At 60.8% G+C, this 57671-nt stretch carries 53 protein-coding genes (1 of these 53 cut by a window edge); 33 read left to right on the top strand and 20 right to left on the bottom strand.

Annotation, left to right across the window (positions count from 1 at the left end; genetic code table 11):
- The first annotated feature begins 81 nt into the window (after positions 1–81).
- From AC4PS7_RS22245 to pqqE, 10 genes are all read left to right on the top strand, one after another.
- Positions 82–951: a LysR family transcriptional regulator gene (locus AC4PS7_RS22245; RefSeq protein WP_021491323.1), complete on the top strand. Its 870-nt coding sequence runs from the start codon at positions 82–84 to the stop codon at positions 949–951.
- Positions 952–993: 42 nt separating this feature from the next.
- Positions 994–1440: an Lrp/AsnC family transcriptional regulator gene (locus AC4PS7_RS22240; RefSeq protein ID WP_010206997.1), complete on the top strand. Its 447-nt coding sequence runs from the start codon at positions 994–996 to the stop codon at positions 1438–1440.
- A gap of 167 nt (positions 1441–1607) precedes the next feature.
- Positions 1608–3290 (top strand): flavin monoamine oxidase family protein, encoded by a 1683-nt coding sequence (locus AC4PS7_RS22235; protein ID WP_029529016.1) that lies wholly within the window; start codon positions 1608–1610, stop codon positions 3288–3290.
- Between the two features lie 10 nt (positions 3291–3300).
- The gene (locus tag AC4PS7_RS22230; protein ID WP_492179748.1) at positions 3301–4095 is read left to right on the top strand and encodes a carbon-nitrogen hydrolase family protein; all 795 of its coding nucleotides are present in this window, start codon (positions 3301–3303) and stop codon (positions 4093–4095) included.
- 48 nt (positions 4096–4143) lie between these two features.
- The gene (gene pqqF / locus AC4PS7_RS22225; protein WP_492179749.1) at positions 4144–6486 is read left to right on the top strand and encodes a pyrroloquinoline quinone biosynthesis protein PqqF; all 2343 of its coding nucleotides are present in this window, start codon (positions 4144–4146) and stop codon (positions 6484–6486) included.
- A 159-nt stretch (positions 6487–6645) separates the two neighbouring features.
- Complete coding sequence (gene pqqA, locus AC4PS7_RS22220) at positions 6646–6720, top strand: pyrroloquinoline quinone precursor peptide PqqA (RefSeq protein ID WP_003194766.1); 75 nt, start codon at positions 6646–6648, stop codon at positions 6718–6720.
- A gap of 66 nt (positions 6721–6786) precedes the next feature.
- Positions 6787–7698, top strand: a complete 912-nt coding sequence (gene pqqB, locus AC4PS7_RS22215; RefSeq protein ID WP_010207003.1) for a pyrroloquinoline quinone biosynthesis protein PqqB — start codon at positions 6787–6789, stop codon at positions 7696–7698.
- Positions 7699–7709: 11 nt separating this feature from the next.
- Positions 7710–8462, top strand: coding sequence for a pyrroloquinoline-quinone synthase PqqC (gene pqqC / locus AC4PS7_RS22210; RefSeq protein ID WP_010207005.1), 753 nt, complete (start codon positions 7710–7712; stop codon positions 8460–8462).
- Positions 8459–8734 (top strand): pyrroloquinoline quinone biosynthesis peptide chaperone PqqD, encoded by a 276-nt coding sequence (gene pqqD / locus AC4PS7_RS22205; protein WP_010207006.1) that lies wholly within the window; start codon positions 8459–8461, stop codon positions 8732–8734. The genes pqqC and pqqD overlap by 4 nt, the downstream gene beginning before the upstream one ends.
- Complete coding sequence (gene pqqE, locus AC4PS7_RS22200; protein WP_010207007.1) at positions 8727–9857, top strand: pyrroloquinoline quinone biosynthesis protein PqqE; 1131 nt, start codon at positions 8727–8729, stop codon at positions 9855–9857. Before pqqD ends, pqqE begins: the two co-directional genes overlap by 8 nt.
- A gap of 5 nt (positions 9858–9862) precedes the next feature.
- Here pqqE and AC4PS7_RS22195 read toward each other — a convergent pair whose 3' ends face one another.
- Together AC4PS7_RS22195 and AC4PS7_RS22190 are read right to left on the bottom strand one after the other, a co-directional pair.
- On the bottom strand, positions 9863–10021 hold the full coding sequence (locus AC4PS7_RS22195; protein WP_010207008.1) for a YqaE/Pmp3 family membrane protein: 159 nt from the start codon (positions 10019–10021) through the stop codon (positions 9863–9865).
- Between the two features lie 168 nt (positions 10022–10189).
- Positions 10190–11452, bottom strand: a complete 1263-nt coding sequence (locus tag AC4PS7_RS22190) for an aspartate aminotransferase family protein (protein ID WP_038453977.1) — start codon at positions 11450–11452, stop codon at positions 10190–10192.
- Between the two features lie 209 nt (positions 11453–11661).
- On the opposite strand from AC4PS7_RS22190, the gene AC4PS7_RS22185 reads away from it, so the two are divergent.
- Positions 11662–12561 (top strand): LysR family transcriptional regulator, encoded by a 900-nt coding sequence (locus tag AC4PS7_RS22185; protein ID WP_010207012.1) that lies wholly within the window; start codon positions 11662–11664, stop codon positions 12559–12561.
- A gap of 226 nt (positions 12562–12787) precedes the next feature.
- Here AC4PS7_RS22185 and AC4PS7_RS22180 read toward each other — a convergent pair whose 3' ends face one another.
- From AC4PS7_RS22180 to bioB, 10 genes are all read right to left on the bottom strand, one after another.
- Positions 12788–14566: an acyl-CoA dehydrogenase C-terminal domain-containing protein gene (locus AC4PS7_RS22180; protein WP_010207013.1), complete on the bottom strand. Its 1779-nt coding sequence runs from the start codon at positions 14564–14566 to the stop codon at positions 12788–12790.
- Positions 14567–14689: 123 nt separating this feature from the next.
- On the bottom strand, positions 14690–16459 hold the full coding sequence (locus tag AC4PS7_RS22175) for an acyl-CoA dehydrogenase C-terminal domain-containing protein (RefSeq protein WP_010207014.1): 1770 nt from the start codon (positions 16457–16459) through the stop codon (positions 14690–14692).
- Between the two features lie 90 nt (positions 16460–16549).
- Positions 16550–17839, bottom strand: a complete 1290-nt coding sequence (locus AC4PS7_RS22170; protein ID WP_042571464.1) for a GGDEF domain-containing protein — start codon at positions 17837–17839, stop codon at positions 16550–16552.
- 261 nt (positions 17840–18100) lie between these two features.
- Positions 18101–19906: a phenylacyl-CoA dehydrogenase gene (locus AC4PS7_RS22165; protein ID WP_010207016.1), complete on the bottom strand. Its 1806-nt coding sequence runs from the start codon at positions 19904–19906 to the stop codon at positions 18101–18103.
- Positions 19907–20163: 257 nt separating this feature from the next.
- The gene (locus AC4PS7_RS22160) at positions 20164–20445 is read right to left on the bottom strand and encodes a hypothetical protein (RefSeq protein WP_010207017.1); all 282 of its coding nucleotides are present in this window, start codon (positions 20443–20445) and stop codon (positions 20164–20166) included.
- A gap of 106 nt (positions 20446–20551) precedes the next feature.
- Positions 20552–21232, bottom strand: a complete 681-nt coding sequence (gene bioD, locus AC4PS7_RS22155; RefSeq protein ID WP_069672916.1) for a dethiobiotin synthase — start codon at positions 21230–21232, stop codon at positions 20552–20554.
- Positions 21229–22041 (bottom strand): malonyl-ACP O-methyltransferase BioC, encoded by an 813-nt coding sequence (gene bioC, locus AC4PS7_RS22150; RefSeq protein ID WP_305375379.1) that lies wholly within the window; start codon positions 22039–22041, stop codon positions 21229–21231. Before bioC ends, bioD begins: the two co-directional genes overlap by 4 nt.
- Positions 22034–22765 (bottom strand): alpha/beta fold hydrolase, encoded by a 732-nt coding sequence (locus tag AC4PS7_RS22145; protein WP_021491315.1) that lies wholly within the window; start codon positions 22763–22765, stop codon positions 22034–22036. The genes bioC and AC4PS7_RS22145 overlap by 8 nt, the downstream gene beginning before the upstream one ends.
- A complete protein-coding gene (gene bioF, locus AC4PS7_RS22140; protein ID WP_044287984.1) occupies positions 22758–23939 on the bottom strand; it encodes an 8-amino-7-oxononanoate synthase in 1182 nt (393 codons plus the stop codon). The genes AC4PS7_RS22145 and bioF overlap by 8 nt, the downstream gene beginning before the upstream one ends.
- Before the next feature lie 69 nt (positions 23940–24008).
- Positions 24009–25064, bottom strand: coding sequence for a biotin synthase BioB (gene bioB, locus AC4PS7_RS22135; RefSeq protein ID WP_010207025.1), 1056 nt, complete (start codon positions 25062–25064; stop codon positions 24009–24011).
- Between the two features lie 92 nt (positions 25065–25156).
- Between bioB and AC4PS7_RS22130 the strand changes: the two genes are divergently transcribed.
- From AC4PS7_RS22130 to rarD, 5 genes are all read left to right on the top strand, one after another.
- Complete coding sequence (locus AC4PS7_RS22130; RefSeq protein ID WP_492179747.1) at positions 25157–25894, top strand: ComFC family protein; 738 nt, start codon at positions 25157–25159, stop codon at positions 25892–25894.
- 58 nt (positions 25895–25952) lie between these two features.
- Positions 25953–26717, top strand: coding sequence for a TOBE domain-containing protein (locus AC4PS7_RS22125; protein ID WP_183702367.1), 765 nt, complete (start codon positions 25953–25955; stop codon positions 26715–26717).
- A gap of 78 nt (positions 26718–26795) precedes the next feature.
- Positions 26796–28694, top strand: a complete 1899-nt coding sequence (locus tag AC4PS7_RS22120) for a PhoX family protein (RefSeq protein ID WP_010207029.1) — start codon at positions 26796–26798, stop codon at positions 28692–28694.
- A 194-nt stretch (positions 28695–28888) separates the two neighbouring features.
- Positions 28889–29863 (top strand): serine/threonine protein kinase, encoded by a 975-nt coding sequence (locus AC4PS7_RS22115; RefSeq protein WP_010207031.1) that lies wholly within the window; start codon positions 28889–28891, stop codon positions 29861–29863.
- Positions 29864–29965: 102 nt separating this feature from the next.
- A complete protein-coding gene (gene rarD, locus AC4PS7_RS22110; RefSeq protein WP_492179746.1) occupies positions 29966–30850 on the top strand; it encodes an EamA family transporter RarD in 885 nt (294 codons plus the stop codon).
- Between the two features lie 223 nt (positions 30851–31073).
- Here the strand turns inward: rarD and AC4PS7_RS22105 are convergent, their stop codons facing one another.
- The gene (locus AC4PS7_RS22105; RefSeq protein WP_137205767.1) at positions 31074–31586 is read right to left on the bottom strand and encodes a glycine cleavage system transcriptional repressor; all 513 of its coding nucleotides are present in this window, start codon (positions 31584–31586) and stop codon (positions 31074–31076) included.
- 267 nt (positions 31587–31853) lie between these two features.
- On the opposite strand from AC4PS7_RS22105, the gene AC4PS7_RS22100 reads away from it, so the two are divergent.
- A complete protein-coding gene (locus tag AC4PS7_RS22100; RefSeq protein WP_187517193.1) occupies positions 31854–34031 on the top strand; it encodes a malate synthase G in 2178 nt (725 codons plus the stop codon).
- Positions 34032–34067: 36 nt separating this feature from the next.
- On the opposite strand, the gene AC4PS7_RS22095 is transcribed toward AC4PS7_RS22100, so the two are convergent.
- Entirely contained in the window at positions 34068–34511 is a 444-nt protein-coding gene (locus AC4PS7_RS22095; RefSeq protein WP_137205768.1) for a hypothetical protein, read from the bottom strand.
- Between the two features lie 127 nt (positions 34512–34638).
- Positions 34639–35085, bottom strand: coding sequence for a response regulator (locus tag AC4PS7_RS22090; RefSeq protein WP_010207040.1), 447 nt, complete (start codon positions 35083–35085; stop codon positions 34639–34641).
- A 245-nt stretch (positions 35086–35330) separates the two neighbouring features.
- Here AC4PS7_RS22090 and AC4PS7_RS22085 point away from each other — a divergent pair, with 245 nt between their 5' ends.
- The 15 genes from AC4PS7_RS22085 to AC4PS7_RS22015 all read left to right on the top strand — a co-directional run bounded on the left by AC4PS7_RS22085 (position 35331) and on the right by AC4PS7_RS22015 (position 52021).
- Positions 35331–37253 carry a putative nucleotidyltransferase substrate binding domain-containing protein gene (locus AC4PS7_RS22085; protein ID WP_045791561.1) on the top strand — a complete coding sequence of 641 codons (1923 nt, stop codon included), beginning with the start codon at positions 35331–35333 and terminating at the stop codon, positions 37251–37253.
- The gene (locus AC4PS7_RS22080; protein ID WP_042571458.1) at positions 37250–37957 is read left to right on the top strand and encodes a 3'-5' exonuclease; all 708 of its coding nucleotides are present in this window, start codon (positions 37250–37252) and stop codon (positions 37955–37957) included. Before AC4PS7_RS22085 ends, AC4PS7_RS22080 begins: the two co-directional genes overlap by 4 nt.
- 100 nt (positions 37958–38057) lie before the next feature.
- Positions 38058–38576, top strand: a complete 519-nt coding sequence (locus tag AC4PS7_RS22075) for an RNA polymerase sigma factor (RefSeq protein WP_042571457.1) — start codon at positions 38058–38060, stop codon at positions 38574–38576.
- A complete protein-coding gene (locus AC4PS7_RS22070) occupies positions 38573–39568 on the top strand; it encodes a FecR domain-containing protein (RefSeq protein WP_042571456.1) in 996 nt (331 codons plus the stop codon). Before AC4PS7_RS22075 ends, AC4PS7_RS22070 begins: the two co-directional genes overlap by 4 nt.
- A gap of 109 nt (positions 39569–39677) precedes the next feature.
- Complete coding sequence (locus AC4PS7_RS22065; RefSeq protein WP_492179745.1) at positions 39678–42491, top strand: acyltransferase domain-containing protein; 2814 nt, start codon at positions 39678–39680, stop codon at positions 42489–42491.
- Between the two features lie 146 nt (positions 42492–42637).
- Positions 42638–45067 (top strand): TonB-dependent siderophore receptor, encoded by a 2430-nt coding sequence (locus AC4PS7_RS22060; RefSeq protein WP_010207051.1) that lies wholly within the window; start codon positions 42638–42640, stop codon positions 45065–45067.
- Positions 45068–45130: 63 nt separating this feature from the next.
- The gene (locus AC4PS7_RS22055) at positions 45131–46234 is read left to right on the top strand and encodes a PepSY-associated TM helix domain-containing protein (protein ID WP_047542574.1); all 1104 of its coding nucleotides are present in this window, start codon (positions 45131–45133) and stop codon (positions 46232–46234) included.
- Positions 46231–46407, top strand: coding sequence for a hypothetical protein (locus tag AC4PS7_RS22050; protein ID WP_200887969.1), 177 nt, complete (start codon positions 46231–46233; stop codon positions 46405–46407). The genes AC4PS7_RS22055 and AC4PS7_RS22050 overlap by 4 nt, the downstream gene beginning before the upstream one ends.
- A gap of 129 nt (positions 46408–46536) precedes the next feature.
- Positions 46537–47565: a Rossmann-fold NAD(P)-binding domain-containing protein gene (locus tag AC4PS7_RS22045; protein WP_042571454.1), complete on the top strand. Its 1029-nt coding sequence runs from the start codon at positions 46537–46539 to the stop codon at positions 47563–47565.
- Positions 47566–47573: 8 nt separating this feature from the next.
- Positions 47574–48335: a transporter substrate-binding domain-containing protein gene (locus tag AC4PS7_RS22040; RefSeq protein WP_010207056.1), complete on the top strand. Its 762-nt coding sequence runs from the start codon at positions 47574–47576 to the stop codon at positions 48333–48335.
- A 65-nt stretch (positions 48336–48400) separates the two neighbouring features.
- On the top strand, positions 48401–49120 hold the full coding sequence (locus tag AC4PS7_RS22035) for an ABC transporter permease (RefSeq protein ID WP_106119472.1): 720 nt from the start codon (positions 48401–48403) through the stop codon (positions 49118–49120).
- Entirely contained in the window at positions 49117–49827 is a 711-nt protein-coding gene (locus AC4PS7_RS22030; protein WP_010207058.1) for an ABC transporter permease, read from the top strand. Before AC4PS7_RS22035 ends, AC4PS7_RS22030 begins: the two co-directional genes overlap by 4 nt.
- Positions 49828–49934: 107 nt before the next feature.
- Positions 49935–50660, top strand: a complete 726-nt coding sequence (locus AC4PS7_RS22025; protein ID WP_010207059.1) for an amino acid ABC transporter ATP-binding protein — start codon at positions 49935–49937, stop codon at positions 50658–50660.
- Positions 50661–50739: 79 nt separating this feature from the next.
- Positions 50740–51357 carry a helix-turn-helix transcriptional regulator gene (locus AC4PS7_RS22020; RefSeq protein WP_010207061.1) on the top strand — a complete coding sequence of 206 codons (618 nt, stop codon included), beginning with the start codon at positions 50740–50742 and terminating at the stop codon, positions 51355–51357.
- Between the two features lie 34 nt (positions 51358–51391).
- On the top strand, positions 51392–52021 hold the full coding sequence (locus AC4PS7_RS22015; protein ID WP_010207062.1) for a glutathione S-transferase N-terminal domain-containing protein: 630 nt from the start codon (positions 51392–51394) through the stop codon (positions 52019–52021).
- Between the two features lie 94 nt (positions 52022–52115).
- Here AC4PS7_RS22015 and creD read toward each other — a convergent pair whose 3' ends face one another.
- From creD to rloA2, 4 genes are read right to left on the bottom strand one after another with little or no spacing between them, the layout of a single operon-like run.
- Positions 52116–53489, bottom strand: coding sequence for a cell envelope integrity protein CreD (gene creD, locus AC4PS7_RS22010; protein ID WP_010207064.1), 1374 nt, complete (start codon positions 53487–53489; stop codon positions 52116–52118).
- A 51-nt stretch (positions 53490–53540) separates the two neighbouring features.
- Entirely contained in the window at positions 53541–54980 is a 1440-nt protein-coding gene (gene creC, locus AC4PS7_RS22005) for a two-component system sensor histidine kinase CreC (protein ID WP_010207066.1), read from the bottom strand.
- Positions 54980–55648 carry a two-component system response regulator CreB gene (creB, locus tag AC4PS7_RS22000; RefSeq protein ID WP_010207068.1) on the bottom strand — a complete coding sequence of 223 codons (669 nt, stop codon included), beginning with the start codon at positions 55646–55648 and terminating at the stop codon, positions 54980–54982. Before creB ends, creC begins: the two co-directional genes overlap by 1 nt.
- A 9-nt stretch (positions 55649–55657) precedes the next feature.
- Positions 55658–56158 carry a retropepsin-like aspartic peptidase RloA2 gene (gene rloA2 / locus AC4PS7_RS21995; RefSeq protein WP_010207070.1) on the bottom strand — a complete coding sequence of 167 codons (501 nt, stop codon included), beginning with the start codon at positions 56156–56158 and terminating at the stop codon, positions 55658–55660.
- Between the two features lie 171 nt (positions 56159–56329).
- Between rloA2 and yihG the strand changes: the two genes are divergently transcribed.
- Positions 56330–57217 (top strand): 1-acylglycerol-3-phosphate O-acyltransferase, YihG family, encoded by an 888-nt coding sequence (gene yihG / locus AC4PS7_RS21990; RefSeq protein ID WP_010207071.1) that lies wholly within the window; start codon positions 56330–56332, stop codon positions 57215–57217.
- Here the strand turns inward: yihG and AC4PS7_RS21985 are convergent.
- Positions 57214–57671: the 3' portion of a DUF2780 domain-containing protein gene (locus AC4PS7_RS21985; protein WP_069672922.1), read on the bottom strand. The gene runs 115 nt beyond the window's last position; the window shows 458 of its 573 coding nt (coding positions 116–573); its start codon lies beyond the right edge, outside the window; it ends in the stop codon at positions 57214–57216. The two genes, yihG and AC4PS7_RS21985, sit on opposite strands and share 4 nt — an antisense overlap.

The following is a 57671-nucleotide window of genomic DNA, read 5'->3' as shown; positions in this document are numbered from 1 at the left end:
CGAGTTTAGCCTTGCTCCTGACGATGAAAAGACGATAGTTTTTGCGCCGAGCTCAAATTATTTTGATCAATCGAGACGCCCATGTTGCGCGAATTGAAGACCTTTATTGCGGTAACCCGTCACGGCACGTTCGCGGCGGCAGGCATGCATATCGGGCTGACGCAGTCGGCGGTCAGTGCGCAGATTCGTCAACTGGAACAGACGCTCGGCGTGCAGTTGTTCGACCGTACCGGGCGCCAGGCCACGTTGAATGCGGCCGGTTTGCGCGCCTTGCCGTTGGCCAGGGAGATCCTGGAAACCTTCAATCGCATGGCCGTGCCGGTGGGTGCCAACGAGTACCGAGGCGAGCTGAAAGTGGGCGCCATCACCACCGCGCAAACCGGTCTGCTGCCCCAGGCACTGGTGCGTTTGCGCCAGGCAGCGCCGACGGTGGAGTGCAAACTGATACCCGGTGTGTCCCTGGAGCTGTTGAGTCGGGTGGACGCCGGCGAATTGGATTCGGCCATCATCATTCGTCCGCCCTTTGACTTGCCCAAGGAGTTGCACGTACAGGTCCTGCGCAAGGAGCCGTTTGCACTGGTCGTGCCTCATGCGCTGACGGGCGATGACCCTTTGCACGTGCTCGCGACACAGCCCCATGTACGTTACGACCGTGCTTCGTTTGGCGGACGGTTGGTCAGCCGCTTCCTGCGTGAACAGAAGCTGGATGTACAGATGGCGCTGGAGTTGGATGAGCTGGAAGCCATCGTCAAGATGGTCGAGTGTGGCCTGGGCGTGTCGTTGATTCCTCAGGCGGGGTTGTGGCTGGAGCGCTCGCCCAAGGTGCGAATCATCCCATTGGGCGGCCTGACGTTTTACCGCGAAATCATCCTGCTCAGTCGCCACAGCCAACAGCATCTCCCCGTGCCGCAACTGTTTACCCGCTGCCTCCTCGCCGACGCCAGCCTGTAAGATGCCAGCACATTGCCCCCCCCCCGTATCGGAGCCCTCGCCTTGCCCGCCCTAGACGAAATTGATCGCCAACTGATCGCCGCCCTGCAGATCAACGCCCGCGAAAGTGTGGCCATGCTCGCCCGGCAGTTGGGCATCGCACGCACCACGGTGACGTCGCGCCTGGCACGCCTTGAGAAAACCCAGGTGATCACCGGTTATGGCGTGCGCCTCGGTCAACGTGTCGTCGACGGTGGTTTGCAGGCTTACGTCGGGATCACCGTGCAAGCGCGCTCGGGCAAGGAAGTGCTGCGTAGGTTGAGTGCGATGGCCCAGGTGCAACAGTTGTGCGCGGTGAGTGGTGAGTTCGATTACGTCGCTTGGCTGCGCACGGATTCGCCCGAGCAGTTGGACCAATTGCTGGACCAGATCGGCAGTGTGGATGGGGTGGAGAAAACCACAACGTCGATCATCCTCAGTAACAAATTGGATCGCGGACAGCCAATCTGATCAACAGGTTCGTCATTCTGACTAAAAACAGATCAATCCGACGACACTTTGCGTCTTATTAACGAACGCCACGCTCCCTAAACTGGCTGCCATCTTTTCCTATACTCAGCGGGTCACGCCCGCCAGGTCGCCAGTAAGGGTCAGCCATGAGCATTCCGTCCAGCACCATCAGCAAGACCAATCGCCACCCCGCCGACGGCAAGAAACCCATCACCATCTTCGGTCCGGACTTTCCGTTTGCCTTTGATGACTGGATCGAACACCCCGCAGGCCTGGGCAGCATCCCCACCGCCAACCACGGTGCCGAAGTGGCGATTGTCGGCGCCGGGATCGCGGGCCTGGTGGCCGCCTACGAGCTGATGAAACTGGGTCTCAAGCCGGTGGTGTACGAAGCCTCTAAAATGGGCGGCCGCCTGCGCTCCCAAGCCTTCGAAGGGGCCGAAGGCATCATCGCCGAGCTGGGTGGCATGCGCTTTCCGGTGTCGTCCACCGCGTTCTATCACTATGTCGACAAGCTGGGGCTGGAAACCAAACCCTTCCCCAACCCACTGACGCCGGCGTCCGGCAGTACGGTCATTGACCTTGAAGGCCAGACCCACTACGCGCAAAAACTCTCCGACTTGCCGGTCCTGTTCCAGGAAGTGGCGGACGCCTGGGCCGACGCCCTGGAAGCGGGTTCGCAGTTCGGCGATATCCAGCAAGCCATCCGCGACCGCGACGTGCCGCGCCTCAAGGAGCTGTGGAACAAGCTGGTGCCACTGTGGGATGACCGCACCTTCTACGACTTTGTCGCCACCTCCAAGGCCTTCGCCAAGTTGTCCTTCCATCACCGCGAAGTGTTCGGCCAGGTCGGCTTTGGCACCGGCGGCTGGGACTCGGACTTCCCCAACTCGATGCTGGAAATCTTCCGCGTGGTAATGACCAACTGCGATGACCACCAACACCTGGTGGTCGGCGGCGTGGCACAGGTGCCGATGGGCATCTGGCGCCATGTACCGGAGCGTTGCGCCCACTGGCCGGCGGGCACCAGCCTGAGTTCGCTGCACCGCGGTGCGCCAAGGGCAGGGGTGAAACGCATTGCCCATGCCGCGGATGGTCGTTTCGCCGTCACCGACAACTATGGCGACACTCGCGAATACGCTGCTGTACTGACCACCTGCCAAAGCTGGCTGCTGACCACCCAGATCGAATGCGACGAAACCCTGTTCTCGCAAAAAATGTGGATGGCCCTGGACCGCACGCGCTACATGCAATCGTCGAAAACCTTCGTGATGGTCGACCGCCCGTTCTGGAAAGACAAAGACCCGGAGACCGGCCGTGACCTGATGAGCATGACCCTCACCGATCGCCTGACCCGTGGCACGTATCTGTTCGATAACGGCGACGACAAGCCGGGTGTGATCTGCCTGTCGTACTCGTGGATGAGCGACGCCCTGAAAATGCTGCCGCAGCCCATCGACAAGCGCGTAAAACTGGCCCTCGACGCCCTGAAAAAGATCTACCCGAAAGTCGATATCAAGGCGCGCATCATCGGCGACCCGATCACCGTGTCATGGGAAGCCGACCCGCATTTCCTCGGCGCCTTCAAAGGCGCGCTGCCGGGCCACTATCGCTACAACCAACGCATGTATGCACACTTCATGCAGAAGGACATGCCCGCCGAGCAACGTGGGATCTTTATCGCCGGTGATGATGTGTCCTGGACGCCTGCCTGGGTCGAAGGCGCCGTGCAAACCTCGCTGAACGCGGTGTGGGGCATCATGACCCACTTCGGTGGCAGCACTCACCCGGAGAACCCAGGACCGGGTGACGTATTCGATGAAATCGGACCGATCGCCCTGGCCGATTAAGGAGTTGAACATGCGCGTCGCCCTGTACCAATGCCCACCGCAGCCGCTGGATGTAAGCGGCAACCTCAAGCGCCTGCACGCTTTGGCGCATGAGGCCTCCAATGCCGATGTGCTGGTGCTGCCGGAGATGTTTCTCACCGGCTACAACATCGGCGCCGAGGCCGTTGGCGCGCTGGCCGAGGCGCAGGATGGGCCGTCGGCACAGGCGATCGCCGAACTGGCCAAAAGCGCCGGGCTGGCAATTCTGTACGGTTACCCGGAACGGGCCGAGGATGGCCAGATCTACAACGCCGTGCAGTTGATCGACACCCACGGCCAGCGCCGGTGCAACTACCGCAAGACCCATCTGTTTGGCGACCTGGACCACTCGATGTTCAGCGCCGGCGAGGATGATTTCCCTCTGGTGGAGCTCAACGGCTGGACGCTTGGTTTTCTGATCTGTTACGACCTGGAGTTCCCGGAAAACACCCGGCGCCTGGCCCTGGCCGGTGCCGAACTGATCCTGGTGCCCACCGCCAACATGGTGCCGTTCGACTTTGTCGCCGACGTCACCGTGCGGGCGCGGGCCTTCGAAAACCAGTGTTATGTGGCCTACGCCAATTACTGTGGGCGTGAAGGCGAGATCCAGTACTGCGGGCAAAGCAGCATCGCCGCACCGAATGGACAGCGCATTGCCCAGGCGGGCCTGGATGAAGCCTTGATCGTCGGGGAGCTGGATCGCCAGTCGATCCTCGACGCCCGCGCCGCCAATCACTACTTGCAGGACCGCCGCCCCGAGTTGTACGGGGCGCTGCACAAGCCCTGATCCAGTCGGTTTGCTAACATGGGCACATTCTACGTTTCGGAAGTGCCCATGCCTGCGCCGGCCCACCCTCATCCCCTTCAACTGACCCTGGCCAATGGCCTGCGAGTTTCCTTGCAGCATGCGCCGCGTTTGAAACGTTGCGCCGCCGTTTTGCGCGTAGCGGCAGGCAGCCATGATGTGCCACTGGCTTGGCCGGGGTTGGCGCATTTCATGGAGCATTTGCTGTTCCTCGGCACAGAGCGCTTTCCCACGAGTGAAGGGTTGATGGCCTACGTGCAACGCCATGGCGGTCAGGTCAATGCCAGCACCCGCGAGCGCACCACGGATTTTTTCTTTGAATTGCCGGTTGCAACATTTGCCGATGGGTTGGAGCGCTTGGGTGACATGCTCACCCACCCACGCCTGGCCCTGGAGGATCAATTGCGCGAGCGCGAGGTAGTGCACGCGGAGTTCGTCGCCTGGTCCCAGGATGCCAAGGCTCAGCAGCAGGTCGCGTTGCTTGAAGGACTGGCGGCGGATCATCCACTGCGGGGTTTCCATGCAGGCAACCGCGACAGCTTGCCGGTAGAACGTGAGGCATTTCAGCAGGCGTTGCGCGAATTTCACGCGCAGTTCTATCAGAGCGGACAGATGACCTTGAGCCTGGCGGGCCCGCAATCACTGGAGGCGCTGCAAGGCTTGGCACAGTCGTTCAGTGAACAGCTGACTTCTGGGCCTCTGCGCCCACAATCCGCCCCACCGGCATTGATGCCGGGCCAGGCGCGGGGCTATCAGCACATCGCCAATCATCACCTGCATCACGTCATTACCTGCGACGCGCCCCGGCCAGCGCTGGAGTTTCTTTGCACCTGGCTTAACACCTCGGCGCCCGGCGGATTGCTGGCTGAACTGAAGACGCGACAACTGGCCAGTGCACTGCAGGCGTCAGTGCTTTATGACTACGCTGGGCAGGCTGTGCTGGATATCGACTTCACCACCCAAGGCGAATCGGCTACGCAAATAGAGGCATTGCTGCTCGACTGGCTGAGCTTTTTCGCACACAGCGACTGGACTTCACTGCGGGAAGAATTCGCACTGTTGGCCGCTCGGCAACGGCAGGTCCAAGGCGCCCTGGCATTGGCAAAAAACCACAGCCAGGATCTCTCGGAACAGAGTGTGGCCGCCCTCAAGACCCTACTGGATTCACTGCACCTACCGCCCTCCGGACACACGTGGCAACTGCCACCGAACAACCCATTCCTGCGCCCTCCGATCAAGGAAGAACGCGCCGGCCTGATTCGCGGCCAGACCAGCGCCCACCGAGGCTTACGCACCTTTGCCCAGGATCGTTCCCGTGGCCGCAAGGAAGTGTCGGCGCTGACATTCAGTCAAGCATTGGCAGACGACGGCGACGAAGGCGCGCTGTATCTGCAATGGCGGTCAGCGCCTTGCGGCCTTGAAAGTGCTTTGCAGCCGTTGCGTGAGAATGCCCGTCAGGCAGGCGTCGAATTGTCATTCGAAAACCTGGGGCAGGACGGGCTGGTGAAGATGGTCGGGCTGCAGGAGCCCATGCCAGCCGTGTTGGACCGGTTGGCGCAAAGCCTGAATCAACCGCAGGAAGCTCAACCCGTCTTGCCACAGATGATTGCCATCCGTGAATTGCTCAAGGCGCTGCCCGCTTGCTGCAACGGTCACAACGCTGAATCGACAGCCTGGGCCACCGCACGTTGGCAAGGCCTGGGCCTGGGCTTTTCCGCCGCCCATGAAGCCGCGATCAAAACCGCAGCGGCCCGGCTGCCAGGGCAACCCGCGCGGCTTGATCAAGCACGTCCTTCCCTCAGCGGTCAGCGCCTATGGCACACGCTAAAAACCGACTCGGACGAAGCTGCACTGCTGCTGTTTTGCCAGGCGCCAAGCCAGTCCCTGGCGGATGAAGCCGCATGGCGACTGCTGGGCCATCTGGTCCAAGGGCCGTTCTACCAGCGCCTGCGCGTCGAGCTGCAAATCGGCTACGCCGTGTTCAGCGGCATCCGACAGATAAGCGGCCAGACCGGCCTGCTATTCGGCGTGCAATCCCCCAGCGTGTCCCTGGAGGGCATCGCTGATCACCTGCAAGCCTTCCTCCAACAACTGCCGGCACTGATCGATAGCAGCGACGACCTGGGCAACCTGGCCCTGGCACAGCAGTTCTCAGCACAGACACTGCCCAACGCCCAAGCCGCCGAACTGCTGTGGCACGCCCATCTGGCAGGTCATCCGTCGGGTTATCTGGATCAACTGCAATCCCACATCCAAGCCTGTACCCGCGAAGCGTTGCAGCTCGCCGCCCAGCAATTGAACGACGCCACAGGCGGCTGGCGCTGCGTGGCCAACGGCCCGTGCAGCTCGGCTACCTGGCAAGCGGCAGGCTGATCATTGCCGCCCCTGCAAAAGGCTTTTTCCATCAAGACAGCGCTAACTTGAAAAGAATTGCGTAACATTCCCACGCACACATCTGAACATCTCCGATTGGAGGTGGACTATATGTATTACTTGGTAGTAAACGTCCCATCCCTTCGTAGGAGTAAGAATATGACCTGGTCCAAACCTGCTTACACTGATCTGCGCATCGGTTTCGAAGTCACCATGTACTTCGCCAGCCGTTAATCCGCTGGGTAATACAACGCCTCGGTTCGCCCGGGGCGTTTTTGTTTTGAGCTTGATGGAGCTGCCATGTTTGTCCAGATTCTAGGTTCCGCCGCCGGCGGTGGTTTCCCGCAGTGGAACTGCAACTGCGTGAACTGCGCGGGTTTTCGTGATGGCAGCCTGCGGGCCCAGGCGCGTACCCAGTCGTCCATCGCGATCTCCGACGATGGTGTGAACTGGGTGCTGTGCAATGCCTCGCCGGATATCCGTGCGCAACTCCAGGGCTTTGCACCGATGCAACCTGGCCGCGCCCTGCGCGACACCGGCATCAGCGCGATCATCCTGATGGACAGCCAGATCGACCACACCACCGGCCTGCTGAGCCTGCGTGAAGGTTGCCCGCACCAGGTGTGGTGCACCGACATGGTCCATGAAGACCTGAGCACCGGCTTCCCGCTGTTCACTATGCTCACCCACTGGAACGGCGGTCTGGCCTGGAACCGCATCGAGCTGGACGCCAGCTTCACCATCCCGGCCTGCCCGAACCTGCGCTTCACCCCGCTGCCACTGCGCAGTGCCGCGCCGCCCTACTCGCCGCACCGCTTCGACCCGCACCCCGGCGACAACATCGGCCTGATCGTCGAAGACCTGCGCACCGGCGGCAAACTGTTCTACGCGCCAGGGCTGGGCAAGGTCGACGCGCCGTTGCTGGAGATCATGGCCGGCAGCGACTGCCTGCTGGTGGACGGCACAATGTGGGATGACGACGAAATGCAGCGCCGTGGTGTCGGCACCCGCACCGGCCGCGAGATGGGCCACCTGGCGCAGAACGGCCCCGGCGGCATGCTGGAAGTGCTGGAGCAATTGCCAAAACAGCGCAAAGTGCTTATTCACATCAACAACACCAACCCGATCCTTGATGAAGACTCCCCCGAGCGAGCGGAGCTGGTGCGGCGCAATGTCGAAGTGGCTTACGACGGCATGAGCATTGAACTGTAGGAGCGATCGAAATGACCGACACGCCATTGACCACCGCTGAATTCGAAGCCGCCCTGCGTGCCAAAGGCGCCTTCTACCATATCCACCACCCGTACCACGTGGCGATGTACGAAGGCCGCGCAACCCGCGAGCAGATCCAGGGCTGGGTCGCCAACCGCTTCTACTATCAGGTGAACATCCCCCTGAAAGACGCCGCGATCCTGGCAAATTGCCCAGACCGTGAGATCCGCCGCGAGTGGATCCAGCGCTTGCTCGACCACGATGGCGCCCCCGGTGAGGACGGCGGCATCGAAGCCTGGCTGCGCCTCGGCCAGGCCGTTGGACTGGACCCCGACCAACTGCGCTCTCAGGAACTGGTGTTGCCAGGCGTGCGGTTTGCGGTGGATGCCTACGTCAACTTCGCCCGCCGCGCCAGTTGGCAGGAAGCCGCCAGCAGCTCGCTGACCGAGCTGTTCGCGCCGCAGATCCACCAATCGCGCCTCGACAGCTGGCCGCAGCATTACCCGTGGATCGACCCGGCCGGGTATGAATACTTCCGCACCCGTCTCGGCCAGGCCCGGCGCGACGTGGAACATGGTTTGGCGATCACCCTGCAGCACTACACCACCCGTGAAGGCCAGGAGCGCATGCTGGAAATTCTCCAGTTCAAACTGGATATCCTGTGGAGCATGCTGGATGCCATGAGCATGGCCTACGAACTCAACCGCCCGCCGTATCACAGCGTGACCGAGCAGCGTGTGTGGCATAAAGGGATCACCCTATGAGCTTTGATCGCAGCAAGAAACCCACCTGGCGCCAAGGCTATCGCTACCAGTACGAGCCCGCGCAAAAGGGCCATGTGTTGCTCTACCCCGAAGGCATGATCAAGCTCAATGACAGCGCTGCGCTGATCGGCGGATTGATCAACGGTGAGCGCGACGTGGCGACGATCATCGCCGAGCTGGATAAACAGTTCCCCGGCGTGCCTGAGCTCGGCGAAGACATCGAGCAATTCATGGAGGTCGCCCGTGCAGAGCACTGGATCACCCTTGCCTGAAAAACCGCCGATTGGCTTGCCGCTATGGTTGCTGGCCGAGCTGACCTATCGCTGCCCGCTGCAGTGCCCGTACTGCTCCAACCCGCTGGATTTTGCCGAGCAGGGCAAGGAGCTGAGCACCGAGCAGTGGTTCAAGGTATTTCGCGAAGCCCGCGAGATGGGCGCGGCACAGCTGGGGTTTTCCGGCGGCGAGCCGTTGGTCCGTCAAGACCTCGCCGAGCTGATCGCCGAGGCGCGCAGGCTGGGGTTCTATACCAACCTGATCACCTCCGGCATCGGCCTGACCGAACAGAAGATCAGCGATTTCAAGAAAGCCGGCCTGGACCATATCCAGATCAGCTTCCAGGCCAGCGACGAACAGGTGAACAACCTGCTGGCCGGCTCGAAAAAAGCCTTCGCGCAAAAGCTGGAAATGGCCCGCGCGGTGAAGGCCCACGGGTATCCGATGGTGCTGAACTTCGTGACCCATCGGCACAATATCGACAAGATCGATCGCATCATCGAGCTGTGTATTGCATTGGAGGCGGACTTCGTCGAACTCGCCACCTGCCAGTTCTACGGTTGGGCGCAGCTCAATCGGGTGGGGTTGTTGCCGACCCGGGAACAGCTGGTGCGCGCCGAACGCATCACCAACGAATACCGCGCCAAGCTTGAGGCCGAAGGGCACCCGTGCAAGCTGATCTTCGTAACGCCGGATTACTACGAGGAGCGCCCTAAAGCCTGCATGAACGGCTGGGGCAGTATCTTTCTGACAGTAACGCCAGACGGCACCGCCCTGCCCTGCCACGGCGCCCGACAGATGCCGGTGCAATTTCCCAACGTGCGCGACCACAGCATGCAGCACATCTGGTACGACTCATTCGGCTTCAACCGCTTTCGCGGTTACGACTGGATGCCCGAGCCATGCCGTTCCTGCGACGAGAAGGAAAAGGACTTCGGCGGCTGCCGGTGCCAGGCCTTCATGCTCACGGGAGACGCGAGCAATGCCGACCCGGTGTGCAGCAAGTCCGAGCAGCACGGCATCATCCTGCAAGCGCGGGAAGAAGCCGAACACGCGACCCAGACCATCGAGCAATTGGCCTTTCGCAACGAGCGCAACTCACGGCTCATCGCAAAAGGCTGACGGCTTCAGCGCTTGGCGATGATGTACACCGCGTGGATGATGCCGGGGAAGTAACCGCACAGGGTCAGCAGGATGTTAAGCCAGAATGCACCGGCGAAACCCACTTGCAGGAACACACCCAGTGGCGGCAGCAGAATGGCGATGATGATACGAATGATGTCCATGGGTAAGCTCCAAAAATCGGCTCGTGTGAGCCGTGTAGCTAATCGACCTTGGCCATTCGTGAGGGTTCAGTGGGATCTGGCTTTGGGCCATCCAGGCAAAAAAACGCCCCCAACCAAAAGAATCAGGCCGGAGGCGCCGCGTAGACCGCGAGACGGTTCAGGAAGAGGTTAAACGGCGACGCCCTTGCGGCATTGCAGTTGTGCGGTGCGCACGCGGGAGAAGGCACGGGCCAGGCGCAGGAGCATTTCGTCGATGTTGCTTTTGCTCACGGTCAGGGCCGGGGTGAAGCGCAGGCAGTTTGGTTGCGGGGCGTTGATGATCAGGCCTTCGTGCAGGGCAGCTTTTACAACAGCATCCGCAGAATCATCCGACAACGTCAGGCCCCACATCAGGCCGTGACCACGCAATTGACCGTGGTCGTAGCGGTAGGCCAGACGGGCCAGCCCCTCGCCCAGGTACAAGCCGGACTCACGCACGTGGTCCATAAAGCCGTGCTCCAGCACCGCCTCGAGTACCGCCAGGCCGGCCGACGCCATCAGCGCATTACCGTGGTGAGTACCTTCCAACTCGCCCACCTCGAAACAACAGGCTTTACCACGCGCCAGTAGTGCTGCGAGGGGCACACCGCCGCCCAGGCCTTTGCCGAGGGTGATGATGTCGGCACGCACGCCGTATTGCTGCTCGGCGAGCAAGGTACCGCAGCGGCCGATGCCGGTTTGCACTTCGTCGAGAATCAGCAGGATCCCCAATTCACGGCACAAGCGCTCAACGCCTTTGAGGTAATGCTCGGTCGCAGGAATGACGCCCGCTTCGCCCTGGATCGGTTCGAGCAGGATGGCGACGGTTTGCGCGTCGACTGCCGCATGCAGCGCTGACAGGTCGTTGAAGGGCACATGGCTGAAGCCGGGCAACTGCGGTTCGAAACGGTTTTCCGGGCCACCCGCCGATGCCGACATCGCGGCGAAACTGCGACCATGGCTACCCGCGCTGGCACTGATAATGCGGTAGGCCCCGCCGCGATGCAGCTGGCCCCATTTGCGCGCCAACTTGATCGCTGCTTCGACGGCTTCCGCGCCGCTGTTGAGCAGGTAAGCCTGATCGCTACCGGTGCGATGGCACAGGCGCTCAGCGAGGTTGAGTTGAGCGCGGTTGTGCAGGCCGTTGCCGGGGTTGATCAGCGCCTGGGTCTGGTCAGCCAGCGCCTTGATCAACACCTGGGGGCTGTGGCCGAGGCTGTTGGCTGCGTTGCCCTGACTGAAATCCAGGTAGGCACGGTCGTCGCTGTCCCACAGCCACGAGCCCTGGCCGCGCACGAACACGTGCGGCGGGCGGGCGACGCAGGGCATCAGGGACTCGCTGGAAGACGTCTCGCTGGGCGCCTCGAGAAGCAAATCGTCCAGGCTCGGCGCAGCGCGACGGAACAGATTCATAGCTCACCCCCAATAGCAACCGGACCTTGGTCGGTGCGGCACGCGAGAACGGCCCTGAGGTTTTTTGCCTTGCCTATGTAAACCCTATCAACATAAACGCTGTTCATTGCTCGATTCGGCCCTGTAAGCCCTGCGAATAGGCGCTAGACTAGGCGCCTCAGCGGCCAACAGCCATTTCGTTTTTCCAGCTTTTTCGATAAGTAAGCCTTATGGATTTCAAGCAACTGCGTTATTTCGTCGCGGTGTATGAGGAAGGCCACGTAGGCCGTGCCGCCGAGCGCCTGTCGATCTCCCAACCGGCGCTGTCTCAGCAGATCCGCCAGTTGGAACAGAACCTGGATGTGAGCCTGTTCGAGCGCAGCAGCAAGCGCCTGCTGCCGACACTGGCGGCGCACACGCTGTACAACCATGCCCTGCCGCTGATCGATGGCATGCAACAGGCGGTTGAAGCACTGCGTAACTTCAAGGGGCAGGCGATGCGCACCTTGGCCATCGGTGTCCTGCAAACCGTGCACACCAGCCTGGTGCCGCAGATGCTGGAGCGTGTGCGCAAGGCCCAGCCACATCTGGTGGTGCAGATTTACGAATTGACGGGGCTTGAGATCGAGCGACGACTGCTCAACGGCTCGCTGGATATTGGCATCAGCTACCTGCCGCCACGCCAGCCGGGGCTGCACGGCGTGTTGTTGTATGAAGATGAGTTAAAGGTGGTCATCCCCGAGGACCATCCCTTGCGGGCATTCAAGAAAGTCTCGCTGAAGCAGGCGGCCGAGTTGCCCATGTTGCTGTTGGGGGAAGAGTTTCAAGTCAGGCAGATCTGGCAGGGCCAACTGTCCAACCTCGGACGACGCCCGCAAGTACAGGCGGAGCTGAACACCATGGTGGGGATTCTCGACAGCTTGCCCCACACGAAGTTGGCGACGGTGCTGCCGGGGCGTTCCCAGGACGAACACAACAGCCAGTCACTGTTATGGAAACCGCTGAGTGAACCCAGGGTGCCGCTGAAAGTCGGCTTGGTGTGCCGCGATGTGCAGCGTCAGCAGGCGACGATGGCGTTGCTGCGCACCTTGCTGGAAGACGTGATGAATGCCCCGCAGGCACCGGCCTGACTTTTTCACGGGCAAAAGAAAACCCCGCCGAAGCGGGGCTTTGCAGACTGTTTCCCTGACATCCATTTCACTCCGCCTTCCTGGCAGAATCCTACGTGTCCGTGTTGTTGCTTTGCGCTTCCTGCGCGACGTCCATGTGAAGTAGATTATCCGTGGATCCAATCTGGCGATAGAGGACGAATAGCAGCACGTCATGTAAGAGAATGCTTACACACTCTCCAATCCCTTAAAACAGTGCTTCATCCAGCAAGAACAACGATTCGCTGCCGGCTTTTACCGACGCACTCAGCGAATGAATACGCGGCAATAGACGCGCAAAGTAGAAGCGTGCAGTACCCAGCTTGCTGGCGTAGAAGTCTTCTTCCGATTCCTTGCCCAGGGCGGCCTTGGCCATGCGTGCCCACATGTAGGCATAAGCCATGTAGCCAAAGGCATGCAGGTATTCCACCGACGCCGCGCCGATTTCGTTCGGGTTGGTCTTGGCGCGGTCCAGCACCCAGGCGGTCAACTCATCCAGGTTATCCACCGCCGCGCTCAGCGGTTTGGTGAATTCGGCCAGCTCGGTCCCCGACGAGGCAATGAACCCACGGATTTCGTCAGCGAACAAGGTATAGAACGCCCCGCCACTGCCGACGATCTTGCGTCCCATCAGGTCCAGGGCCTGGATGCCGTTGGTGCCTTCGTAGATCTGGGTGATGCGCACATCGCGCACCAGTTGCTCCTGGCCCCACTCGCGAATGTAACCGTGGCCGCCAAACACTTGCTGGCCCAGCACAGTGGTTTCCAGCCCCAGGTCGCTCAGGAAAGCCTTGGCCACCGGCGTCAGCAATGCCACCAGGTTATCCGCACGCTCGCGGGCAGCGGCGTCGTCGCTGAATTTGGCGATGTCCAGCTGCGTCGCCACGTAGGTGGAGAACGCCCGGCCACCTTCGTTCGCGGCTTTCATGGTCAGCAGCATGCGCCGCACGTCCGGGTGCACGATGATCGGGTCGGCCATTTTGTCTTGCGCCTGAGCGCCCGTCGGTGCACGGCTTTGCAGGCGGTCGCGAGCATATTCGATCGCGTTCTGGTAGGAACGCTCGCCGGACGCCAGTCCCTGGATACCGACACCCAGACGCTCGTAGTTCATCATGGTGAACATTGCCGCCAGACCGCGGTTCGGCTCGCCTACCAGGTAACCCACGGCCTCGTCGAAGTTCATCACGCAGGTCGCCGACGCCTGGATCCCCATCTTGTGCTCGATGGACCCACAGCTCACCGTGTTACGCGCGCCCAGGCTGCCATCGGCATTGACCATGAACTTCGGCACCAGGAACAGTGAAATCCCCTTGGGACCGGCCGGCGCATCCGGCAGTTTGGCCAGCACCAGGTGGATGATGTTGTCGGTGAGGTCGTGTTCGCCACCGGTGATAAAGATCTTGGTGCCGCTGACTTTGTAGGAACCGTCCGCCTGTGGCTCGGCCTTGGTGCGGATAATCCCCAGGTCGGTACCGGCATGGGCCTCGGTCAGGCACATGGAGCCGGACCATTCACCGGAATACATCTTCGGCAGATAAGTCGCCTTGAGTGCTTCGCTGGCGTGGGTGTTGATTGACACGCAGGCGCCGGATGTCAGCATCGGGTACAAACCGAACGCCAGGCTCGATGAGTTGATCATCTCTTCAACCTGGGCGGACACCGCCTTGGGCATCCCCATGCCGCCGAAGATCGGATCACCGCCAACCCCAACCCAGCCGCCTTGCGCATAGGTCGCGTAGGCCTGTGGAAAGCCATCCGGCGTGAACACCGCGGTGTTGTCCCAGCGGCAACCCTGTTCATCGCCACCGCGGCTGAGCGGGGCGATGGATTTGGCGGTGACCTTGCCGGCTTCTTCGAGGATGGCCTCTACGGTTTCGGCGTCAACGGTGTCTGCCAATGCCGGCAATTGGGCCCAAGTGGTGGCGACCTCAAAGACTTCGTTGAGGACGAAGCGCATATCACGCAGCGGCGCTTTGTAATCAGCCATGGCAAACCTCGTGAGAACGTGAAAAGTGATTCGGTGAGAGTCGGTTTTACAGGCTCAGAGTGTACCCGAACAACTTTTCAGACACATAGGGTCCACTTGTGACTGATCGGTATTTTTAAGTCATCACAGCGCAAAGGCCTCCGCAGGCAGACTCATCAGGCATTCGCTGCCCGCTTCCACCGCCGCGCGGTGGGTGGCGGTACGTGGCAGCAGACGCTTGAAGTAGAAGTCGCAGGTCGCGAGCTTGGCTTTGGCAAAATCAGTATCCGGTTGTTCAGCGGCAGCGATCGCCATGCGCAGCCACAGGTAAGCGAGCACCACGTAGCCGCTGTACATCAAGTAATCCACCGCCGCCGCGCCCACTTCATCGGGATTCTTCATTGCGGCCATGCCGACCTTGGTGGTCAACTCGCCCCACTCCCCATTCAACTGATTGAGCTGCGCCACATAGGCCTTGAGTTGCGGATGCTCGGCATGCGCTGCGCAGAACTTATGCACGATCTTGGTAAACCCACGCAGCAACTTGCCTTGGCTGCCTAGCACCTTGCGCCCCAGCAGGTCGAGGGCCTGGATGCCGTTGGTACCTTCATAGATCGGCGCAATCCGTGCGTCGCGGGCCAGCTGCTCCATGCCCCATTCGCGGATGTAACCGTGACCGCCGAAAACCTGCATGCCGTGGTTGGTCACCTCAAGGCCGGTGTCGGTCATGAAGGCTTTGCAGATCGGGGTGAGGAACGCCAGCAGGTCTTCGGCGTCCTGGCGCTGGGTGGCATCGCTGCTCAGGTGTGCGGTGTCGAGCAACTGTGCGGTGAAGTAGGTCAGTGCGCGGTTGCCTTCGTTGAAGGCCTTCATGGTCAGCAGCATCCGGCGCACATCGGGGTGCACGATGATCGGGTCGGCGGCTTTATCCGGAGCCTTGGCGCCGGTCAGTGAGCGCATCTGCAGGCGGTCGTTGGCGTATTTGATCGCACCCTGGAAACTTGCCTCGCCGTTGCACAGGCCCTGCATGCCGGTGCCCAGCCGCGCATGGTTCATCATGGTGAACATGCAGTTGAGGCCTTTGTTCGCCTCACCGATCAGGAAACCCTTGGCACCATCGAAGTTCAGCACGCACGTGGCGGAGCCCTTGATGCCCATCTTGTGTTCGATCGAGCCGCAGTGCACTGCGTTACGCTCGCCGGAGTCCGCATGGAACTTGGGCACGATAAACAATGAAATACCCTTGGTGCCCGCCGGTGCGTCCGGCAGTTTGGCCAATACCAAGTGGATGATGTTGGCGCTCATGTCGTGTTCGCCGGCCGAGATGAAGATTTTGCTGCCGGTGACCGCATAACTGCCGTCCGCCTGGGGCACGGCGCGGGTTTTGATCAGGCCCAGGTCGGTGCCGCAGTGGGCTTCCGTGAGGCACATGGTGCCGGTCCATTCGCCGGCAGTGAGTTTGCTGAGAAACGTGTCTTTCTGCTCGGCGGTGCCGTGGGCGTGGATCGCCGACATCGCGCCGTGGGTCAGCCCTGGGTACATGCCCCAGGATGTGTTGCTGGAGCCGATCATCTCGCTGAGCACCAGGCCCAGTGACTGCGGCAGGCCCTGGCCACCATAGGCCGGGTCCGCGGCCACACCGTGCCAGCCGCCTTCCACGTATTGGGCGAAGGCCTCCTTGAAGCCTTTGGGTGTAGTGACCACGCCATTTTCGAAATGGCAGCCTTCTTCGTCGCCGCTGCGGTTAAGCGGTGCGAGTACGTTTTCGCAGAATTTTGCGCCTTCTTCGAGAATCGCGCTGACCATGTCCGGGCTGGCGTCAGTCGCGCCCAAGGCGGCGTAATGGCCGTGGAAATCAAACACGTTGTCGATCAGAAAACGCATGTCGCGTAGGGGCGCTTTGTATTCAGGCATGGCAATGTCTCCGTCAGCAGATGGTTTCAACCTACTGCCGGGCATTGCCGCGGACAATCACTGTAGCGCTGCTGAATACAGCGCCATCACTCAACCGGCAGCGCTCTCCATACGCACTGCGCCACGCCGGGTTTGCCCGGCGGCCACCACGCAGTTGCGCCCGGCGCCCTTCGCGGCGTACAGCGCCTGGTCCGCGGATTTAAGCACTTCTTCCGGCGTGCGCTGCTCGGCCTGGCGCTCAGCCACGCCAATGCTGATGGTCACCGAAACACTCGATGCGCCACTGCCGGAACGGCGCTGACGGCCTTGATGATCGTCCTGAGGGCGGTCCGAATTACGCAGCTTGATATCGTAATCGGCGATGATCCCGCGGATTTCCTCCAGGTGCGGCAAGCATTCTTCCACCGTCTTGCCGGCGAACACCACGGCGAACTCTTCACCCCCATAGCGATAAGCGCGCCCGCCGCCGTTGACCTTGGATAACTTGCTCGCCACCAGGCGCAGCACCTGGTCGCCGACGTCATGACCATGGGTGTCGTTGAAACGCTTGAAATGGTCGACGTCGCTCATCGCCAGCACGTAGTTGCGTCCCAGCCGCTGCATGCGCTCGTTCAGTGCGCGGCGCCCCGGCAAGCCGGTCAGCTCATCGCGAAAGGCCATTTGATAAGCCTCATGGGCCACACCGGCGGCAATCATCAGCATCACCTGGCTGCACATGATGTTCAGGGTGAACGGCAGGATGAACGTCTGCGGCAACATCCAGAACATGCCCAGCAGCCCCACCAGTTGCGCCGCATGCAGCGGGCGCGGCTGGTACCAGTACTGCGCCGCCAGGGTCAGGAAGCCGATCAGGAACATCGGGTACGACAGTTGGATCAGGCTCATCCAACTGCCATGCAGCGCCGGCCAGCGAATCTCCGCCAACCAGTTCAGCACCGCCTGGGGATAACTCTGCTCGAGCGCCAAGGCCACGCTGCCGATCGCCAGCAACACCGCGCCACGCGCGACGAAGTCACGGAACAGGTGGGTCTTCTCCTGCCACAGCGCGTAGATGCTGAACAACAACGGCAGCAGCAGGCAGCACAGGTGAAACACCACGGCTGCGTCTTCACGCACGCGACCGTGATCGCGATAGAAGTCTGTCTGGGTATCCAGCAGGAAGTAGGCGATGTACACCGTGATCATCAGAAACAGTTCACGCTGACGACGGTACACCGCGCAATACGAACCGCCGAGCAGCAACACCAGGGTCGGCAATACATTGAACAGTGAGGTGAAGAAGACGTTGAGCTCCTTGACGTACGCAGCCGAGAGCCCGGCCAGCAAGAGCAGCAACGAAGGTAGGAAATGACTGAAACGCACAGCGGACACGCGTGACAAGGGTAAAACTCCGACCCGCAGAAAAATGATGGCACTGTGCCTTTACGCTGACAGTTAAGCACAAACTGGCACGCATATATCACATTGCCATCACTGTAACGGCAGCCACTGGCATTCCCTGAGCTTTTTGTTGCAATGCTTTCTGTCGGGGCTGGCGTGCCCGCTGTGTTTTTTCGCGAGCGGGCTCGCTCCTACGCAGAAACGAAAAAAGCCGCCGCTCCCGGGAGGGAGCAGCGGCTCTTGAAGTGAACCCGGTAAGGCTTAGTAAGCCAGGCCGAAGTCTTCTTCTTTCATGTCCATCAGGTTGTTGGCGCCCGACAGCATGGTGGCCACGTGAGTGCGAGTACGCGGCAGGATACGCTGGAAGTAGAAGCGCGCGGTCTGCAACTTGGCGGTGTAGAACGCCTCTTCGGTGGTGCCGGCAGCCAGTTTCTCGGCAGCCAGGCGCGCCATGTCGGCCCAGAAGTAAGCCAGGCACGCGTAACCGGAATACATCAGGTAGTCCACCGAGGCGGCCCCCACTTCTTCACGGTCTTTCATCGCGGCCATGCCGACCTTCATGGTCAACTCGCCCCACTCTTTGTTCAGCGCAGCCAGCGGTGCAACGAACTCTTTGACCGCTTCGTTGCCTTCGTTGGCCTGGCAGAACTTGTGCACGATCTTGGTGAAGCCCTTGAGCGCTTCGCCTTGGGTCATCAGCACCTTACGACCCAGCAGGTCCAGCGCCTGGATGCCGGTGGTGCCTTCGTACAGCATCGAAATGCGGCTGTCGCGAACGTTCTGCTCCATGCCCCACTCAGCGATGAAGCCGTGACCGCCGTAGATCTGCACGCCGTGGTTGGCGGATTCAAAACCGACTTCGGTCATGAACGCCTTGGCGATCGGGGTCATGAATGCCAGCAGGCCATCGGCCTGTTTCTTGGCTTCGTCGTCGGTACCGTATTTGACGATGTCCACTTGCTTGGCGGTGAAGTACACCATCGCACGGTTGCCTTCGGCGAAGGCTTTCATGGTCAGCAGCATGCGGCGCACATCAGGGTGCACGATGATCGGGTCGGCGGCCTTATCCGGCGCTTTCGGGCCGGTCAGGGAACGCATCTGCAGGCGGTCACGCGCATATTTCAGGCCGCCCTGGAAGCCGATTTCAGCGTGGGCCAGGCCTTGCAGCGCGGTGCCCAAGCGAGCGGTGTTCATAAAGGTGAACATGCAGTTCAGGCCTTTGTTCGCCGGGCCGATCAGGAAACCGGTGGCCGCGTCGAAGTTCATCACGCAGGTGGCGTTACCGTGGATGCCCATCTTGTGTTCCAGGGAACCACAGGTCACCGCGTTGCGCGCACCGATGGAACCGTCGGCATTCGGCAGGAACTTCGGCACGATAAACAGCGAAATACCTTTGGTGCCAGCCGGTGCGTCCGGCAGGCGGGCCAGTACGATGTGGACGATGTTATCGGCCATGTCGTGTTCGCCGGCCGAGATGAAGATCTTGGTGCCGGAAACCTTATAGGTACCGTCGGCCTGAGGTTCGGCCTTGGTGCGCAGCATGCCCAGGTCGGTGCCACAGTGTGGCTCGGTCAAGCACATGGTGCCGGTCCACTCGCCCGACACCAGCTTGGTCAGGTAGGCCTCTTGCTGCTCGGGGGTGCCGTGCTCGGAGATGGTGTTCATCGCGCCATGGGACAGGCCTGGGTACATGCCCCACGACCAGTTGGCTTCGCCGACCATTTCACTGACAGCCAGGCCCAGGGATTCCGGCAGGCCTTGGCCGCCGTGCTCCACGTCGTGGGCCAGGCTTGGCCAGCCACCTTCGACGAATTGTTTGTAGGCTTCTTTGAAACCGGTTGGGGTTTTAACGCCCGACTCACTCCAGGTGCAGCCTTCGATGTCACCCACGCGGTTCAGCGGTGCCAGCACTTGCTCACAGAACTTGGCGCCTTCTTCAAGGATGGCGTCAACCATGTCCGGGGTAGCGTCCTGGCAAGCCGGCAGGCTCTGATAGTGCGCTTCATAGCCAAGCAGTTCGTCACGAACGAAGCGAATATCACGCAAGGGGGCCTTGTAGTCAGGCATAGCGATAAACCTCTGCTGATGTATCTGGAATGAACAACCGCGTGGATGTGTTGTGGCGGTCAAACAGGTGTTTGAAACATACGTTTACCACCTGGGGATGTCAAGCGCCGTCCGGATGCCGTTTGTCATGACATGAATCAAAGGCGCGCACGGCGAAGCCTGCGGCGGGTCGCCACACATGACTTTAGGAGAGATGGGGAGTTTTTGTAGGAGCGAGCAAGCTCGCTCCTGCAGTGACCGGATAAGACAGAAGGGGGTTAAGCGTAGGTGTCGATCAGGGTGCCGAGCATTTCATCCGAAGCCTTGGCGACTTTTGCACCGAGCTCCACTTGGAATTTGCCTTGGGCCATTTCGACCATGTTGCTGGCCGAGTTGGACGGCTGGGCGCGGTCATTGGCTTGCAGACGGTCACTTTGCGCATCCGAGGGCTGGGTCGTCGCGGCGCTGGCAATTTTACCGGCGGCCTGGTCGACACGGTTTTGCCCGGCCTGAATGCTGCTCAGGCCCGAATAAAACGCGCTGCTTCCAGAGATTTCCATGGCGTAAGCCTGCCTTTAGAGAATCGTGAACCTTGATTGAAGCAGAGTCGCCCGCAAAACGCCCGTCAAAAACACTAATGGCATAATGCCTTATCGATAGCCAAAATCAGTCAAGCAGGTCCAATTGCAGGTACTCCGCAACGGCCTCAGCCCCGGCGTGCTTGAGTTTCGGCACACGGCCCAGGCACGGCGCGGGCAGGCGTTCGGCCAGGGTGGCGAGGTTTTCTTCCAGACGGGAGGTCTTGGGGTCGATGATATTTGCCACCCACCCGGCCAACTGCAAACCGTCGCGGGCGATGGCTTCGGCGGTCAGCAAGGCATGGCTGATGCAACCCAGGCGCACGCCCACCACCAGGATCACCGGCAGCTTGAGCGCCATGGCCAAATCCGACAGGTTCGCCTGATCAGCCAGTGGCACCCGCCAACCGCCTGCGCCTTCGATCAAGGTGAAATCCGCTTCTCGCGCCAGCATCTGCTGCATGGGCTTGAGCAAGGATTGCACCGTCAGCGACACACCCGCCTCCCGCGCCGCCAGATGCGGTGCAATGGCCGGTTCGAAGGCCACCGGGTTGACCTCGGCATAACTCAAGGGCAACGAACATTCGGCCAACAACGCCAATGCATCGGCGTTGCGCAAGCCTTTGGGCGTAACCTGGCAGCCGGACGCCACGGGCTTGCCGGCGGCGGTGCTTTTGCCGGCTTGTCGCGCTGCGTGGAGCAGGCCGGCAGCGACAGTCGTTTTGCCGACATCGGTGTCGGTACCGGTAATAAAGTAGGCAGCGGTCATAGAGGTTTCTCCAGTACGGCATACACCACTTGGTAAGTCGCCGGCAGGCCCGGGGCCTGGCGGAACCGCTCATACGCCTGCACCAGTGCAACAATCCGCGCGCGCCCCGTCAACCCTCCCGGGCGGCCGGGGTTGAGGTTATGGGCGCCCAAGGCCTTCAACTCATGGGTAAGGCTGCGCACATCCGGGTAATGCAGTACATGGGGACGCTGCTCCAGGCTCACCACCCGCAGGCCGCTGGCTGCGCACAGTTGCTGATAAGCCTCGAAAGTACGGAAGCGGTTGACGTGAACCAAGCCATCCGCCGCGCGCCAGCTTTCGCGCAGTTCTTCCAGGGTGCCCACGCAGAGGCTGGTAAAGGCAAGCACACCACCCGGTTGCAACACGCGATAGGCCTCGCTGAGCACCGCTTCGAAGTTCGCGCACCACTGCACCGCGAGAGAGGAGAAGATCAGCTCCACGCTGTCCGCTTTAAGCGGCAAACGCTCTGCATCACCCGCGATGAACTGCTCGGCGCCACCCAAAGGGCGCGCGTGGTTGAGCATTCCTTCGGCGATATCCAGTGCGATGCCTTGGCTGGCAGGCAGCCGCTTACCCAGCATGCGGCTGAAATAGCCGGTGCCGCAGCCCATATCCAGCCAGCGTTGCGGGGTGATATCGGCCGGCAGGCGCATCAGCAATTGGCTGCCCACTGCCCGCTGCAACTCAGCAACGCTGTCGTAACTGGCGGCTGCACGGGAAAAGGATGCCGCCACCTGGCGCTTGTCCGGCAAGGCCCCCGGCAGCGGGGCGTGGGATAAATCAGTCATCGATGCACTCATGCAAAAAAGCCTGGATGGCCCCCGCTACACCGTGGGGGTCTTCCAGAAGAAAAGCGTGGCCGGCCTGTTCAATCAGGCCGATTTCAACATCGGGCAGCAGCGCCAGCAGATCGCTGGCGGCTTCGGCGGGCACCAACCCATCCAGTCCGGCGAACAGGTGCAACTGTGGGCCGCGATACGCCAGCAAAGCGTCGCGGGTGTCGAGTTGGGCGAGCAGTTCAAGACCGGGCATCAGCACACTGGAAGGCGTATTCGGTGCGCCACTGACCAGCAAGCGTGACAACCCACGTGGGTCTTCGGCACCTTTGGCGCACAGCAAACCAAAACGTTTGAGGGTGACCTGGGAGTCGGCATGGCAACCGGCGAGAAACGCGTCGAACGTCTCGGCGGGCATCGCGCTCGGCCAGCCGTCATGGGCGACGAAACACGGATTGCTCGCCAGTGTGAGCAAGCCGCAGCAGCGTTCGCCGCGCCGCGCCGCCAGTTCCGAGGCAAGCATGCCGCCCAACGACCAACCGCCCAACCATGCGTTGTCCGGCAGCGTGGCATCGAGTTCGTCGAGCCATTCATTCAGGTCGCTGGAAGCCAGCGCGGGCAAGGGCTCGATCTGCACCTGCAGGTGTTCGTCCAGGCCTTGCAGTGCGGCAGCCAAAGGCTCCAGCGGTGATACGCCGAGGCCCCAGCCGGGCAGCAATATCAGTCGGTCACGCATGGTCGGGCTCCGAACTGCTTGATACGCGCAAACACGCTTCCAATGCGTTTAACAATAGCCGCACCTGCGCCTCGGTGTGGGCCGCCGTCAAGGTCACGCGCAAGCGGGCACTGCCAGCCGGCACGGTGGGTGGGCGAATGGCGGTGACCATCAGACCGCGCTCGCGCAGCATCTGCGACAGGCGCATGGCCTTGGCGCTGTCACCGATCAGGATCGGCTGGATCGGCGTGAAGCTGTCCATCAGGTCCAGCCCAAGCTGCTCGGCGCCCTGGCGGAACTGGTGAATCAGGCTGTTGAGGTGCTCGCGCCGCCAATGTTCGGTGCGCAGCAGCTCCAGGCTTTTCAAGGTGGCGCAGGCCAGGGCCGGCGGTTGGCTGGTGGTGTAGATGTACGGGCGTGCGAACTGGATCAGGCTTTCGATCAGCGCTTCACTGCCCGCCACAAAAGCCCCAGCCGTGCCAAACGCCTTGCCAAGGGTGCCGACCAATACCGGCACGTCCTCCTGGCTAAGGCCGAAATGCTCGACGATGCCTCCGCCGTTGGCACCCAATGGCCCGAAGCCGTGGGCATCATCCACCATCAGCCAGGCACCTTTGGCTTTGGTTTCACGGGCCAGCGCTGGCAGGTCCGCCAGATCGCCGTCCATGCTGAACACGCCATCGGTGACCACCAGCGTATTGCCGGTGGCTTTCTCCAGGCGCTTGGCCAGGCTTTCGGCGTCGTTATGCAAGTAGCGATTGAAACGCGCACCCGATAGCAGGCCCGCATCCAGCAACGAGGCATGGTTGAGTCGGTCTTCCAGCACCGTATCGCCCTGCCCCACCAACGCCGTGACCGCGCCGAGGTTGGCCATGTAGCCGGTGGTAAACAGCAGCGCGCGCGGGCGACCGGTGAAGTCGGCCAGCGCTTGTTCCAGTTCATGGTGCGGTGTCGCATGCCCGACCACCAGGTGCGAAGCACCACCGCCCACGCCCCAGCGGGACGCACCGGCGCGCCAGGCTTCGATCACTTGAGGGTGATTGGCCAGGCCCAGGTAATCGTTATTACAGAACGCCAGCAACGGCTGGCCGTCCACCACCACTTCCGGACCTTGGGGGCTGTCCAGTAGCGGGCGTTGGCGATAAAGGTGTTCGGCACGGCGGGCAGCGAGGCGCGCGGCGAGATCAAAAGACATGCTGGCCTCGATACATCAGGTGAACAATGTGGGAGCTGGCTTGCCACCCCTACAGGGATGGCATTTCAATCAAACAACGGCGTTATAGAACTGCTCGCTGCTCTTCTGCTCCACCAGCGCCTGTTCGATCGCGGCCTGATGCACTTCATCGGCATGCTCTTCGCGCGCTTCCGGCAGAATCCCCAGGCGCGAAAACAGTTGCATATCCTTGTCGGCCTGCGGGTTGGCAGTGGTCAGCAACTTATCGCCGTAGAAGATCGAGTTGGCACCGGCAAAAAACGCCAGGGCCTGCATCTGCTCGTTCATCGCCTCGCGACCAGCCGACAGCCGTACATGGGACTGCGGCATCAGGATGCGCGCCACGGCGAGCATGCGGATGAAGTCGAACGGGTCGATGTCTTCGGCGTTTTCCAGCGGCGTACCGGCAACCTTCACCAACATGTTGATTGGCACCGATTCCGGATGCTCCGGCAGGTTGGCCAGCTGGATCAGCAAATTGGCGCGGTCATCAAGGGACTCGCCCATGCCGAGGATGCCACCCGAGCAGATCTTCATCCCCGACTCCCGCACGTAAGCCAGGGTTTGCAGACGCTCGCTGTAGGTGCGGGTGGTGATGATCGAGCCGTAAAACTCCGGCGACGTATCAAGGTTGTGGTTGTAGTAGTCCAGGCCAGCCTGGGCCAGGGCCTCGGTCTGGTCCTGATCGAGGCGGCCGAGGGTCATGCAGGTTTCCAGGCCCATGGCCTTCACGCCTTTGACCATCTGCAGCACGTAAGGCATGTCTTTGGCCGACGGGTGCTTCCAGGCGGCGCCCATGCAGAAACGGGTCGAACCGATGGCCTTGGCGCGGGCAGCCTCTTCGAGGACCTTCTGCACTTCCATCAGCTTCTCTTTTTCCAGGCCAGTGTTGTAGTGGCCCGACTGCGGACAATATTTGCAATCTTCCGGGCAGGCCCCGGTCTTGATCGAGAGCAGCGTCGACACTTGCACACGGTTAGCGTCGAAATGCGCGCGGTGCACGGTCTGCGCCTGGAACAACAGGTCATTGAACGGCTGCACGAACAGCGCTTTGACTTCGGCGAGGGACCAATCGTGACGCAAGGTGGCGGTGGTGCTGGCGCTCATGGGCGATTCCTTGATTATGCTTTGGCAAGCGCTGTGGGCAGGGCAATACCCACAGGCACGACACGGATGCTCGGCATATTTAAGGAAGATTCATGCACTGTCAACCAGACTACAAACACCAGGTTTACATCTGGTCAAAAAACACACAAACCTGTTTGATCTGCGATGAGGCCACGGACTCTTGCGATGCTGTGTGCAACGCCTGCGAAACCGAGCTGCCTTGGTTGATGGAGCACTGCAACCTGTGCGCCCTGCCCTTGCCGATGGAGGGTTTGATCTGCGGTCAATGCCAACAGCATCCACCGGCTTTCAAACAGGTGATCGTACCCTGGACTTACAGCTTTCCGATCGACTGTCTGATCAGCCGCTTCAAGCACCAGGCGCGCTGGCCCCTCGGACAAATGCTTGCACAGTTGTTGACGCAGCACCTGCAACACCGCTTCGACAACACCGAACTCACGCGCCCCGACTGCCTGCTACCGGTGCCCCTGGCGCGCAAGCGCCTGCGTGAACGCGGCTATAACCAGGCCTTGATGCTGGCGCGCTGGCTCAGCAGCTCCTTAAACATCGCCTACGATGAACACTTGTTATTACGCCCCCATGAAACCGTCGCCCAACAAGCCCTCGATGCCAAGACCCGCAAACGCAACCTGCTCGGCGCTTTCGCCCTGGCGCCCGATGCCCAGGTGCAAGGCCGTCACTTTGCACTGGTGGACGACGTACTCACCACGGGTGCCACCGCCCACAGCCTGGCGCGGTTGTTGATGAACGCCGGGGCGCGGCAGGTCGATGTGTACTGCCTGGCGCGCACGCCCAAACCAGGCAGCTGACTTGACTCCGTCCCACCTTGCCCGCAACGTTCGGCCCACCACATCGAAGCGTATTGCCATGTCTCTGCCAACGCCCCTCAGCCAACACATCATCCGCCGCCCCCAGCGCATTGCCCTGCTGGCGCATATCGCCGAGCAGGGTTCTATCACCCGCGCGGCGAAAAGCGCGGGGTTGAGTTACAAGGCGGCGTGGGATGCCATTGATGAGCTGAACAACCTGGCGCAAAAGCCGCTGGTGGAACGCAGCGTCGGCGGGAAAGGTGGCGGCGGCGCCAAGCTGACGGCGGAAGGTGAGCGCGTGCTGCGTCTTTATCAGCGCCTGCAAGTATTGCAGGCCCAAGTGCTGGGCTCTGACGAAGCCGCCAGTGACTTCAACCTGCTGGGCCGCTTGATGCTGCGCACCAGCGCGCGTAATCAACTGCATGGTCAGGTCGTCGCTATCGAGCAGCATGGCCGCAATGATCTGATCCGTCTGCAACTGGCTGGCGGGCTGACCCTGGCTGCGCAGATCACCCACGACAGCACGCAGCGACTAGAGCTGGAGATCGGCGTGGAAGTGGTCGCACTGATCAAGGCCGGCTGGCTGGAATTGCTGGCGCCCGGGGCCTTCGCAACAACTGGAAACAATTGCATGAGCGGCATCGTCGACGCCATTCTCGACGCCGAGGACGGCCCCAGCGAAGTGCGTGTCATCCTGCCCAACGGCCAGGTTTTATGCGCCCTGGCGCAGCCCGACACGCTCAAGGCTCTGTGCGTGGCCGAAGGTAAAGCGATCCAGGTTCAATGTGCACCGAGCAATGTGCTGCTCGGCACACCGGTGTAAGCGGCCCGCTATTTAAACTGCAACAATTTCGTCACGCCCGCTCCTTATGGTGTTTGCAAAAACCGCAGGGAGCCTGAGATGAGCCTATTAGAAGAAAACCAAGCCACCGACCTTGAGCAGATGGTCGGCCTCACCCGCCGCCGCTTCATCGGTGCCGGTGCCCTGTGCGGCGCCGCGATGTTCCTCGGCGGCAACCTGCTGACCCGCAGCGCTCTCGCCGTCAACGCCGCCAGCGCCAGCCCGTTGCTGGGCTTCACCAGCATCGCCGCTGCCACCAGCGACGCCATTACCTTGCCGCCGGGCTACAGCGCGTCGGTGCTGATCAGTTGGGGCCAGCCGCTGAGCAAGAGCGCGCCGGCCTTCGACCCGTCCGGCAACGGCACGGCCAAGGCCCAGGAGCAACAGTTCGGCGACAACAACGACGGCATGAGCCTGTTTGCCTTCCCCGGTGACGACAACCGCGCGCTGATGGCGATCAACAACGAATACACCAACTATCGCTACCTCTTCGCCCACGGCGGTGCGCCGCAGTCGGCCGAAGACGTGCACAAGGCCCAGGCCAGCGAAGGTGTGTCAGTGATCGAAGTACGCCGCAAGGGCGACACCTGGCAGTTCGTGCAGGACTCGCGCTACAACCGCCGCATCCACGGCAACTCGCCGATCCGCCTCAGCGGCCCCGCCGCCGGCCACGACTGGTTGAAAACCAGCGCCGACAAGTCCGGTAAAAAAGCCCTGGGTACCTTCCAGAACTGCGCCAACGGCAAGACACCGTGGGGCACTTATCTGACGTGCGAAGAGAACTTCACCGACTGCTTCGGCAGCAGCAACCCACAACAGACCTTCGACGCCGGGCAGAAACGCTATGGCGTGGTCGCCGCCAGCAAAGACATCAACTGGCACCAACACGACCCACGCTTCGACATCGCCAAGAACCCCAACGAACTCAACCGCCACGGTTGGGTCGTGGAAATCGACCCGTTCGACCCACAATCCACCCCGGCCAAACGCACCGCCCTGGGCCGCTTCAAGCACGAAAACGCGGCCTTGGCGGAAACCCGCGACGGCCGCGCCGTGGTGTACATGGGCGACGATGAGCGCGGCGAGTTCATCTACAAGTTCGTCAGCCGCGACAAGATAAACCACAAGAACCCCAAGGCCAACAAAGACTTGCTCGACCACGGCACCTTGTATGTGGCGATCTTCGACGCGGGCGACGGCAACACCGACCACCCCAAGGGCAAGGGCCAATGGGTCGAGCTGACCCACGGCAAAAACGGCATCGACGCCAGCACCGGTTTTGCCAGCCAGGCCGAAGTGCTGATCCACGCCCGCCTGGCCGCCAGCGTGGTGAAAGCCACACGCATGGACCGCCCGGAATGGATCGTGGTCAGCCCCACCGATGGTCAGGTCTATTGCACCCTGACCAATAACGCCAAGCGGGGTGAGGAGGGCCAGCCAGTGGGCGGCCCCAACCCACGTGAGAAAAACGTCTACGGCCAGATCCTGCGTTGGAAGGCCGACGCCGATAACCACGGTGCCTCGACATTCACCTGGGACCTGTTTGTGGTGGCCGGCAACCCGGGTGTGCACGCCGGCACGCCAAAAGGTGGCTCGTCGAACATCAACCCGCAGAACATGTTCAACAGCCCCGATGGCTTGGGCTTCGACAAGGCCGGGCGTTTGTGGATCCTCACAGACGGGGACTACAGCAACGCCGGAGATTTCGCAGGCATGGGCAATAACCAGATGCTGTGTGCAGACCCCGCCACCGGGGAAATCCGCCGTTTCATGGTCGGGCCGGTGGCCTGTGAAGTGACAGGCATCAGCTTCTCGCCGGATCAGAAGACGCTCTTTGTAGGGATTCAGCATCCGGGGGAGACCGGCGGTTCGACCTGGCCGGAGCATCTGCCGAATGGCAAGCCGCGCTCGTCGGTGATGGCGATTCGACGGGATGACGGCGGTATCGTCGGCGCCTGATAGACCGCTTTTGCGAGCAAGTCGAAGCGTCGAACCGCCGCTCCCACATTCCACCGCATTCCTACAGGATATACGCGGTGAAATATGGGAGCGCGCTTGCTCGCGAAGGCGTTCCCACAGCCACCACCTATCTATGCTCGTGTGCGTTACCATACCCGGCCGGACGCGGCGCCCTGCTGCGCGCAGGAGTTCGCATGGCCCACCCGTTTGAAACACTCACGCCCGACCTGGTACTCGACGCGGTCGAAAGCATCGGTTTCCTCAGCGATGCTCGCGTTCTGGCGCTCAACAGCTACGAAAACCGTGTCTATCAAGTGGGTATCGAAGACTCGGAACCGCTGATCGCCAAGTTCTATCGTCCACAGCGTTGGACCAACGAAGCAATCCTCGAAGAACACCGCTTTACGTTCGAACTGGCCGAATGCGAAGTCCCGGTGGTCGCGCCACTGATCCACAACGGCGAAAGCCTGTTCGAACACGCCGGCTTCCGCTTCACCTTGTTCCCGCGCCGTGGCGGCCGCGCGCCGGAGCCGGGCAATCTCGATCAACTGTATCGCCTAGGGCAATTGCTCGGCCGTTTGCATGCGGTGGGTTCCACCCGCCCGTTCGAACACCGGGAAGCCCTGGGCGTGAAGAACTTCGGTCACGACTCCCTGACCACGTTGCTCGAAGGCAATTTCATTCCCAAGAGCCTGCTGCCGGCCTACGAGTCCGTGGCCCGCGACCTGCTCAAGCGTGTGGAAGAGGTGTACAAGGCCACGCCGCACAAGAACATCCGCATGCACGGCGATTGCCACCCCGGCAACATGATGTGTCGCGACGAGATGTTCCACATCGTTGACCTGGACGACTGCCGCATGGGCCCGGCAGTGCAGGACCTGTGGATGATGCTCGCCGGAGATCGTCAGGAATGTCTGGGCCAGCTCTCGGAATTGATGGACGGCTACCAGGAATTCCATGACTTCGACCCGCGTGAACTGGCGCTGATCGAACCCCTGCGCGCCTTGCGTCTGATGCACTACAGCGCCTGGCTGGCGCGGCGCTGGGACGACCCGGCGTTCCCTCACAGCTTCCCGTGGTTTGGCAGCGAGCGTTATTGGGGCGATCAGGTGCTGGCGTTGCGCGAGCAACTCTCGGCCTTGAACGAAGAACCCCTGAAACTGTTTTAACGGCTGTTCTGTGGGAGACCGGCTCCCACAGAAAGCAGATCCCATTGCCTGAGAAATATCCTTACAATTGCGCTTTGTTAGCTGCCTAAGCAAGGATTCCGCATGCAAGCCGCCAACCCCCGCAAGGGGTACATCCTGGGCCTGAGCGCCTATGTCATCTGGGGTCTGTTCCCGCTCTACTTCAAAGCCATCGCCAGCGTACCCGCTGCCGAGATCATCGTACACCGCGTGCTGTGGTCGGCGCTGTTCGGCGGTTTGCTGTTGATGGTGTGGAAGCATCCCGGCTGGTTCCGCGAATTGCGCGACAACCCCAAGCGCCTGGCGATCCTGGCCCTCAGTGGTTCGTTGATTGCGGGCAACTGGCTGACTTACGTGTGGTCGGTGAATACCGGACGCATGCTGGAAGCGAGCCTGGGTTACTACATCAACCCACTGGTGAATGTGGTGCTGGGCATGCTGATCCTGGTCGAACGCCTGCGGCGCTTGCAGTGGGTGGCCGTCGGGCTGGCCGCCGTGGGTGTGGCGCAACAGGTGTGGCAAGTCGGCAGCTTGCCGTGGGTATCGCTGGTGCTGGCGTTGACCTTTGGCTTCTACGGGCTGATTCGCAAGCAGGCGCCCGTTAAAGCGCTGCCGGGGCTTGTGGTGGAAACCTGGATGCTGGTGCCGATTGCAGTGGCCTGGTTGCTGTTCAACCCGACCGCCCATAGTGCCCAGATGGCGTTCTGGAGTACGTCCGAAGCCTGGTGGCTGGTGGCCGCCGGCCCGGTGACGCTGATCCCGTTGGTGTGTTTCAACGCCGCCGCACGGCATTTGCCCTACACCGCATTGGGCTTTTTGCAGTACGTCGCACCGACGCTGGTGTTGCTGGAAGCCGTGCTGCTGTTCGGTGAACACCTGGCACCGAGCACACTGACCGCCTTCGCCTTCATCTGGGCAGGCCTGGTGGTGTACAGCGTTGATATCTGGCTCAGCGCACGCAAACGCTGATCAAATAACGTACAAACCTCTGCAAGCCACAGCGGGCGTGGCTTGCAGGCATCCACCCCAAGGTTATCCACAACCTGATCCCCGCCATTTGTGCACAAGCTTTTGAAATTGCTCGTTTTTTGCTCAAATGACGGAGGCGCCCGGCGGGCGTGGCCTGGCGCCGGGTCTCTACAGGTTATCCACAGGCCCATGCAAGATTTCCATGCATAACCCTGTGGGCAGATTATTCCTCGTGATGCAGTTCCACCATCAAGTCATCGGCCAGGGTTTCCAGAGATAACTGCAAGGTATCGAGGGCCAACGTTGCTGGCACCTGCAACAACGCCTCGGCGGTAAACAATGGATCGCCGCTCATGGGTGCCGGGCGCACATCGGTACTCAGGCTCTCCAGGTTCACACCCTGCTTGCTCAGCAGCGCCGTAATCTCGCGCACAATGCCCGCACGGTCATTGCCCACCAGCGTCATCATGATCGATCTGGAGGCCGAGGCCTGTCCGCTACTGCCCTCGCCCACCAGCACGCGAATGCCATGTGTGGATAAATCCTCCAGCGCCCCGACCAACGCCTGACGGTGCTCTGCAGGAACGCTGACCCGCAGGATCCCGGCAAACTGCCCGGCCATGTGGGCCATGCGGCTTTCCAGCCAGTTGCCGCCGTGGGCGGCGATGTTCTGCGCAATGCGTTCAACCAGCCCGGGTTTGTCGGCGGCGATAATTGTGAGTACAAGATGGTCCATGGCCAAGCCCTCTGGAATTCAATCTACAAGGTGGACCCGCAAGCCCTTGAAAACAAATCGTGTACCATTTTTATATTTATATGGAACAATCCATTAGTTTTTTGAGAACATCCGGTTCTCCGCTGTGACCGTACGACCAAAGTGGGTCGCTAAACGACGTATTTAGTCTAATTTTCACAACCGCAAGTCATCATGTAGTATGCCCAATCGTGCACTACATAATGAAAATCTGAAACAGCGCATAAGCTCCGCAGAGTGAGGCAAGCAATGACTGAACACGTTCAAGTCGGTGGCCTGCAGGTCGCCAAAGTCCTGTTCGACTTCGTGAACAACGAAGCCATTCCCGGCACCGGCATTACTGCCGACCAGTTCTGGGCCGGCGCCGACAAGGTCATCCACGACCTGGCACCGAAGAACAAAGCCCTACTCGCCAAACGCGACGATTTCCAAACGCGGATCGATACCTGGCACCAGACCCACGCCGGCCAGGCGCATGACCCGGTGGCTTACAAAGCCTTCCTGCAAGACATTGGATACCTGCTGCCAGAAGCCGCAGACTTCCAGGCCACGACCCAAAACGTCGATGACGAGATCGCCCGCATGGCCGGCCCGCAGCTGGTAGTGCCGGTGATGAACGCCCGCTTCGCCCTCAACGCCTCCAATGCGCGCTGGGGCTCTCTGTATGACGCGCTGTATGGCACCGATGCCATCAGCGAAGCCGACGGCGCCGAAAAGGGCCAGGGCTACAACAAGGTACGTGGCGACAAGGTCATCGCCTTCGCCCGCGCCTTCCTCGATGAGGCCGCACCGCTCAGCGCCGGCAGCCACGTGGATTCGACCGGCTACAAGATCGTCGACGGCAAGCTGATCGTCAGCCTCAAGGGCGGCAGCAACAGCGGCCTGCGCGATGACGCACAGTTGATCGGTTTCCAGGGCCCTGCAGCGCAGCCGATTGCGATCCTGCTGAAACACAACGGCCTGCACTTCGAAATCCAGATCGACGCCAGCACCCCTGTCGGCCAGACCGACGCCGCCGGCATCAAAGATGTGCTGATGGAAGCCGCGCTGACCACCATCATGGACTGCGAAGACTCCGTCGCCGCCGTCGATGCCGACGACAAAGTGGTGATCTACCGCAACTGGCTCGGCCTGATGAAGGGCGACCTGGCCGAAGAAGTCGCCAAGGGCGGCAAGACCTTCACCCGCACCATGAATGCCGACCGTGTCTACACCGGCGTGAATGGCCAGGACGTGACCCTGCATGGCCGTTCGCTGCTGTTCGTGCGTAACGTTGGCCACCTGATGACCATCGACGCGATCCTCGACAAAGACGGCAATGAAGTGCCGGAAGGTATTCTCGACGGGCTGATCACCAGCCTGGCGGCGATCCACAGCCTCAACGGCAACAGCAGCCGCAAAAACAGCCGCACGGGTTCCGTGTACATCGTGAAACCGAAGATGCACGGCCCGGAAGAAGCGGCGTTCACCAATGAGCTGTTCGGGCGCATCGAAGACGTGCTGAACCTGCCGCGCAACACCCTCAAAGTCGGGATCATGGACGAGGAGCGCCGCACCACGGTCAACCTCAAGGCCTGCATCAAGGCGGCCAGTGAGCGCGTGGTATTCATCAACACCGGCTTCCTCGACCGTACCGGCGACGAGATCCACACCTCCATGGAAGCCGGCGCGATGGTGCGCAAGGCCGCCATGAAGGCGGAAAAATGGATCAGCGCCTACGAGAACTGGAACGTGGATATCGGCCTGAGCACCGGCCTGCAAGGTCGCGCGCAGATCGGTAAAGGCATGTGGGCCATGCCCGACCTGATGGCCGCAATGCTCGAGCAGAAGATCGCCCACCCACTGGCCGGCGCCAACACCGCCTGGGTACCGTCGCCCACGGCGGCTGCCCTGCACGTGTTGCACTATCACAAGGTCGACGTATTCGCCCGCCAGGCCGAACTGGCCAAGCGCGAGCGCGCGTCGGTGGACGACATCCTGACCATTCCCTTGGCCAGTAACACCAATTGGTCCGACGAAGAAATCCGCAACGAGCTGGACAACAACGCCCAGGGCATCCTCGGCTATGTCGTCCGCTGGATCGACCAGGGTGTTGGCTGCTCGAAAGTGCCGGACATCAACGATGTGGGCCTGATGGAAGACCGCGCCACCCTGCGTATCTCCAGCCAGCACATCGCCAACTGGCTGCGCCACGGCATCGTCAATGAAGTCCAGGTGATGGAAAGCCTCAAGCGCATGGCGCCAGTGGTGGACCGTCAAAATGCCGGGGATAAACTGTATCGCCCACTCGCACCGGATTTCGACAGCAATATCGCGTTCCAGGCGGCGGTGGAGTTGGTGATTGAAGGTACCAAACAGCCGAATGGATATACCGAACCGGTGTTGCACCGCAGGCGTCGGGAGTTCAAGGCTAAAAACGGCCTGTAAATGAAAAAGCCCTGATCGTGAGATCAGGGCTTTTTATTAACGCTTTAGAGGCACACTAAACCCGTAGTTGAATGTACCGCTGAACGTAAGTACATCACCCGTTTTATTACTGACTTTGCCGTCTCGCACAAGGCCCGAGAGCTCGACTCTATCTACTGTAGGTTCGGGGATGATTTGATATTTGACCTCTATCGTTCCTGAGGGGGCTCGGTCGTATTCCTCAAACGGACTGAGCATAAATATTACTTTCGAGATCTCCGACAAGTTGAATTCGTTATTCCCCTCTTCGACTCTTTTCGGAGAATAGGTCAAGCTAATACCTAAGCCGTTCACTTCGTCTGTGGGTATTATCAGTCGTTGAATGTCCCTGATGATCCTCCGCGAGGTTAATTTGAGACGATTGCCTTTGAGGGTGTATTCAAACTCCGCTAACGCGTGGTCAGCGTCAGCCTGAGGGCAGTTATCTTCTGCAGTGGGCATAAATTAGATTCCTGTTCAGGTCATGGGCCAAAAGCTCGGCAAGAGCACCCAAACCATTGAACATGCTTTCACCCACCGCAACGACTGTCAGAATTGACAGTGTGGTGTAACTCCAGACAAACGGCCCCTACTGCGCCATCCCCAACTCCCGCTTGACCATCTTCGCCAACTTCACGCTATCAATCGGCTTCAGCAAAAAATCCACCACGCTCAAGTGCATCGCATCAATCACATCTGGCGCTTCGGCGTCCCCCGACATGATGATGATGGGCAACGCAGCGCGAGTGGAATCTCGCACTAGCTTGATCAACTCCAGCCCGTTGCCGGGGTTCATGCGCAAATCGGTGATCAGCAAACCGATGGAGCTGCTCGACTTCAACAAATCCCACGCCGCCTCACCACTGTCAGCCGTCATGCAGCGAATACCGTCCAGTCCCAGGATTTCCGCCAGCAATTCGCGTGCGTCCTTGTCGTCGTCGACGATCAGCACGCGTTGTGGCGGTAAATCAGGCTCCAGCATCACGGCGCTCAGCGCCTCGCGCTCAGCGTCACTCAAAATATCGTGGTCGGACATACGGTTCTCAGCAGTTCTAATCAATCTCCCAGCACACTCGTCAGACATCTGCGGAAGGGCGTTCAATGTGCACTTCGTCGGAAAGTTTGCCTAGTGGGCGTTCTACGGGTTTTGGACGATAGTCATGTAAGGTTTTTCCCTAGGTGTGTGCCGTTTGTATCGACCTAGACTTACGTCCAATGGGCACCCGCCGCGCGGGAGTCGACCATGCAGGACGATAACGACAAAAAAATGCGGTCACTGTTATGAGTAAAGCTGATGCTTTCGCGCAAGCGGGAAAAACTGCTGTTTTGCAGAATATTCACGGCACCCTGCAGTTCCTGCAGCGTTTCCCGCCGTTCAACCAGATGGAAAACGCCCACCTGGCGTTTTTGGTGGAACAGTGCCAGTTACGCTTTTACGGCTCCGGCGACAGCATCCTCAAACCGTCGGGTGGGCCGGTTGAACACTTTTATATCGTCAAGCAGGGCCGGGTTGTGGGTGAACGACCGGACAGCGCCGAAACCACCTTCGAAATCACCACTGGCGAGTGCTTCCCCCTGGCCGCGTTGCTGGGCGAACGGGCGACCCGCACCGAGCACAAGGCCGCCGAAGACACCTTCTGCCTGCAACTGAACAAACCGGCATTCATCAAGCTCTTCGCGCTGTCCAGCCCGTTTCGCGATTTTGCCCTGCGTGGCGTCAGCAGCCTGTTGGACCAGGTCAATCAGCAAGTGCAGCAAAAAGCCGTGGAAACCCTCGGCACTCAGTACTCGCTGAACACGCGCCTCGGCGAATTGGCCATGCGCCATCCGGTCACGTGCAGCCCAGCCACACCGCTGCGCGAAGCCGTCACGCTGATGCATGAGCAACAGGTGGGCAGCATCGTCATCGTCGATGAGCTCAAGGCGCCCCTGGGGATTTTCACCCTGCGCGACCTGCGCCAGGTGGTGGCCGATGGCACCAGCGATTTCAGCCAACCCATCGAAGGGCATATGACCCAGGCGCCCTTCTTCCTGACCCCTGACCACAGCGCCTTCGACGCTGCAATCGCCATGACCGAACGGCATATCGCCCACGTCTGCCTGGTCAAGGACCAGCGCCTGTGCGGTGTAGTGTCCGAACGCGACCTGTTTTCACTGCAACGGGTGGACCTGGTGCATCTGGCGCGCACCATCCGCAACGCACCGCGGGTGGACAACCTGGTGGCGATTCGCGGCGAGATCGGCCAGTTGGTCGAACGCATGCTGGCCCATGGGGCCTCGTCCACTCAGATCACCCACATCATTACGCTGCTCAACGATCACACCGTGTGCCGGGTGATCGAGCTGACCCTGGCCGAAAAAGGCGACCCCGGCGTACCGTTCAGTTGGTTGTGCTTCGGCAGCGAAGGCCGTCGCGAGCAGACGCTTTACACCGATCAGGACAACGGCATTCTGTTCGATGCCAAGGACGCCGCCGAAGCAGCAGCGATCCGTGGCCGGCTGCTGCCACTCGCCCAGCAGATCAATCAGAATCTTGCCTTGTGCGGGTTCAGCCTGTGCAAAGGCAACATCATGGCCGGCAACCCGGAGCTGTGCCTGTCGCGCGCGGAGTGGGCGCGGCGGTTTGCAGCTTTTATCCGCGAGGCGACGCCGGAGAATCTGCTGGGTTCCAGCATCTATTTCGATCTGCGTGTGGTGTGGGGCGATGAACGTGGCTGCGAGCAATTGCGCCAAACCATTCTCGACCAAGTGGCGGACAACCGGTTGTTCCAACGCATGCTGGCCGAAAACGCGTTGCGCCAGCGGCCGCCCGTAGGACGTTTCCGTGAATTTGTACTGACCCGTAAAGGTGGCGAAAAAGCCACCCTCGACCTCAAGGTGCAGGGCCTGACCCCTTTCGTCGACGGCGCGCGCCTGCTGGCCCTGGCCAATGGTATCCACGCCAACAACACCTTGGAGCGTCTGCGCCAACTGGTGGTGAAGGAGGTGATTGAGCCCCTGGACGGCGCCGCGTATGAAGAGGCCTACCACTTTATCCAGCAGACCCGCATGCAGCAGCACCAGTTGCAATCCCGCGAGAACCAGCCGTACTCCAACCGTGTCGACCCTGACAGCCTCAACCATCTGGACCGTCGGATCCTGCGTGAATCCCTGCGCCAGGCACAACGTCTGCAAAGCAGCCTGACGCTGCGGTATCAGCTGTGAGTTTGTTCAACTGGCTGCGTAAGAAAAAGCCGGGGCTCGACAGTGCGCAACAACAGCGCCTGGCGCAACTGCGCAGTCCCACGCCACTGGGCAACAACACCCTGCGCAACCAGCGCTGGGTGGTGGTGGACCTGGAAACCAGCGGCCTCAACCTCAATCGTGATCAGGTACTGTCCATCGGCGCGGTCGTGATCGAAGACGGTGCGGTGGATTTCTCGCAACTGTTCGAACGCACCCTGCAACGGGCTGAAACCAAACTCAGCCCCAGCGTGTTGATCCACGGCCTCGGCCCCAGTGCGATCGCGGCCGGCAGCGATCCGGTGGACGCGTTGTTGGACTTCATGGACTTTGTCGGTGACAGCCCATTACTCGCCTTCCATGCGCCGTTCGATCAACACATGCTGTGCCGGGCACTCAAGGACAGCCTGGGTTACCGCCTGACCCATCCGTTTCTCGACGTTGCAGACATCGCTCCCCTATTGTGCCCCGAGGCGCATATCCGCGAAGCCGGGCTGGACGATTGGATCAATCACTTCAACCTGCACGTGGGCGAACGTCATCACGCCAGCGCCGATGCTTTGGCCACGGCGGAGCTGATGCTCATCCTGTTCAGCCGCGCGCGCCAGCAGCACATCGATACGCCACAGGCGTTGCAAGAGCGTTTGAGCCAATGGAAACGGCGTCAACACGCGCCATCGTTTTAATGTCATCTCCCGACAAACGCCAATTGCGCCTACACCACGGCTCTGCCACAATCGCGAATAATTCTCGTTAGTTTAAACATCCCGTTTACCAGGTGATGCCTTGTCGTCGATCCAGAATCCACACAGTGAGCTTGTTGGCGCGTTGTATCGCGACCATCGTGGCTGGCTGCTGGCCTGGCTTCGACGCAACGTGGCCTGCCCGAGCCGCGCCGAAGACCTGAGCCAGGACACCTTCATGCGTCTGCTGGGCCGTGACGAGTTGCGCGCGCCCCGCGAACCCCGTGCGTTCCTGATGGCGATCGCCAAGGGCTTGCTGTTCGATTACTTCCGTCGCGCCGCCCTGGAACAGGCCTACCTCACCGAACTGATGCTGATCCCGGAAAGTGAACACCCTTCGCCGGAAGAACAGCACCTGATCCTCGAAGACCTCAAGGCCATCGACCGCCTGCTCGGCAAGCTGTCGAGCAAGGCCCGCGCCGCCTTCCTTTATAACCGTCTCGACGGCATGGGCCACGCCGAAATCGCCCAGCGCCTCGGCGTGTCGGTGCCCCGCGTGCGCCAGTACTTGGCCCAAGGTATTCGCCAGTGCTACATCGCGCTGTATGGCGAGCCGCAGTGACGGTGATCAGTTCCAGACCGGTGTCGGCCCGCGTGCTGGATGCGGCGATCGCCTGGCAGTTGTCCCTTGATTCGGGTGACGGCAGCGCGATCGAGCGTGAAGAGTTCGATAAATGGCTGGCCAGCGATGAAGAACATGCCCGCGCCTGGCGTCAGTTGGGCATGCTCGACCAGCGTTTCAGCGTAGCCTCAGGCCCGGCGCGGGCAGCATTGCTGCAATCGCGTGAAGGTATTCGCCAGCGTGTGCGCAAGCTGGGCAGTGGCCTGGCAAGTGTCGCGTTGGTCATTGGCCTGGCGCTGTTTGCCGGTGAGCGCTATGTGCCGATCCACTATTGGCTGGCCGACCAACGTACCGCCACGGGTGAGCAGCGCACGCTGAAGCTGTCGGACGGTACGCTGATCAACCTCAATACCCACAGCGCCATCGACGTACGTTTCGATGAAAAACGCCGGCTGGTTGTGTTGCAGGAAGGTGAAATCCTGGTCGAAACCGGCCACAACGATGAACGCCCGTTCTATGTACAAACCCGCGATGGCAGCCTGCGGGCGCTGGGCACACGGTTTATCGTCAGGCGCGAAGACGACGCCACACGCTTGAGCGTGCTGCAATCGGCCGTGGCGGCCCAACCCGAGGCGCTGCACCAGGAACAGGTTTTCAAGGAAGGCCAACAAGTGCTGATGCGCAGCGACGGCCTCGGCCCGCTGCTTGCCGTCACTCCCGCCACCGATGCCTGGACCCGCGGCATGCTGGTGGTCGACAACGCGCGCCTGGGCGAGGTGGTCGAGGAGCTCAGCCGTTACCGCACCGGTTACCTGGGGGTGGATAAAAACGTGGCTGACCTGCGCATCACCGGCAGCTTCCCACTGCACGACACCACGCTGGCGCTCAACGCGCTGCTGCCGACACTGCCGGTGCACATCGAGCAACACACTCCCTGGTGGGTAACGGTGAAAGCCACGGCGAAAAACACCGAATCACTTAGCGAGAAATGAACAAACCCTCATTTCAAACGCGTCTAAAAAACTGTCATGCCTGACAGGTTTCAGCCTTACCGTCGTGTCCTTCAATAGACATCTCAATTGTTCTATTAAGGATGAAACGATGTCGACGCTCCCAAACATCACCCGCCACACGTTTACCTTCTGCTTCCCCGGTCAGGGCAACGACCCCTGCGGTGCCTTGGCCGACCTGCACCAACACGCCGAGGAGTTGCGTGGCTCGATAGAGTCCACCCTGGCGCTCATCGAACACGAGGCGGCGCAGCACGAGCCCGGCCTGCAGCCCGGCCTGATCACTCAAGTGTTGCTGACCCATCAGCATGCCCTGCCGCTGCCTTCCGGAGTCATGCAACTGGCCCTGTATGGCGCTGCGGTTGTGCTCAACCAGTTGCTGCACGACGCAGGCGTGCGTCCGGCACTGATTCTCGCGCAGAGTTTTGGTGAGATTGCCGCTCGGGTATGCGCCGGCGTACTGAGCATTGAGCAGGGCGTGGCTGCAGTCTGCGCCCTCAATGCGGCCTACCGCAGTGAGGAGGGCCGCGGCGGCATGCTGCTGATCAACCTGGCGCCGCAAAAGACGCAAGCGTTGCTCGACAGGTGGCCAGAACTGAAGCTGGAGTTGGGCTCGGTCAATGCCCCTGAGCAATGCATCATCAGCGGCGAAATGAGCGGCCTGAACGGTCTGCTTGAACGCTACGGCGACAACACGCCGCCATTGCGCTGGGTGCCGATCGCCTACGCCTCCCATTACTCGGCGCACCGGCATGTCGCAGAAGTGATGAACGCACGGCTACAGCCCCTTAAGCAACAGCCGTTCAGAATGCCCATCTATTCGACCGTGCTGAGACGCTGCTACCGGCACGGGGAAGACCTGCACGAGTTGTTCACGCGGGGCGTGACCCACCCCACCGACCTGCCCAAGACACTCACCACATTAGCGCCCGACCACCGCCGCCTATTTATCGACATGGGCGTGAACCGAGGCATGTCGATGTGCATCCTCAAAAGCCTGCGCGATGCCAAAACCTACACACCCCTGGCCGCGCCGCCCAATGCCCTTCGCCAACTGCTGGTCGACTCACAGACGCTCAACGTCCTGCGCCCTCTGGTCAACGGGCCCGTCTCTGCCCAAACCCACGCGCACATGGCCTATACGTTCAGCGATCCGCAGTTGCATCCGCAAACCAACCAGAGCGCCCACGACGGCCACCGCCATACCTATTGGCGCTTGCAGCATCTGCTCAAGCAACTGCCCGACGGCATCCACGGGTTCAAACAACCGGAATGGTTGATGGCCGTGGCCACTCATGCGGCGATCAATGATCCATCGCTGTTCATGGGATGCGTGATTCAGCAGGGTTTGTGCATCGGCACACTGCTGGCGTTCGAGCAGGACCACCCGCATGCCGCCCGGTGGCGGCGCGAACTGGAAACGGGCGAAAGCCTGGGGGTCTACGCGCTGACTGAAATAGGCCGCAGCAACTCGCATATGGCCCCCTGCCTGGAGGCGGTATTCGATACCGACACGCGTACGTTTGTGTTGAACACACCGAACAACGCCGCGCTGAAATTCGCCAATGTCGGTATCAATAACCTGAATAAGATGGGCGTAGTGTTTGCTGAGTTGACGGTTCAGGACCAACGCTGTGGTGTCTTCGCCTTTGTCTTGCCATTAAGTGATGCACAGGGCCCGTGCCCCGGCATTGAAATGTCGTCGCCAGCGGAAATTCGCGCAGTGCCATTGGATTACGGCGTGTTGCGTTTTAATCAGGTACGCATCTCTTTTGACGCATGGCTGTGTGACGGGGCGCACATTGATGACTCCAACCGCTTCCACGACCCACTGGGCAACACCGATCGGCGTCTGATCCGCTCACTCTTCGCCCCCAAGAACGTGTGGGCGATGGTTGGCACCGGTTTGAGCTCCGTCATGCTGGCCTGTGCAACACTGGCCCTGACGCATGCCAACCGGCGCACCACCCAGGCACGCATCGGCAACGGTACAAGCCTGCTGGATTTTCGCACCCAACGCCGCGCACTGTTCGGCTGCCTGGCCACCGCGTACGTGATGAAAAGCTTCGCCAATGACTGCGCGTGTCTCTGGATCGAGGGCACGGCCAGTCAGTCATCACTGGACAACACCGGCGCGGGAGAGGTGACGTGGACACCGTGGGCCGCCATTTCCCAGAGATTGGCGTTGCTCAAAGCCCTTTGCGCCCCCGCCGCCGAGGCGGTGGCCACCGAATGCCGATTGCGCTGCGGCGTGGCCGGGGCGCTCAACCTCAATCGTTTCGCCGACTACGAAGGCATGGCCAAGATCTACCAGGACGCGGGCGGCAATAACCGCATGATCCTGCTGGATGCCGCCAAGGTCCTGATCGGCCAACCCTTGAGCAAACCCACACCACCCGACCCGCAGGCTGAACTGGACGATCCCGAGTACAGCCTGAGCATGGCCCGCACCCTGGAATACCGTTTGCTCAAGGAGGTGGCCGACCATGTCGCCGCACGCCGGACGTTGGGTGAGGACGACATGCAGGTCTGGAATTCAAAGCTGATGGTGGTTGCACGGGCAGGCGAAGCGCATGCCCAACGCCTCGCCATCGAGAGCGCAGTAAAGGCCGGCGACTCCCTGCCGCCGGGGCTTGCAAAGGATCTGGTGAACGCACTGTGCGGCCTTTACGTACTCGACTACCTGCACAAACACGCGGCCTGGTATATCAGCGAGGGCCTCATGGACAGTACTCGCTACCGTGCGCTGGAGGAACAACTCAATCGACTGAGCGACTTCCTGGCCCCCCACGCCCTGCTGTTGATCGATGCCTTCGGCCACGGTGAAGCGACGCGTGCGGCCATCGCCCGTGCAGAACCTTACGCAGACGCTTTGACCGCGAAACTGCAATGGGCACAAGGCTGAAACGCATCGCAAGCCTGAACTTTCAGGGCCATGCAGTGCGAAGAGTTGTGAACGCTCACAGATTTATTTTCACTTGGCCCTATCACTTTTCGTTTTTCGTTCGGCACCTAGGCAATTGCGAAATATTTCCATTCAGGAGCCGCCCTATGTCCCGCACGCTAGACACCTTGTTGCGCCCCAGCCTGTTAGCCATGGCGATTGCCCTCAGCGCCCCGCTGGCCAGCACCTCGCTGATTGCCGCCGAGCAGGCGTCCAGCGTGCGCACCTACAACCTGCCGGCGGCACCACTGGCCACCACCCTGAACCAGATCGCCAGCCAGGGCGGCCTGGCACTGACCCTCAGCCCGGCATTGGCGTCAGGCAAGACCTCGGCGCCGGTCCAGGGCCAGTTCGATGCGCCGGCTGCGCTGCGTGAAGCGTTGAGGGGGACTGGGTTGCAGTTGGAGCAGAGCAGTGCCGGGACGTACTCGTTGGTGCCGGTGCCGGAGGGGGTACTCGCATTGCCTACCACCAACATCACGGGCCAGGACAGCTATGAAAGCGCCTGGGGGCCGGTCGACGGCTACCTGGCCAAGCGCACTGCCGCCGGCACCAAGACGGACACTGCACTGGTCGAGGCACCCCGTTCGATTTCCGTCGCCACCCGCGAGCAGATGCAGGACCGCAACGTCCAGAACCTGGATGACGCGGTCAAGTACATGCCCGGCATCGTCTCCGCCAGCTATGGCAGCGACACCCGCTACGACTGGATGCGTGTGCGCGGCTTCGAACCGACCCAGTTCCTCGACGGTCTGCCACTGCCGCGTGGCGTGTACGCCAACCCGAAAGCCGAAACCTGGAACCTTGACCGCCTCGCCCTGCTGCGTGGCCCGGCCTCGTCGGTGTACGGCCAGACCCCGCCGGGCGGTCTGCTGGATATGGTCAGCCGCCGCCCCAGCGCTGAATCGAGCAATGCCGTGCAGGTGCAATACGGCAGCGACAACTATCGCCAGATCAACTTCGCCAGCACCGGCAAGATCGATGATGAAGGCCAGTTCCTCTATGGCCTCAGCGGCGTGGTGCGCGATGCCGGCACCCAGGTCGACCACATCGACAACAAGCGCTACAACATTGCGCCAAGCCTGACATGGAATATCGATAACGATACCAAGCTGACCTTCCTGTCGCAGTTCACCCGCGACGATACGGGCGCGACCAGTCAGTTCCTGCCAATCGTGGGCACCAAGATCAAATCGCCGCTGGGCGATGTGTCCCACCACAAGAACCTGGGCGATCCGGACTACGAGTTCTACGACCGTACCTATTACGCGCTGGGTTATGCCTTCGAGCATCGCTTCAACGATACCTGGCAGTTCAGGCAGAACCTGCGTTACACCAAGTCGGAGTTGTCGTTCCAGCAACTGACTGTCGGTGCCTATGCCTATTATCCGGTTGACGCGGCAGGCAATATCGACCGCACCTCAACAAACGTTGACGAAAACATCGGCCAATTCGCGGTCGACAACAACTTCCAGGCCGACTTCTCGACCGGTGATGTCACCCATACCCTGCTATTGGGTCTGGACCACCAGCGCACAGACACTTCTTACCTGTCTATCTACGGCAGCGCCGGGCGTGTGAACATTTTCAACCCCGTCAACACGACACCAGTCGTGCGCCCCGCACGCGCCGACGCCTACTACGACTACAACCAGAAAACTGTACAAACCGGCCTCTATGTTCAAGACCAAATGGCTTTGGACAACTGGCGCCTGACCCTCGGCGGACGGGAAGACTGGGTGCATCAAGGCACTACCTACTTCAATAAAAAAGACGTGACCAACACTGACCGAAGCAAAAACTTCAGTGGCAACGCAGCGTTGAGCTATGTGTTCGACTCAGGCTTTGTGCCGTACTTGTCCTACGCTGAATCTTTCCAGCCAGCGAGCAACGCCAGCGTGGACCCGCTCAAGTCGTACAAACCAACCGAAGGCAAGCAATGGGAGCTGGGGATCAAATACCAGCCACCTGGCTCCAACACTTTACTGAGTGCGGCGGTATACGACCTGACTCAGAAAAACGTACTCGTTACCAGCACCGGCGCAGGCGGCCAATCTGTCACCGACCAAACCGGCGAAGTGAAAGTTAAAGGCCTGGAATTGGAAGCGGTGTCCGACGTCACCGAGAATCTCAAGGTGATCGCCGCTTACACCCTGGCCAAATCCGAAGTGCAGAAAGGCGAATTCAAGGGCAACCGCCTGCAACTGATGCCCAACCAGCAAGCTTCCCTGTGGACCGACTACACCTGGCACACAGGCGTACTGGACGGTTTCGGCATCGGCTTCGGTGCCCGCTACACCGGCAACACCTACGGCGACCAGGGCAACACCTGGCTCGGCAAAGCCAACGCATACACCGTATTCGACGGTGCGGTGCATTACGACTTGGGCCGACTCGACAACACCCTCAAAGGCGCCTCGATCAAACTCAACGCCACCAACCTGTTCAACAAGGACTACATTTCCACCTGTGACGGTTCCTACTGCTACTTCGGCGACCAACGCAGCGTCGTCGCCAGCGCCACCTATCAGTGGTAATCGGCTGAGTTAACCACCAGGCCGCCACCGTGGGCGGCTTTGGTGTGTCTGAAGGTTGAACAAATGAAAAGCAAAACCATCCGCCGCTGGTCCTTCATCCACACATGGACCAGCCTGATCTGCACGGTATTCCTGCTGCTGCTCGCCCTTACCGGCTTGCCGCTGGTGTTTCACCATGAGATCGACCATCTGCTGGGCAACGAGCCGGAATTGGCGTACATGCCTGCCGACACGCCGCAGCTCAACCTGGAGCAACTGGTCAGCGCCGCACAGGCTCATCGCCCTGGCGAAGCCATGCAATACCTGGCCTGGGACGAAGACGACAAAAACGGCGTGATCGCGATCATGGCCGCCACCGCTGGCACCGAACCCAACTCGTCGCACACCTTCATGCTCGATGCGCGCACCGGTGAAGCCGTGGAGATGCCATCGGCCAACGGCGGGTTCACGATGGTTCTGCTGCGCCTGCACGTGGACATGTTTGCCGGTCTGCCGGGCAAGTTGTTGCTGGCATTCATGGGCATTCTGTTTGTGGTCGCGATTATCTCGGGCACCGTGCTGTACCTGCCATTCATGCGTCGCTTGAAGTTCGCCACCGTACGCCAGGACAAATCCACCCGCCTGCGCTGGCTCGACCTGCATAACCTGATCGGCGTGGTCACTCTGACCTGGGCACTGGTCGTCGGCGTGACCGGTGTGATCAGCGCCTGCGCCGACCTGATCATCGCCGCCTGGCGCCAGGACAGCCTCAGCGCGATGATCGAACCGTACAAACATGCTCCACCCCTGAGCCAGCGCGCTCCGGCCACCGAACTCCTGAGTATCGCCGCCAAAGCTGCACCCGGCATGCAGCCGGACTTTATCGCCTTCCCCGGCACGCGCTTTTCCAGTGAGCACCATTACGCGGTCTTCATGAAGGGCAGCACCCACCTGACCTCGCACTTGCTCACACCCGTGCTGATTGACGCCAGCACCCTCGCCGTCACCGCCATCGCCGAACGACCGTGGTACATGGACGCCATGGGCATGTCCCAGCCGCTGCACTTTGGTGACTACGGCGGCATGCCGATGAAGATCCTGTGGGCGACGCTGGATGTGCTGACCATCATCGTGCTCGGCAGCGGGGTTTATTTGTGGATCGTGCGGCGCAAGGCGGGCAAGGCATGAAGCCTAGGCAATCGAATTTCTGGAAGGTATTTGGTATTCCGCTGGGGATTGGCCTGTTCACGGCGGCAGGGTTGTTCGCGGCGTTGCTGGGAGACGGGTTGTGGGATTCGTTGAGTTGGCTGGGGCTTGGGATCCCGGCAGCCATTGCGCTGTGGGGAGTAATGCGCCGATGAGCGGTGAGCGTTGTAAATCGTGCCCAGCAATAATTAGACATTAATAATAAATTACACAAACAGTCCAAGCAGGCTTAATCTCGCCCCAAGGTCACACATCCTGTGCCGCCGACCTGCGGGGCAACACCCATGACTCTCCCCATCTATAGCCTTACCGAGTTGCGCACGGTGCTGAAGCGCGACGACATGCTGCGCGTGGTACGCGACGCCTGCATTCAGCATGCCCAAGACAACATCATCAGCGCCAAGTCCGGCGAATTGATGTTCCAGGAGCCTCCGGGGGACTGCCATATCCGGCTTGGCTATTTTCGGGGAGGGCAAACCTTCGTGGTCAAACTGGCCATGGGGTTCTATGAGAACCCCTCCAAGGGGCTGGAAACCAATAACGGGCTAATGCTGGTCTTCAGCTCACAAACCGGCAAGATCGTTGCCCTTCTCAACGACCAAGGCTGGTTGACCAGTTGGCGCACCGCCGCGGCCGGGGCTTTGGCGGCGAAGGCCGGGGCACCGTCACACATCACCGCACTGGGTATTCTCGGCACCGGCCATCAGGCCGAACACCAGGCGCAGTGGGCTGCACACCTGCTGGGGACCGATCGAGTATTCATCTGGGGACGAGACCCGACCAGAGCCACCCGACTGGCAGAGAAACTGGAGCATCACGGTTTGACGGTTTACGTGGCGGCAACGGTGGAGAAGGTGTTCGAGCACTGCAATGTCGTCATTACCTGCACGCCGTCCACTCAGCCGATCGTGCCAGTGTCTGCGGTAAAACCCGGAACCCACATCGTCGCCCTGGGCTCGGACAGCCTGGGCAAACAGGAACTTGACCCGCAAATCCTCTCCTTGGCTCGGGTCATCATGACCGACGACCACCGCCAATGCGCCGAACGCGGTGAACTGGCCCATGCCCTTCGCGCCGGGTTGATCGCCAACACCGCCGACATCTCGCTGGGGCAAGTGCTGGCCGGCAACCTCCCGGGGCGCCTCGGTGCTGACGACATCACCGTCGCCGACCTGACCGGCCTTGCCGCACAGGACATTGCCATCGCCACCCTGGCGGTCGGGTTGGTCCAGGCCATGAAGCCTGGCGATGCGAGCACCGCTACCTGCAACCAGTCCGAATCAACGCCTGAACAAACAATAACAATAGGGTAGGTATTCACATGAAAAAGCTGACGAGCACGATCACCACAGCCACGCTCTGGCTGCTCTGCACTGTCGCGGGCGCGGCACACGCAGAAACACTGCGCATTGCCAGTGAAGGGGCTTATCCGCCGTTCAATTACGTGGATTCAAACAACAGGCTGCACGGCTTCGATATCGACATTGCCAACGCCCTGTGTGAGCGAATGAAGGTCAACTGCACCTTTGTCACCCAGGACTGGGAGGGCATGATTCCCGCCCTGCTGGCGAAAAAATACGATGCGATCGTTGCCTCGATGAATGTCACCGAAGAGCGCAAAAAGAAGATCGCCTTCACCAACCGCTACTACCGCACACCGCTGTCGGTCGCCGTGGCCCATGACTCAGGCATCAGCGACGCCCAGACCAACTTCAAAGGCCTGACAGTGGGTGCCCAGTCTTATTCGACACAAGCCATCTACGCCGAAGAACATTACGCCGAGGCCGGCGCCACGGTGAAGCTCTACCCCTCCCAGGACGAGGCCGCCAGTGACTTGGCAGCCGGGCGCCTGGACGGCGTCATCGCCGACAAATATCCCTTGCTCGCCTGGGTCGCAGGCGCAGGCAAGGACTGCTGCACATTTCTCGGGGACATCGACGGTACCAATACTGACGCGGCCATCGCGGTGCGCCAGGGCGACGTCGAGTTGCGTGAGCGGCTAAACAAGGCGCTGGACGAAATCGTCGCCGATGGCACCTATAAGAACATCTCCAGACGCTACTTCGCCTTCGATATCTATTGACCTGCGGGGCCCGGGCGCTGGCTTCGGGCTCACGTGCAGGCCAAATTTCGCGAGAGGGTTCTGGCATGCTCGAACAACTGTCACTGTTATCTTTCGCCAACGGCGGCTGGGGCTCGGCGCTTCTGGCCGGAGCCTTGGTCACCATCACCCTGGCACTCGCCTGCATCCCGCTCGGTTTACCATTGGGCCTGTTAGTAGCCCTGGCGGCGAGGTCCAAGCGACGCTGGCTACGGACGGGGGCGACGGTATTTTCCACAGTGTTCCGTGGGCTGCCCGAACTACTGACCTTGTTGATCATTTATTACGGCTGCCAGATTGCCGCACAAAGCATGCTCGCAGCCATGGGCTACCAAGGCGAAGTCACGATCAACACCTTCGTCGCGGCCATGATTGCCTTCAGCCTGGTGTTTGCCGCGTTTTCCAGCGAGGTCTGGTTGAGTGCCTTCAAGTCCCTGTCCAAGGGGCAATTCGAGGCCGCGACAATGCTGGGCTTGCCCAAGGGTACGACCCTTCGCAAGGTGGTCCTGCCACAACTGACGCGCATTGCCTTGCCCGGCCTGTCGAATAACTGGCTGTCGCTGCTCAAGGACACGTCCCTGGTTTCAACCATCTCCCTGGTCGACCTTATGCGTCAGACCAGCCTGGCGGTCAGCGTGACCAAAGAACCGATGCTGTTCTACGCCGTGGCCTGTTTCGGCTATCTGTTTTTCTCGGCGTTGTCCGGCCGCGTGTTCAATTTTCTCGAACGATATTTCAGCCGCCACCAACTGAGTGCCAAGCCATGAATATCGAGAGCCTGTTGAGTGCGCTGCTCAACCTGGAACTGTTCGAACGTTACGCCCCGCGTTTTATCGACGGCTTGCTGGTCACCGCAAAACTGGTGGCCATCTCCTTTAGCCTCGGCGCACTCCTGGGCCTGCTGCTTGCCCTGGGACGATTGTCGAGCAACCGTTGGCTGCGCGGCATCACTGGCACCTATATGTACTTCTTTCGCGGCTCCCCGCTGCTCGCACAACTGTTCATGCTGTATTACGGCCTGGGGTCATTCAAAAGCTTCTGGCAAGACGTAGGCCTCTGGTGGTTCTTCCGGGACGCCTGGCTCTGCACGCTGCTGGCCTTCACCCTCAATACCGCAGCCTATCAAGCCGAGATCATGCGCGGCGCCCTGACAGCCGTCGCACCAGGCCAACGCGAAGCGGCGCAAATGCTTGGCCTTTCGCGTTGGGCCACCTTGCAAAAGGTCATCCTGCCGCAGTCGTTACTGGTGGCCGTCGGGCCGCTGGGCAACGAGCTGATCCTGATGATCAAGGCCAGTTCCATTGCCTCGCTGGTGACCCTCTACGACCTGATGGGCGTGGCCAAACTGGCGTTCTCACGCAGCTTCGACTTCCAGATCTACCTTTGGGCGGCGGTGTTGTACCTGGCGATCGTCGAGGTCGTCAGACGCACGCTTAGACGCCTTGAACGGTCACTGAGCAAGCACATCGGGTAGTCAGGCTTCAACATTCCCAACACTGCGGTCCAGAGGGTAAGCCAATGAATTCGAGCATCACCGCTCCAGACAGTCTCTGCCTTCCAGCCCTGCCAACGCGAGAGTCCGTGGTGCAAATCAGTGGATTGAACAAATGGTATGGCAACTTCCAGGTACTTCACGCCATTGACCTCACCGTCAGCCAAGGTGAACGCATCGTCCTGTGCGGGCCATCCGGCTCAGGAAAATCGACCTTGATTCGCTGCATCAGCCGCCTTGAAGTCGCAGATAGCGGGGTTATCCGCGCCTTGGATGCCGACCTCGGAAAACCATCGCCAGCCCGACATAAAGCGCTGCGCGAGATTGGCATGGTGTTTCAGAACTTCAACCTGTTCCCCCACATGACGGTCCTGCAAAACTGCACACTGGCCCCGATGTCGGTTCGCGGTTTCTCACGCAAGCGTGCTGAAGCGCACGCACGGCACTTTCTGGACAAGGTCGGTATCGAAAACCAGGCGAACAAGTACCCCAGTCAACTTTCAGGCGGGCAGCAGCAGCGCGTGGCCATCGCCCGGGCGTTGTGCATGGAGCCGAAAATCATGCTGTTCGACGAACCCACCTCGGCACTCGATCCGGAAATGGTCAAGGAAGTGCTGGACGTCATCGTCACATTGGCCGACACCGGCATGACAATGCTGTGCGTTACCCACGAAATGGGCTTCGCGCGCCAGGTTGCCGAGCGAGTGTTGTTCCTCGATGCGGGACGTATTGTCGAAGACCTGCCCCCGGAGCAATTCTTTACCGCCCCCAAGAGCGACAGGGCTCAAGCTTTCCTGGCGCAGATCCACCACTGAGGGCCGCGCCAACGCACCTGTCAAAGGTGTGGCCGACTCCGTACAATCGTTGCCTCCACCTACCTGTGCTTGGATCGCCATGGCCAGTATCGCCTTCATGAACGCAGCGGCAGACGGCATCGCTGCTCTGCTTTTCCCCGACCTGGAAGCGGTGGTTCACGATGTCCGCAGCGGCTTGATCGTGCACATCGCCAATGGTTTCTCCAAGCGCAAGGTCGGTGACGCATCGCTGATTTGTGACCTTCCGGACCTGGCCCCAGGGCTGGATGTCCTCGGGCCGTATGAGAAAGCCGGCCCCAACAACCGTACGCTACGTTCGATTTCTATCGTTGCCCGCTCGGAGAGCGGCGAAATCGTTGCACTCCTGTGCCTGAACTTCGATGTCACGGCGTTATCGCAGGTGCAAAAGCTACTGAGTGGTTTCGCTGTGGGCCTGCAGCCCCAGGCGCGCCCCGCCCCCTTGTTTAGCGCTGACTGGCGGGAAACACTCAACGACATCGTCGAAAAGATCTCCGTCGAACACTGCGTGCGGCGAGGTGATTTCGGGCGCACCGAAATCATGCTTGTCCTCATACAAGCGCGAGCCAATGGGCTGCTGGACATCCGCAACTTCGTCGATTATTTCGGCGAGTACTTCGAGATCTCCCGAGCGACGGTTTACAACTACTTGAAAGCCATCCCGCAAGAAAACAACTGAACACAGGCCCTACAGCCCTTTCCGAGGAATGCCCATGTCCGCTCCCAGCATGACCTTGTTTCACAACCCCGCTTCACCGTTCGTTCGTAAGGTTCGCGTGCTGCTGGCTGAAACCGGCCAGCAGGGCCGCGTAGCCCTGCATGGCTGCATGCCGACCCCGGTCAACCCGGATGCGCAGGTGGTGCAAGGCAACCCCGTGGGCAAGATCCCGGCCCTGCGCCTGGCCGATGGCACGGTGTTGCACGACAGCCGGGTGATCCTCGATTACTTCGACCACCAGCACGTCGGCAACCCGCTGATCCCTCGCGACGGCTCAGCCCGCTGGCGCCGCCTGACCCTGGCTTCGATGGCCGACGGCATCATGGATGCCGCCGTATTGGTGCGCTACGAAACCGCCCTGCGCCCAGTCGAAAAACAGTGGGACCAGTGGCTCGACGAACAGCGCAAAAAGATCCGCCGCAGCCTGGCTGAATTAGAGACTGACGCGATTGCCGAGCTGACCAGCCACTTCGACATCGCCGCCATCAGCGTGGCCTGCGCCTTGGGTTACCTCGACTTCCGTCATCCGGATCTGCAATGGCGCGTGGATAATCCGCAGCTTGCCGCCTGGTACGCCGACGTCAGCCAGCGCCCTTCGATGCTGGAAACACAACCACCGGCTTGACTGGCTGTAACACGGTCCCCTATGGAGAGCGGGAACAGTTGGTTAATCCTTGCCACCAACCGCGCCTTGATCTGCTGATCCTCACGCAACCCGATCATTGCACCGCCTCCAGGTCAAATGCCAAAGGCTCGGCCGCCTTGCGCTTGCCCACGCCATACCAGTCCAACTTACGTGTCAGCACCATCACCGTGCCCAACAGTCCAAACAGCAGCAACGAGCCCATCAGCAACGCGTAATCCTCGGCACTCAACAGCCCGTACAACAAGCCATACAATGCTGCCAACCCCGCCGAGAAGCCCAGGCCGTGGATGATGCTGCGCAGCACATGGCACACATAGAAGCCAATCAACAACACACAGGCACTGGCAGAGATGAGGTAAGCCAGGGCGAAGCCTATGTGCTCGGACAACGACAGCAACAACAGGTAGAAAAACGCCAGCGCAAACCCCACCAACGCGTATTGGATCGGGTGCACCGCCAGACTCTTGAGCACCTCGAACAGGAAGAAGCCGGCAAAGGTCAGGGCAATGAACAGCAGTGCGTATTTGATCGCACGGTCGCTCTTGAGGTACTGGTCCACCGGGTCGATGAAGTTCACCCCGAAGCTGCGGTTGTTGAAATCATCACAGCCCTGTTTGTCCAGGCAGGTTTGCAGGGCTTGTTCGAGGTTGGTGGAGAAGAACGACGTCTGCCAGTTGGCGGTAAAACCCGTGTCGGTTATCTCGCGTTGTGCCGGCAGAAAGTTACCAATGAAGCTGGGGTGTGGCCAGTTGGAAGCCAGCGATACCTGGCTGGTCTTGCCCACCGGCACCACTTGCAGTTGCTCGGTGCCTTGCAGACGCAGGTCGAAAGCGAAGTCCACGACGTTGGGCTTTTTGCTGTCCTGCTCCGGCAATGTCACGTGCACGCCTTCACCCAGCCAGTCCACCTGGGAGCCCGGTTCGAACTCCAGTTGTTGGCTGCCCAGCTCCAGTTTCAGCGCGTTTTCGATACCGCGAATATCGCTGATGCCCACCGCCAGAAACGCCGGCTCAAAACGGTAATCGGCAAAGTTCTCAGCAATGCCCAATTGCGCAGGTAACTCGAAACGCCCGCTGATGCGGTTGTCGGCGTGGAACAACCGCGCCTGGTAAATGCCCCGTGCGCGCAGTTCGGTCTGCACCTTACCGTCGAGCTCAAATCGATCCGGCAGGAAATACAGACGACCGCGCTCTTCACGGGTGACTTCGTAACGTTTGTTGAGCTTTTCATTGAGCTTCCACTCGCGGACGGTCTTGCGATACGGCACCACCATCACCGGGCCGGTGAGGCGCTGGCTGTAGCTGGAACTGCGAGCAATGTCGTCCAGGACGTTATCGCGAGTGAACTGGCGATCGGCAATGATGCCGTTGATCATCAGCAACGGAATGAGCAATAACAGCATCAGCAGCGCAATCGCGCCAAGTTTGAAAAGCAGGCTGCGGTTCATGGGTCTCTCCCTGTTTTGATGGGAAGAGTCTGGGCAGCCTGTGTGGGGGATTTATGTGGGCAATGTGGAGACTGTGTGGAGATGCAGCACCACCAGCACGCCGCCGTCGACATTGCCGATCTGCAACGCGCCGCCGTGCAACTTCACAACCTCCTCGACAAAGTTGAGGCCCAGGCCGGTGCTTTTGCGCCCACTGGCCGGACGTGGCAGCGAGTAAAAGCGCTCACTCAGGCGTGGCAGGGCGTAGTCGGGAATCGGTGCGGCCTGGTTGAACAGGCATACTTGCACATCGTTGTGTCGCGTCTGCGCGCTGAACCTCAACAGGCCGCCAGGCGGCGTGAAGTCCAGGGCGTTCTCCAGCAGGTTGCCCAGGGCCTGACGCAACAGGAAGGGTTCACCGTACACCTTCACCTGCGCCGCAATCGACTGCTCGACCTGCAACCCGGCGCCTTCGATCCGCGCGCATTGGGCCTTGAGTACCTCATCGACCATGGCCGCCAACGAGATACTCGCCTGCTCTTCCAGGCCCTGGCGCTGTTCGACCTGCGCCAGGTTCAGCAGGCGTTCGATCAACTGCTGCAGGCGCGCACTTTCGCTGTCGATATTGCCGACGAAGCGCTGCTGTTGCTCGCGGCTCATATCACCCTGCAACAGCTCCGCCGCGCCGCGAATCGCGGCCAATGGGCTTTTCAGTTCGTGGGTCAGGGTGTGTACGTAATGTTCGACGTAGGCCTTGCCTTCCAACTGCGTGCGCATGTGCTCCACGGCGGTGGACAGTTGCTTGAGTTCACCCCCGCGGTAATGGGGCAACTCGGCACGCCGCCCCTCGCTGACGGCCTCGGCGTAGGCGGTCAGCCGGCGCAGCGCAACGCTCAGCCACCACGACAGCAGCGCACCCAGCAGCAGGCCCAGAATCACCAAGCCCGCGCCGTACCACAGCAGGCGGCGCTCGGTGCGGTCGACGTACGGTTGCAATGAACTGTTCGGCTTGGCCACGGTGACCACGCCGATGATCTGGCCGTTGTCACGGATCGGCGCGCCCACGTGCATCACCGACGAAGTCGGGTCATCCAGCTCGCTGCGGGTGGAACGCGCACCGTATTCACCGCGCAGGGTCAGGTACACGTCATTCCATTTGGAATAGTCTTGCCCCACCGCCTCGCCCGTGGAGTCGAGCAGCACGGTGCCCTTGGCATCAGTCACGTAGATGCGGTGGTTGACCTGATTCTTCGGCAACCCCCAAATGGTCGCCCCCGGCTGACGGTTGCCGTAGGCCTTGAGCAGTTCCGGCCAGTGGCTTTGGCCGAGGGTGCCGTTCTTCACGTCATTACGCACGATCTCGGCCAGCAGGTTGGCGGTGTCTACCAGGGTTTCTTCGGTGGATTGACGCACACCGGGACGGATTTCCTTCATGACCGTGCTGAGCACAAAGTAGCCGGTCAGGCCGATGAACAGCGCATACACCAGGAAGATCCGCAGCCCCAGGCGCATCAGCTGTTGCCCGGGCTGTAGCTGTAGCCGAGGCCGCGATGGGTCTGGATCGGCTCGGCATCGGCGGCCACGCTGCGCAACTTGCTGCGCAGGCTTTTGATGTGGCTATCGATATTGCGCTCGTAGCCGGCATCCGCCGCCACACCGACGGCATCCAGCAATTGCTCGCGACTGAACACACGCTCGGGTTGTTCCAGCAGGCTTTGCAGCAGGCGGAACTCATGGCGCGTCAGGCTCAAGGGCTGGCCGCGATATGCAATTTGCATGCGCTCCAGATCAACCTGAAACACTGCCGGCGCAGCACCTGGGCCAATGCGTTTAAGGATCGCCCGGACCCGCGCCGTCACTTCCCGTGGGCTGAAGGGCTTGACCACATAATCGTCGGCGCCGATCTCCAGCCCCACCACGCGGTCGATCTCGCCATCCCGCGCACTGAGGAACATCACCGGCACTTCACTGAACCTGCGCAATTGCTTGCAGGTTTCAAAACCCGTGATATCGGGCAGGCCGATGTCGAGGATGATCAGGTCGGCGGGCGTCTGGCGCTGATGCTCAAGCGCCGCCTGACCGAGGGTCAGCCAGGTGGTGGTGAAGCCCTCCCCTTGCAGGGCGAAGATCAGCGTGTCGGCTATCGCCGCTTCGTCTTCGACAATCAGGATATGCGGCATGGTGGTCCGTCAGCAGTCCGGTTTGTCGGCAGTGTAACGACGCGCCGGGTTCACCGCTGCACCGAATTCACGCAAGGCCTTGGCGCCGATCAGCAGCGGGTAGTTAAAGCTGCTGCGATCGGTGAGGTTGACCTCGACGGTGCGCTTGACGTTACCCAGGCACATTTCCAGGTCGATCACCGGGCGTTTGGCCACGGAGGCTTCATCCTTGTCGTCGTCTTCGTCGGCGCGGCTTTTGATCTTGCTGATGCGCGACACCTTGTGTTCGTAGACTTTGTTGGAAGCATCCTTGCCGCCAAGGCGGAAGCGCACCCAGTCGTCGCCGTCACGGGTAAAGGTCTCGATGTCACGGGCCGACAGCGAAGCCGTCAGCGCACCGGTGTCCATCTTGGCCTTGAAGGTTTCACCGATCTCCGGCAACTGGATGTATTCGTAGCGACCGTAGAGGGTCGGTTCGGCGGCCATGACAGGCAGGGCAGCCAGGGCGAGAGAGGCAAGGAGCAGTTTCACGAAGTGATTTCCTCGGAAAGAAGTAGGCGGATTCTAGACCGCAAAAGCCGTCTTTAGTTAGCGTTCAACCCTAGCAGGCACATTGTGAAACATTCGTCCGACGCTTTGTGATTTGGCCTCTAGACTCAGCTTGCTTATCATGGCCCGCCCACCAGATCCCAAGAGTTGCTTATGCGCCGCCTGCTCACCGGCTGTTTTGTTTCACTGCTGCTATTGCTCAATACGCTGATTCTGATCGGCCCGTTGATGGTGTTCGCGCTGCTCAAGCTGGCGGCGCCGGGCCGCTTGCGTGACTACATGTCGTGGGCGGTGATGTGGATCGCCGAGACCTGGGCCGAGATCGACAAGCTGATCTTCTCGCTGTGCATCCCGACCCGGTGGGACATTCGCGGCGGTGAAGACCTGCGCAGCGATACGTCCTACCTGGTGATCAGCAATCACCAATCCTGGGTGGATATCCCGGCGCTGATCCAGGCCCTCAACCGCCGCACACCGTTCTTCAAATTCTTCCTGAAAAAAGAGCTGATCTGGGTGCCCTTCCTCGGCCTGGCCTGGTGGGCACTGGATTACCCCTTCATGAAGCGCTACACCAAGGCCTTCTTGGCCAAGCACCCGGAACTTGCGGGGCAGGACTTGAAGATCACCAAGGAAGCCTGCGAGCTGTTCAAGCGCCAGCCGGTGACGGTGGTCAATTACCTGGAAGGCACGCGGTTCAACGAGACCAAGCGCAAGCAGCAGGATTCACCCTTTACCCGCTTGCTCAAGCCCAAAGCGGGCGGCGTGGCGTTCGTGCTGGCAGCGATGGGTGAACAGCTGGATGCCGTGCTCGACGTGACCGTGGTCTATCCGCAGCAGCAGATTCCAGGGTTCTGGGATTTGATCAGTGGCGCGGTGCCAGAGGTGATCATTGATATCCGCACCCGTGAGCTGGATCCGGCGTTGTGGCAAGGGGATTACGAGAATGATCCGGCGTTTCGCCAGACCGTCCAGAGCTGGGTGAACCAGCTCTGGACGGAGAAGGACGCACGCATCGAGCAACTGCGCGCAGAGCGTTCTTAACTGCCGGTGCCCCAGGCCTGGGCCAGCTTGCCCAGCACCGAGCTGCTGGCGCCCTGGCCGCCCAGGTATTGCAGGATCACCGGGGCAAATTGGCCAATCATGCCACTGTCCATGCCCAAAGCGCTGAAGGCAGTGTTCAGGTCGTTGGTGTTCTTCACGTTGCCCAAAAGGCCGTCCAGGCCGCTGGTCTTGCTGCCACCGGTCTGGCCGAGCATCCCGCTCAAGGCCCCGAGGCTGCCCAATGCGTTGTTGCCCGACAATTGGTCGAGGCCCGGCACGCTATTGCCCAGTTGCGAATAATCGTTACCGCTCAGCTTGTTCTTGGCCAGGCCCAGCATCGCGCCCGTGCCGCCGACGGCTTGTTCAGGGGTGATGTTCAGTTGTGAGGTCAGTGCGCTCAACAAGCCAGCCGTCTCGGACGACGGTGCGGCAGCTGCGGCCTTGTTGTTGCCAC

The sequence above is a fragment of the Pseudomonas sp. DW-iso3 genome, from assembly GCF_058725305.1.
The sequence above is the reverse complement of the archived record's forward strand: the minus strand, read 5'-3'. Positions and strand labels throughout refer to the sequence as shown.

What these genes read in the sequence shown, in the direction of transcription:
- AC4PS7_RS22055 (WP_047542574.1), top strand. Translation starts at nt 45,131, where the DNA reads ATGAAAAGCAAAACCATCCGCCGCTGGTCCTTCATCCACACATGGACC.
- pqqF (WP_492179749.1), top strand. Translation starts at nt 4,144, where the DNA reads ATGCCTGCGCCGGCCCACCCTCATCCCCTTCAACTGACCCTGGCCAAT.
- AC4PS7_RS22105 (WP_137205767.1), bottom strand. Translation starts at nt 31,586, where the DNA reads ATGGACCATCTTGTACTCACAATTATCGCCGCCGACAAACCCGGGCTG.
- bioD (WP_069672916.1), bottom strand. Translation starts at nt 21,232, where the DNA reads ATGACCGCTGCCTACTTTATTACCGGTACCGACACCGATGTCGGCAAA.
- AC4PS7_RS22230 (WP_492179748.1), top strand. Translation starts at nt 3,301, where the DNA reads ATGCGCGTCGCCCTGTACCAATGCCCACCGCAGCCGCTGGATGTAAGC.
- AC4PS7_RS22125 (WP_183702367.1), top strand. Translation starts at nt 25,953, where the DNA reads ATGTCTCTGCCAACGCCCCTCAGCCAACACATCATCCGCCGCCCCCAG.
- AC4PS7_RS22180 (WP_010207013.1), bottom strand. Translation starts at nt 14,566, where the DNA reads ATGGCTGATTACAAAGCGCCGCTGCGTGATATGCGCTTCGTCCTCAAC.
- AC4PS7_RS22185 (WP_010207012.1), top strand. Translation starts at nt 11,662, where the DNA reads ATGGATTTCAAGCAACTGCGTTATTTCGTCGCGGTGTATGAGGAAGGC.
- AC4PS7_RS22120 (WP_010207029.1), top strand. Translation starts at nt 26,796, where the DNA reads ATGAGCCTATTAGAAGAAAACCAAGCCACCGACCTTGAGCAGATGGTC.
- AC4PS7_RS22245 (WP_021491323.1), top strand. Translation starts at nt 82, where the DNA reads ATGTTGCGCGAATTGAAGACCTTTATTGCGGTAACCCGTCACGGCACG.
- AC4PS7_RS22165 (WP_010207016.1), bottom strand. Translation starts at nt 19,906, where the DNA reads ATGCCTGACTACAAGGCCCCCTTGCGTGATATTCGCTTCGTTCGTGAC.
- AC4PS7_RS22130 (WP_492179747.1), top strand. Translation starts at nt 25,157, where the DNA reads ATGCACTGTCAACCAGACTACAAACACCAGGTTTACATCTGGTCAAAA.
- yihG (WP_010207071.1), top strand. Translation starts at nt 56,330, where the DNA reads ATGCGCCGCCTGCTCACCGGCTGTTTTGTTTCACTGCTGCTATTGCTC.
- AC4PS7_RS22085 (WP_045791561.1), top strand. Translation starts at nt 35,331, where the DNA reads ATGAGTAAAGCTGATGCTTTCGCGCAAGCGGGAAAAACTGCTGTTTTG.
- AC4PS7_RS22060 (WP_010207051.1), top strand. Translation starts at nt 42,638, where the DNA reads ATGTCCCGCACGCTAGACACCTTGTTGCGCCCCAGCCTGTTAGCCATG.
- creB (WP_010207068.1), bottom strand. Translation starts at nt 55,648, where the DNA reads ATGCCGCATATCCTGATTGTCGAAGACGAAGCGGCGATAGCCGACACG.
- AC4PS7_RS22095 (WP_137205768.1), bottom strand. Translation starts at nt 34,511, where the DNA reads ATGCCCACTGCAGAAGATAACTGCCCTCAGGCTGACGCTGACCACGCG.
- bioC (WP_305375379.1), bottom strand. Translation starts at nt 22,041, where the DNA reads ATGACTGATTTATCCCACGCCCCGCTGCCGGGGGCCTTGCCGGACAAG.
- AC4PS7_RS22015 (WP_010207062.1), top strand. Translation starts at nt 51,392, where the DNA reads ATGTCCGCTCCCAGCATGACCTTGTTTCACAACCCCGCTTCACCGTTC.
- pqqC (WP_010207005.1), top strand. Translation starts at nt 7,710, where the DNA reads ATGACCGACACGCCATTGACCACCGCTGAATTCGAAGCCGCCCTGCGT.
- AC4PS7_RS22175 (WP_010207014.1), bottom strand. Translation starts at nt 16,459, where the DNA reads ATGCCTGAATACAAAGCGCCCCTACGCGACATGCGTTTTCTGATCGAC.
- AC4PS7_RS22035 (WP_106119472.1), top strand. Translation starts at nt 48,401, where the DNA reads ATGCTCGAACAACTGTCACTGTTATCTTTCGCCAACGGCGGCTGGGGC.
- AC4PS7_RS22050 (WP_200887969.1), top strand. Translation starts at nt 46,231, where the DNA reads ATGAAGCCTAGGCAATCGAATTTCTGGAAGGTATTTGGTATTCCGCTG.
- pqqD (WP_010207006.1), top strand. Translation starts at nt 8,459, where the DNA reads ATGAGCTTTGATCGCAGCAAGAAACCCACCTGGCGCCAAGGCTATCGC.
- AC4PS7_RS22040 (WP_010207056.1), top strand. Translation starts at nt 47,574, where the DNA reads ATGAAAAAGCTGACGAGCACGATCACCACAGCCACGCTCTGGCTGCTC.
- creC (WP_010207066.1), bottom strand. Translation starts at nt 54,980, where the DNA reads ATGCGCCTGGGGCTGCGGATCTTCCTGGTGTATGCGCTGTTCATCGGC.
- AC4PS7_RS22115 (WP_010207031.1), top strand. Translation starts at nt 28,889, where the DNA reads ATGGCCCACCCGTTTGAAACACTCACGCCCGACCTGGTACTCGACGCG.
- AC4PS7_RS22160 (WP_010207017.1), bottom strand. Translation starts at nt 20,445, where the DNA reads ATGGAAATCTCTGGAAGCAGCGCGTTTTATTCGGGCCTGAGCAGCATT.
- AC4PS7_RS22145 (WP_021491315.1), bottom strand. Translation starts at nt 22,765, where the DNA reads ATGCGTGACCGACTGATATTGCTGCCCGGCTGGGGCCTCGGCGTATCA.
- AC4PS7_RS22195 (WP_010207008.1), bottom strand. Translation starts at nt 10,021, where the DNA reads ATGGACATCATTCGTATCATCATCGCCATTCTGCTGCCGCCACTGGGT.
- AC4PS7_RS22100 (WP_187517193.1), top strand. Translation starts at nt 31,854, where the DNA reads ATGACTGAACACGTTCAAGTCGGTGGCCTGCAGGTCGCCAAAGTCCTG.
- bioB (WP_010207025.1), bottom strand. Translation starts at nt 25,064, where the DNA reads ATGAGCGCCAGCACCACCGCCACCTTGCGTCACGATTGGTCCCTCGCC.
- AC4PS7_RS22020 (WP_010207061.1), top strand. Translation starts at nt 50,740, where the DNA reads ATGGCCAGTATCGCCTTCATGAACGCAGCGGCAGACGGCATCGCTGCT.
- AC4PS7_RS22090 (WP_010207040.1), bottom strand. Translation starts at nt 35,085, where the DNA reads ATGTCCGACCACGATATTTTGAGTGACGCTGAGCGCGAGGCGCTGAGC.
- pqqB (WP_010207003.1), top strand. Translation starts at nt 6,787, where the DNA reads ATGTTTGTCCAGATTCTAGGTTCCGCCGCCGGCGGTGGTTTCCCGCAG.
- AC4PS7_RS22065 (WP_492179745.1), top strand. Translation starts at nt 39,678, where the DNA reads ATGTCGACGCTCCCAAACATCACCCGCCACACGTTTACCTTCTGCTTC.
- creD (WP_010207064.1), bottom strand. Translation starts at nt 53,489, where the DNA reads ATGAACCGCAGCCTGCTTTTCAAACTTGGCGCGATTGCGCTGCTGATG.
- bioF (WP_044287984.1), bottom strand. Translation starts at nt 23,939, where the DNA reads ATGTCTTTTGATCTCGCCGCGCGCCTCGCTGCCCGCCGTGCCGAACAC.
- AC4PS7_RS22045 (WP_042571454.1), top strand. Translation starts at nt 46,537, where the DNA reads ATGACTCTCCCCATCTATAGCCTTACCGAGTTGCGCACGGTGCTGAAG.
- AC4PS7_RS22030 (WP_010207058.1), top strand. Translation starts at nt 49,117, where the DNA reads ATGAATATCGAGAGCCTGTTGAGTGCGCTGCTCAACCTGGAACTGTTC.
- rarD (WP_492179746.1), top strand. Translation starts at nt 29,966, where the DNA reads ATGCAAGCCGCCAACCCCCGCAAGGGGTACATCCTGGGCCTGAGCGCC.
- AC4PS7_RS22190 (WP_038453977.1), bottom strand. Translation starts at nt 11,452, where the DNA reads ATGAATCTGTTCCGTCGCGCTGCGCCGAGCCTGGACGATTTGCTTCTC.